The sequence below is a fragment of the Mesorhizobium sp. WSM4840 genome, assembly GCF_055811755.1.
Genome location: NZ_JBVVQD010000014.1, coordinates 107,022 through 163,474, shown reverse-complemented (window position 1 = coordinate 163,474; position 56,453 = coordinate 107,022). Strand labels below are relative to the sequence as shown.

Here is a 56,453-nt window from a genome sequence, read left to right as displayed (position 1 = left end):
TGTCCTTGCCCCAATAATTTGGGTTGCGCTTGAACACGATGCGCTGGCCAGGCGCCACGTGCGCCACGGTGTACGGGCCGCTGCCGATCACAGGTTTCAGCGTGGTCCTGTCGAAGGTCTCCTTGTCGAAAGCGTGCTTCGGTACGATTGGCGTCATCGCGATAACCAACGGAGTCTCGCGGTTGGCCTTGTCATTGAATGTAAAGCGCACGCTGTGGTCGCCGATTTTTTCGAGTCTGGCGACCATGCTCATACGGGCGCTGTAGGGTGGCCGGCCTTTCTCGGTAAAGACGTCGTAAGTGAACAGCACGTCTTCCGCAGTCATCGGTTGGCCATCAGACCACTTGGCCCTCGGATCGAGGTGGAATTCGATGCTTTTGCGCTCTGGATCCATATCGGCAGTGTCGGCAAGCAGGCCATAAAGACTGAAGGCTTCATCGTCATTGCGCTGCATCAACGGCTCGAAGACGAGATTGCCGAAGATCCTATCGATCATGCCGCGTGCCGTCGTGCGCAGGCTTTTCAGGATGAATGGGTTGAGATTGTCGAAGCTGCCGACGACGCAATAGGTGATGCTGCCGCCCTTCGGCGCATCGGGATTGACGTAGTTGAAGTGCGTATAGTCGGCCGGCAGCGCCGGCTCGCCTTGCATGGCGATCGCGTGTTTCGGCTCCGATACAGCTGGCTGAAGCGAAAGTGTGATAAAAGAGATCGCGGCGATCAGCCAAACAAGAACGCGGCCCATGACCGTCTCCTTACTGGGTCGGCTTGATGATTCGGAGCGCACCCTAGCATGAGCCGGCCGCCTCCCGGTCAATCGCGCGTTCAAGAATTGCGAGTATCGGGCTGGATTCGGCACCGCTAGCGGTGTAACACGCCGTCCGAGTCATTCTGTTGCCTCATTTCGGCAACAGGTAGCTGGACCACACGGCGCGAAGAAGCCGGTCTTGGGATCATTTGAGAGGAAGTTCACGATATGACGAGCCTGAACAGCAACGCGTACCGCCTGTCGGTCCTGGCCGCCGGCGTGGTCGGCTTTCTGGGCGCACAACTTCCAGCAGCTCTTGCGCAGCAGCAACAGCAGATTCCGCAGGGTTGGTTCAAAGCCTGCACCAAGCAGGAAGACGTCGACATCTGCAATGTCCAGAACATCACCACTGCCGGTAACGGCCAGCTCGTCACCGGCGTCAGCCTGATCGAATTGAAGGGCAAGATAAACCGCAAGGTGTTCCAGGTGACGGTTCCGACCGGTCGCCTGGTTCCTCCCGGCATTGGCCTTCAAATCGATACCGGGAAGGCGCAGAAGCTCGATTATGTGATCTGCTTCCCCGACCGCTGCGTGGCGGAAGTGCCACTGACCGACCAGCTCGTCGCCTCCTTCAAGAAGGGTTCGAACCTGACGCTGACCTCGGTCAATTTCCAGAACCAGCCGAACCCGATCAAGATCGCGCTGACCGGCTTCAGCGGCGCCTTCGACGGGCCGCCGCTGCAGCAGTCGGACATCGAGGATCGGCAGAAGAAGCTTCAGGATTTCGTTGCCAAGAACAACCAGGACTTCGCCAAGAAGCTCAAGGAAGAGCAGGACAAGGCGAAGAGCGCCAACTGATCGCCCTTCAGGGGGCAATTTCTCAAGCCAAGAGAAAAGCGGGGGCATGCCCCGCTTTTTTGTTGCGGCCGGCCATTTCTTGATCCCAATCAGGCCCCCAATCCCGTCAGGTCAATGTCTTGACTGGCGTCTCGGCTCGTAGCCCCCGTCCGGCCTCTTGTCGAACATCTCGCCGATCTCCGGATGCCGCACCGGTTCGCCAGACTGATCCTCGAGCAGGTTCTGCTCAGACACATAGGCGATGTATTCCGTTTCCGAATTCTCGGCGAGCAAGTGGTAGAAGGGCTGGTCCTTGCGCGGCCGCACATCCGCGGGGATCGCCTCGTACCATTCGTCGGTGTTGGCGAATTGCGGGTCGACATCGAAAATGATGCCGCGGAACGGAAACAGCCGGTGGCGAACCACCTGTCCGATCGAGAATTTGGCTGTTTTCATCATCGTACTCACCACTAAGTCCTAGGAGTGCCGCGTCCTTGGAATGCGCAAAGACTCTCTAAGACTTTGAATTTACGCATTACGCTTCAAAAAATCGAGCCCGACTTATGGCTGATGCCTAGCCATCCTTGACGCAGACGCCGCATCAATTCAATGCCGAAGTGCTTGATCAATGCCGAAGCGCTTGACGCCACGTCAAGCTACGGGCCAGCCCGCCCGGGGGCGTGCTACCGCCGGACCTGTTTCCTTAAGCCACCGGCGAGCGCCGCAAAACCACTGCCGGGCCGCAGCCCCTCGCGCATGAAAAAGGCGCGAAGCGGCGCGAAGCCGCCGAGCAAGCCGAGGCCGGCGCTGCGCGCCATCTGTGCCGGCAGCATGTCCGAGAGCAGCGACTTGTTGAGAAGGTTGACCGCGCCGCTGCGTGCCAGAATGTCGGGCCGCCGCCTGAAATCGTAAGCCGCGAGTGCCTTGACGGCACCTGGATCGGTTCTGTTTTCGCAAGCAATCCCAACAAGATCGTCGATATCCCTGATACCAAGATTGAGACCTTGCGCGCCGATCGGCGGGAACACATGGGCGGCTTCGCCGACAAGTGCCACCCGGTTACGCGCGAAGCATCGGGGCGTCACGCCCGAAAGCGCGTAGATCTGCCGGCCCGGCTCGACAGACACCCGGCCCAGCATTGATTGCATCCGCTGTTCGACCCGCATCGAAAGTGTCGCATCGTCCAGCGCGACGAGTTCCTTCGCCGTTTCCGGTTCTACCACCCAGACAAGGCTGGACCGGTTGCCGGGCAGGGGAACCTGGGTGAACGGGCCGGTCTCGGTGTGGAATTCGGTCGAGGTGAAAGCGTGGTCGCTGCGGTGGCCGAAATTGAGAACCAGTGCCGCCTGCGGATAGGACCGGGCGGATGTCGAGATGCCGGCAGCCTCGCGGGCCGGCGACAGACGCCCGTCGGCAGCGACCGCCAGCGATGCTGCAACCTCGCTGCCGTCAGACAGGATCGCATGGGCATGATCGGCGTCGAGGCGCCAGGTCGCCACCATCGATTTTCGCCATTCGATGCCGGAATGCGCGGCTACGGCCCCGGCAAGTGCGGGATTGAGCGCGCTGTTGGGTAAATTCAGCCCGAACTGCTCCTCGCCGATTTCGCTGGCGCGAAAAATGACCACCGGGCTGCGGATCAGCCGGTTGGTTGCATCGACGATGCGCATAACCTTCAGCGGTGCGGCCTTGGACCTCACCTCATCAAGGACGCCCAACCGCTCGAGGATCTTCAGGGCTGGGTTCATCAAAGCCGTCGTTCGGCCGTCTTGGCCATTTGCCTCAGGTCCGACGAGCGTCACCGGAAAGCCGGCATCCGCGAAGCCAAGCGCTGCGATCAGCCCTGCCGGGCCACTGCCGGCAACCAATATCCGTGCTGTTTGCTGATGGTCCAAGTTCGCTTCCGGATTGTGATGCGAGGCGGTCGGTCCGACCTGATAAGCATATAGGTCAGATCATACGGCTTGATCAACGCGGCGATTCGGCCCATTCGATTGCCATGATCGGCCAAGACCATGATTTCAGCCATCTCGATCGTGTCGGCCGCGCCATGGCGAGCGTCTCGCGCAATCCCCGACTGGCGGTGAACATCACTTTGGGCGCAGGCGTCCTCCTGGCCTGGCTGCTTCTCGGCGCGATGGCGATTCGCGGCGCCGAAAGCCGGGTTCCGGGCATCGATGCACCCGGCGACATGATGCTCAGATATCTGCCGCAGCTGCCGCTGCCGGATTTTCTCGAGCGCTTCTTCACCCTTTGTCTTGCACCCGCGCCGCTCGACGGAGGCGTCAGCGCGCAGGCCGGAGCGCTCACCGTCATGTGGTTCCTGATGGCGATCGCCACCATGCTGCCCTCGGCGGCGCCGATGATCCGCACCTATTGCGAAATTGCCGATACGGCGCGGATCAAGGGCGAACCGGTCGTCCATCCGCTGGTCCTGGTCGCCGGTTACCTCAGCGTGTGGTTGGCCGCGTCGGCAGTGTTTGCGGCGCTGACGCTCATGGTCAACGCCTTCGCCTCACCTGTGCAGATGCTCAATCCGGTGGTCGGAGCGACAGGAGCAGTCGCGCTTTTGGTTGCCGGCCTCTACCAGTTCAGCGGCCTGAAGGAAGCCTGCCTGACGAAATGCAAAAACCCGTTCTCGATCCTGTTTTCGAACTGGAGCGCGAGGCCCGGCCGGATTTTCCGGCTCGGCGTGGAGCAGGGCGTGTGGTGCCTCGGCTGCTGCTGGGCGCTGATGCTGGTGATGTTCGCCGTCGGTGTGATGAACGTGTTCTGGATGGCGCTGATCGGCCTGTTCACCTTGATCGAAAAACAGACGGCGGGCAGGCTGCCAACCCGGATCGCCGGTGCGATACTGCTTGTCTGGGCAGCCGCCCTGCTAGTAGTCTCGGCATAGGGAGAGAATTCGATGGCAGATCAAGACTGGGCAATGAAGGGAGAGCTGGTGCTCTCCTGCAATTGCACGGTTTTTTGCCCTTGCGTGCTGTCCCTCGGCAGTCATCCGCCGACCGAGGGCTATTGTCAGACCTGGGCGGGGTTCCGCATCGATGCCGGCCATTTCGGCGAGGTCGACCTGTCCGGCCTCAACCTTGGGTTGATCATGGAAATCCCCGGCTATATGAGCCGCGGCAACTGGACCGCCGGACTGTTCATCGACAAGCGCGCCTCAGTCTACGCGGTAAAGGCGTTGACCAGGATTTTCACCGGCAAGGCTGGCGGAACCACCTCGCTGCTCTCCATCCTGGTCGGAAAGTTCCTCGGCGTCGAGCAAGCGCCGGTCACCTATGAGACGCGCGAAAGGACGCGGATTTTCCAGATTCCGAAGATCATCGATGGAGCGGTGACGCCGATCCCAGGCAAGGACCGCGACAAGGATACGGTGATCAGCAATTCGGAATACTGGATCGCACCGGAAATCATCGTCGCCCGGTCCGACAAGAGCAAGATGCGGGCCTTCGGCCGCAACTGGAATTTTGCCGGCCGCTCGGCCGAAATCTGCAAGCTGGACTGGCGGGGCCCGTGAGCAAAAAAACAACGGCCAGGAAAATCACGGACAGGATTCCGAGGCCGAAGAAGAAAGTCACCTGGCCGCAGGCGCGCGCGTTTTCGGTCCATCTGCTGACCGCGTCGGGCTCGTTCCTGGCATTCCTGTCGCTGGTGGCGGCGAGCGAGCAGCGCTGGACGGCGATGTTCTGGTGGCTGGGACTGGCGCTGTTCGTCGACGGCATCGACGGGCCGATCGCCAGGAAACTCGAGGTCAAGGAAATCCTGCCGACATGGTCGGGCGAACTCCTCGACAACATCATCGACTACGTCACCTACGTGCTGATACCGGCCTTCGCGCTTTACCAGCGCGGCTTCATGGGTGAGGGCCTGTCGTTCCTGTCGGCGGCGATCATCGTCGTATCGAGCGCGATCTACTATGCCGACACCGGCATGAAGACCAAGGAAAATTTCTTCAAGGGGTTTCCGGTGGTCTGGAACATGGTGGTGTTCACGCTGTTCGTCATCGATCCGGGACAATGGGTTTCCTTCGCCGTTGTCGTGGTGGCCGGCATTCTGACCTTCGTGCCGATCAATTTCATCCATCCGGTACGGGTGGTGCGGCTGCGCCCGATCAACCTTGGGATGACGCTGCTATGGTGCGCTTTCGGAGCGCTGGCGCTGGCGCAGGCAGCTCTTGCCGCCTTCTACGACCAGATCGGCGTCTTGGGCGAGCAGGTGAGTGTCTTCACCAAGATCGGCATCACGGTCACCGGACTTTACCTCGCATGCATCGGCGGTATCATGCAGCTCTTTCCAACGCTCGGCGCCAAAAAAACCTGATCCCAATAGAGTCTGGTCCCAAGAGAGCCTCATCAATGTCCAAAGCAATACGCATCCACGCCAATGGCGGTCCGGAGGTTCTGACCTATGAGGACACCGATCCGGGCCAACCCGACTCGGGACAAATTCTGGTCAAGCATACGGCGATCGGCCTCAATTTCATCGACGTCTATCATCGCTCCGGCCTTTATCCGCCGCCAGGCGGTTTCCCGCTGATCCCCGGCAGCGAGGCGGCCGGGGTGGTGGAGGAAGTGGGCGCGGACATCGACTGGCTGAAGCCGGGCGATCGCATCGCCTATGCCGTCACGACTGGTGCCTATGCCGAGCAGCGCGTGATCGCCGCCGACCGCGTGGTGAGGGTGCCGGACGGCATCAGCGACGAGCAGGCGGCCGCCATGATGCTGAAAGGGATGACGGCGGAGTATCTGCTGCGCCGTACCTTCAAAGTGAAGGCGGGCGACACGATCCTGTTTCACGCGGCGGCCGGGGGCGTCGGACTGATCCTCGGCCAATGGGCCACGCACCTTGGCGCAACCGTGATCGGCACCGCCAGCTCCACCGACAAGATCGAGCTCGCCAAGGCGCATGGCTTCGACCATGTCATCAACTACCGCGAGCAGGACTTCGTCGCCGGCGTCCTCGCCATCACCGGCGGCAAGAAATGCGACGTCGTCTATGATTCGGTGGGCAACGACACCTTTCCGGCCTCGCTGGACTGCCTGAAGCCGCTCGGCATGTTCGCCAGCTTCGGTCAATCGTCAGGACCGATCCCGCCGTTCAGCTTGTCGTTGCTGGCCCAGAAAGGTTCGCTGTTCGCAACCCGTCCGACGCTGTTCGTCTACAATGCCAAGCGCGAAGATCTGGAGGCGTCCGCCGCCGCGCTGTTCGAAATCGTGCTCAGCGGCGCGGTCAAGATCAAGATCAACCAGCGCTACGCGCTCAAGGATGCCGGCAAGGCGCATTCCGACCTTGAAGGCCGCAGGACGACCGGGACAACCATTCTTATCCCTTGAGCCTTGCTATCGCTTAGAGCGACGTGCGTCCACTTGGACGCACAAAAGCACGCTCTAACAGTTTGAATCTACGCATCGTGCTTTCCGAAAATCGATTTCGATTTTCGGGCCGATGCGTTAGGTTTCCGCTGAAATTCTTGAAGCTCTTTCAAGACGGGTGCCGCTTTGCGATGACAGCAGGCCGCGCATACCATGCCTGCGGGAACACAGAACATATCTGGCAAACCAGATGGGAGGCACTGTGAGTGCAAATCAGGACGGCGCAGACCTGCTTGAGGTTCGTGGCCTTACCAAGACGTTCAGCACGCTGACAGCGTGCGACCATATCGATCTCAACGTCGCAAAAGGCGAAATCCACGCATTGCTCGGCGAGAACGGCGCCGGCAAGTCGACGCTCGTCAAAATGCTGTTCGGAACACTGGAGCCCAATTCGGGCGAGATTTTCTGGAACGGTCAGGCGGTCACGATCACCAATCCCGGCTTTGCGAAGAAGCTCGGCATCGGCATGGTGTTCCAGCATTTTTCGTTGTTCGAGGCACTGACGGCGGCCGAAAACATCGCGTTGTCATTGGACGACGGTTCGCCGATCAGCACGATCGCCGCGAAGGCGAGGGCGCTTTCCTACAGCTACGGCCTGCCGCTCGACCCGCAGTCGCTGGTCGGCGATCTGTCGGTCGGTGAGCGCCAGCGTATCGAGATCATCCGTTGTCTTCTGCAGACGCCGCAGCTCATCATTCTCGACGAGCCGACTTCGGTGCTGACGCCGCAGGAAGCCGACAAGCTGTTCGAGACGCTCGAACGGCTGCGCTCGGAAGGAAAGTCCATCCTCTACATTTCGCACCGGCTGGAAGAGGTCAAGCGCATCTGCGACCGCGCCACCGTGCTGCGCCACGGCAAGGTGGTTGGCCATTGCAACCCGCGCAAGGAAACTGCGGCATCGCTGGCACGCATGATGGTCGGCAACGACGTTCAGGCCGTGGTGCGCGCGCCGGTTCAGGGTATTGAGACCGCGCAGCCGCTGCTTGAAATCCGTGCACTCAGCCGCAGGCCGGCAACGCCGTTCTCGATCCCGCTCAGGAACATCAACCTGACGGTACGCGCCGGCGAAGTGATCGGCATTGCAGGCGTTGCCGGCAACGGCCAGGGCGAGTTCTTCGAATCCGTTTCCGGCGAGGTGCGGCAGCAGGATGCCGCCTCGGTGCGCATCCGTGGCAAGGATGCCGGCGGCCTCAGCATCACCGGCAGGCGGCTGATGGGCGCTGCCTTCGTGCCGGAAGAGCGGCTCGGCCACGGTGCAGCACCCCGCATGAAGCTTTCGGAAAACCTGCTGCTGTCGCGCCATGCCACCGACGGCAAGGTGTTTGTCGGCGCCGGCGGAATGGTCAAAAGCGATGCGATCTATGCCGCTGCCCAGCGCATCATCAAGGCGATGGATGTGCGCAAGAGCGCCCTGGACCCGGAGGCGGCAGCGCTTTCAGGCGGCAATCTGCAGAAATTCATTGTCGGCCGCGAACTCGACCGCAGGCCAAGCGTCATGGTCGTCAATCAACCGACATGGGGCGTCGACGCCGGTGCCGCCGCCCACATTCGCCAGACGCTGATCGAATTGGCGCGCAGCGGCTCGGCAGTGCTGGTCATCAGTCAGGACCTCGACGAATTGTTCGAGATATCCGACGCGATCGCGGTGATGCACAATGGCGAATTGTCGAAGCCATTGCCGATCGCTGAGGCCACGTTCGAAAAGATAGGACTGCTGATGGGCGGGGCCGAGCCAGGCCACGCCGAACACGCTCTGGAGACGTCATGATGCGCCTCGAACTCGTCAAACGGCCGCAGCGCTCGATGCTGTTCTCGGCGCTGTCGCCCTTCATTGCATTCGTGTTGACGATCATCGCCGGCGCCATCCTGTTCGCACTGCTTGGCGTCAATCCTTTGAAGGCGTTCCAAATTTATTTCCTCGAGCCGGTCAGTCAGGTCTGGCAGCTGCATGAGCTGGCGATCAAGGCGGCACCGCTCATCCTGATCGGGGTCGGCCTGTCGGTTTGCTACAGGGCCAACATCTGGAACATCGGCGCGGAAGGCCAATTCATCCTGGGCGGCATCGTCGGATCGAGCATCCCGGTGCTGTTTCCGCAGTTTGAAGGGCCGCTGGTGCTGCCGCTTATGCTGCTGTTCGGCATGGTCGGCGGTGCCGCCTACGCCGCCATTCCCGCCTTGCTCAAGACGCGCTTCAACACCAACGAGATCCTGACCAGCCTGATGCTGGTCTATGTCGCGCAGCTGTTCCTCGACTGGCTGGTGCGCGGGCCGTGGCGCGATCCGAAGGGTTTTAATTTCCCGCAGACGATACAGTTCAACGACTCGGCCATATTGCCGGAACTGATGCCGGCCTCCGGCCGTGCCAATTGGGGTTTCGTGTTCGCGCTAGTCGCGGCGGTGCTGGTCTGGATCCTGATGAGCCGCATGCTGAAAGGCTTCGAGGTTCGCGTGCTCGGCTCAAGCCCCAGGGCAGGGCGCTTCGCCGGCTTCGGTATCAACCGGATGGTGTTCTTCGCCTTCACGCTGTCGGGTGCACTGGCCGGACTTGCCGGCATCTCGGAAGTCTCCGGCGCCATCGGCCAGCTGCAGCCGGTGATTTCACCCGGCTACGGCTTTGCCGCCATCATCGTGGCGTTCCTCGGCCGGCTCAATCCACTAGGCATCGTCGCGGCAGGCCTGGTGCTGGCGCTGACCTATCTCGGCGGCGAGGCTGTGCAAAGCGCGCTCGGCATCTCCGACAAGGTGGCGCGCGTGTTCCAGGGCATGCTCCTGTTCTTCGTGCTCGGCTGCGACACCCTCATTCACTACCGTATTCGTCTGATCGGCTTTGCCGCGCCGAAGCTTGAATCCGCGCCGAAGCTGGAGGAGGCCCGCTGATGGACATCACCGTCAACATTCTTTTGACCATCGCTACCGCGGCGACGCCTTTGCTGATCGCGGCGATCGGCGAGCTGGTGGTCGAACGTTCCGGCGTGCTCAATCTCGGTGTCGAAGGCATGATGATCATGGGGGCGGTCGGCGGTTTCGGCGCCGGCTATCTCACCGGATCGCCGTGGATCGGGTTGTTGGCGGCGATCGCCTTGGGTGCGGTGTTTTCGCTGCTGTTCGCCGTCATGACGCTGTCGCTGGCCACCAACCAGGTGGCGACCGGCCTGTCGCTGACATTGCTCGGCCTCGGGCTTTCCGGCATGATGGGCACCAGCTTTGTCGGCCAGCCCGGCGCGAGGCTGCCAAACCTCGACATTCCCGGCCTGACAGCGATCCCCGTCATCGGCAGGTTGTTGTTCGGCCAGGACCCGATCTTCTACATCTCGATCGCGTTGACCGCTGCTGTCATGTGGTTCCTGTTCAAAACCCGCACCGGGCTCACGCTGCGTTCGATCGGCGACAGCCACACATCGGCCCATGCGCTTGGCATCCAGGTCATCCGCTACCGCTATCTGGCAGTGATCTTCGGCGGCGCCTGTGCAGGGCTTGCCGGGGGCCACCTGTCGTTGGTCTATACGCCGCAATGGGTGGAGAACATGACCGCCGGACGCGGCTGGATTGCGCTGGCGCTGGTCGTGTTCGCATCATGGCGGCCATGGCGGGTGCTGGCTGGCGCCTATATCTTCGGCGCGGTATGGATCGGCCAGCTTCATGCACAGGCTTTTGGCATTCCGGTTCCCTCGCAACTGCTTTCTTCGTTACCCTATCTGGCAACCATCGTGGTTCTCGTTCTAATCTCGCGCAACAAGCGTTTGACGATGATGAACACACCGGCTTCCTTGGGGCAGCCATTCGTTCCGGATCGTTGACAATGAAAAAACAGACGGGAAGCTCCAAGGTTTAACTCAGAGAGGTAACACGATGAAAAAACTGCTTGTTGCGCTGGTAGCCACGGCGGCGACATTGTCGCTGGCGGCGACCGCTGAAGCTCAGGAAAAGCTGAAAGCCTGCTGGGTCTACACCGGACCGATCGGCGATTTCGGTTATTCGTACCAGCATGACCAGGGCCGCCTGGACGTCGAGAAGGCACTCGGCGACAAGGTCGAGACCGCATATCTGGAGAACGTCTCCGAGGGTCCCGATGCCGATCGTGCCTTCGAGCGCCTGGCGCGCGAAGGATGCAAAATCATTTTCGGCACGTCCTTCGGCTTCATGGACCCCGAAGTAAAGGTCGCCAAGAAGTTCCCCGACGTGATGTTCGAACACGCGACCGGCTACAAGACGGCCGAAAATCTCGGCATCTACAACGCACGTTTCTACGAAGGCCGCTACATCCTCGGCCAGATCGCCGCCAAGCAATCGAAGTCGGGCGTCGCCGGCTACATCGTTTCGTTCCCGATTCCCGAAGTGGTGATGGGCATCAATTCCTTCATGCTCGGCGCCCAGTCAATCAAGCCAGATTTCAAGGCGAAGATCGTCTGGGTCAATTCATGGTTCGATCCGGGCAAGGAAGCCGATGCGGCCAAGGCTCTGTTCGACCAGGGCGCCGACATCATCGTCCAGCACACCGACTCGACCGCTCCCCTGCAAGTCGCCGAAGAGCGCGGACTGCAGGGCTTCGGCCAGTCTTCGGACATGATCAACTTCGCTCCCAAGGCACAGTTGACCTCGATCGTCGACGATTGGGGGCCGTATTATATCGGCCGGGTGAAGGCTGCACTCGACGGCACCTGGAAGCCCGGCAATGTCTGGCTGGGCATCAAGGACGGCGCCGTTAAGATGGCCCCTTACACCAACATGCCCGACGACGTGAAGGCGATGGCGGAAGCCACCGAGAAGAAGATTATCGACGGATGGAATCCTTTCACCGGGCCGATTGCCAAGCAGGACGGAACGCCGTGGCTAAAGGACGGCGAAGTCGCCGACGACGCCACGCTGCTCGGCATGAACTTCTACGTCAAGGGCGTCGACGACAAGCTGCCGCAGTAAGCGCAAGCGGGGCCAAAATCTTGACAAAGAAGGGCGCCACACGGCGCCCTTTCGTTTAGCAAGAGCCCGAAATCGGGATCGATTTCGGAAAGGGTCATGAAAAAAAAATCAGGTGCTGCGGCGTCCTTTTGCGTCCAAAAGGACACGCGGCGCCGTAGAGCGAGTTGCGGTCAGACCGCTGAGCCGTAGAGATCGTAGGCGTCGGCGCGGTCGATCTTGACCGTGACGATGTCGCCGGCGCGCAACGGGCGCCGCGACTGGATATGCACCGAGCCGTCGATTTCGGGTGCGTCGTATTTGGTTCGGCCCTTCGCCGAGGTACCATGGGCCTCGTCGATCAGGACTGGCAGGCGCTTGCCGACCTTCCTGGCGAGCTGCGTCGCCGAGATCTTCTGCTGGCGCTGCATGAAGCGGTGCCAGCGCGCTTCCTTGATCCCCTGCGGTACCTGTTCGAGGCCGAGATCATTGGAGCGGGCGCCCCTGACCGGCTCGTATTTGAAACAGCCGGCGCGATCGATCTTGGCTTCGTCCAGCCAGTCGAGCAGCATCTCGAAATCGTCGTCCGTCTCGCCGGGAAAGCCGACGATGAAGGTGGAGCGGATCGCGAGATCCGGACAGATTTCGCGCCAGCCGCGAATGCGGTCGAGCGTCTTTTCGCCATGGGCGGGCCGGCGCATGTTCTTCAGCACCTGCGGCGAGGCGTGCTGGAACGGGATGTCCAGATAGGGAAGGATCTTTCCTTCGGCCATCAGCGGGATGACATCGGCGACATGCGGGTAGGGGTAGACGTAGTGCATGCGTACCCAGACGCCGAGCTTGCCGAGTTCCTCCGACAGATCGAGGAATTTCGCCCGCACTTCGCGATCGCCGAACATGCTGCTCTGGTACTTGATGTCGATGCCGTAGGCGCTGGTGTCCTGCGAAATGACCAGGATTTCCTTGACTCCGGCCTTGGCCAGTCTCTCGGCCTCACGCAGCACGTCGGCCGCCGGCCGCGAGACGAGATCGCCGCGCAGCGCCGGGATGATGCAGAAGGTGCAGCGGTTGTTGCAGCCTTCCGAAACCTTGAGATAGGCATAGTGGCGCGGCGTGAGCTTGACGCCTTGCGGCGGCAAAAGATCGACATAGGGATCGTGGCTCGGGGGCGCGGCCTGATGCACTGCAGCCATCACACTCTCGTAAGCCTGCGGACCGGTGATGGCGAGAACGTTGGGATGTTTTTCGCGGATGACGTCCGGTTCGGCGCCGAGACAGCCGGTAACGATGACCCTGCCGTTCTCCGAAAGGGCGGAGCCGATGGCATTGAGCGATTCATCGCGAGCCGAATCGAGAAAGCCGCAGGTGTTGACGACGACCAGATCGGCGCCGTCATGCTTGCGCGCGATCTCATAGCCCTCGGCGCGCAGGCGGGTGATGATGCGCTCCGAATCCACGAGGGCTTTGGGGCATCCAAGGCTGACGAAACTGACGCGAGGGGCAGACATGTGCGGTTTCCAATGGACGCGGGCCGGAAACCCTGAGGCCCGGCCCGGAAGTCTCGATGCTCAATTTGCACGGCGCAATAGCATAGTTCCGCAATCAAGCAAACCGGGAACGGCTTGGCGCCTCGGGCGGACCTGCACTGCTAAGGTTTCAATGACCGCCCGGCCCGAACCAGGGCGCCAGGAACGCAAACTGTTCGGGGAACTGCTGCACAGCACCATCCAAAAGCATCTTCACGGCGACGTAGAAAATGATCACCAGGCCGATATAGGCGATCCAGCGGTACTTATGCAGGAGGCGAGCGACAAACGAAGCGGCGAAGCCCATCAGCGCAATCGACAGCGCCAAGCCGATGATCAGGACCGTCGGATGGTCCATCGCCGCGCCGGCGACTGCAAGGACGTTGTCGAGAGACATCGAAACGTCGGCAATGACGATCTGCCAGGCTGCCTGTGCGAAGGTCTTGCGCGGTCCCTTGCCGCCAATCGTTCCATTCTTGTCGTAATCGAGATTTGACAACGATTCCGTCGCGTCATGTTCCTGCTCGTAGCTGACACGCAACTCGCGCCACATCTTCCAGCACACCCAAAGCAGCAGCAGGCCGCCGGCTATGAGGAGAATGGGGCCGATGGTGAGGAGCCACTGGGTGATCAGAGCGAAGAAGATGCGAAGCACGGTGGCCGCCGCAATGCCGACGAGAATCGCCTTCTTGCGCTGATCCGACGGCAGGCCCGCCGCCGCAAGGCCGATGACGATGGCATTGTCGCCGGCAAGCACAAGGTCGATGGCGATGACCTGGAACAGGGCCGCGAGGCCGGCGGCGGTAAAAATTTCCATCAGTTGGAATTTCCTTGCTTGGTCGCCAATCGTTCGTGCCCGGACGCCCTAACGTGTATGGTTCCCGCGCGTCAAGAGACGGCTTGAGAACAAGGCCGGCAAACCGCCTGATCGGGGTGGAAATCGCCGGCAGCCGGTGAAAGCTGCGATGATTGAGATACACTAGCAGAGGATAGGGTTGAAGCAGGCCGCCGTCGCAATAGATTTCGGGGGCCGAACAGTACGATGCCTGCGTACGATGCCTGCGAAAGTGTTCCTCACAGGAGAGCTCGTGACGTCTGACGACAACACACCCGTCCTTTCCGGGGCAATCGGAGAATACCGCGAGTTCGATCCTCCGGCCGCACTCGAAGGGCATTTCCAGTGTGTCTGGTCCAATACATTGCGCCCGGACGCGGGGAGCTTGTCGGCGGTGGTCCCCGACGGCTGCGTCGACATCACCTGGATCGACGGCGAGCTGGTCGTAGCAGGTCCCGACGTGGCGGTTGCCCACTCTGCGCTGACACCCGGCTCTACCGTGATCGGCACCCGCTTCCGACCGGGTGCGGCAAGCCGGTGGCTCGGCCTGCCGATGTCGGAGATCGTTGGCGGCCGGGTGGCGCTCAGCCACTTCTGGGGGGCGCTGGCGCGCGAAATCGCCCAGAGAATTGGCGATGCGTCCTCCACGGCGGAGCGGATGCGGGCGATGCAAGCGGCACTCTCCAGGCTTGCGCCCGATGTCGAGCCGCCGCCTCCGGACATGGGATTTGCCTTCAACGCGCTGAAAACGGAATCCGCCGGTCCGGGAATGGCGGTGATCCTCGACCGGCTCGACGTCAGCCCGCGAACGCTTCGCCGCCGCTGCCAGGAGGCTTTCGGCTATGGCCCGAAGACGCTCGACCGCATTCTCCGCTTCCAGCGGTTTCTGAACCTGGCGCGGCAGTCCGCCGAGCCGCGCCTAGCCGATCTTGCGTTCGAGGCGGGTTATTCCGACCAGGCGCATCTCACGCGCGAGGTGCGGCGCCTGTCGGGATTCTCGCCCGCGACGGTTCTGCGACAGCTCGGCGCCTGAGCTGGCCGTTTCGTTCAATACGCCACCGCCAACTCCGCCTAGTCTGCCTTCGTTGAAAGGAGGCAGATATGACGACCTACAAATCCCGCATCATCACCGTGTTTATCGACCGGGACTGGCGCGAAGTCTATGACTTCGCCTCCATCCCTGAGAATTTCCAGCGCTGGGCGGCAGGCCTCGGCAGGCGCTTCGAAAGATCGGGCGAAGAATGGACTGCGGAGGACCCCGACGGCCGGCTCATCCGCATCCGTTTCTCCCGGCCCAACGAACTCGGTGTCCTCGATCACATCGTCTTCGCCGAGGGCAAGGAAACCCGCAATGCGGTGCGCGTGGTTCCCAATGGGACCGGCGCGGAGGTCATGTTCGTGCTCTTGAGGACGCCGGACATGACGGAGGAGACATTTGCTGCCGACGCCGAAGCGGTGCAGCGCGACCTCAACACCCTGAAGGCAATGCTCGAACGCTGACCTTCCAAAGACCCCGAAAGGAGAAGATCATGGCCAAATCCAGCAACGACAAGCGCATCGACTATGTCGAGTTTTCCGTCGGCGACATCGCGCGTTCGCGCGGCTTCTACGGCAAGGCCTTCGGCTGGTCCTTCAAGGACTATGGGCCGAGCTATTGCGAGTTCAACGACGGCCGCCTGACCGGCGGCTTCGCTCTCGGTGGCCAGAGCAAGGCGGCAGGCGGGCCGCTGGTGATCCTCTATGCCGACAAGCTCGACGAGACCCAGCGCCGCGTCGAGGAGGCCGGCGGGAAGATCGTCAAGCCCGCCTATTCCTTCCCGGGCGGCCGCCGCTTCCACTTTTCCGATCCGGACGGCTACGAGCTGGCGGTGTGGTCGGATAAGTGAAGAAGGTGAGGGGGCGCCGAGCCGAGCCCGGTGCCTCTTTCGAATGGTTGGGCGGGGCCATCGGGACTAATGCCGCTCCTAGCGCCAGCAGCGAATATTGAACACTGACTCGGCGAGCCACCAAGGTCCGATTGCGCGGCTGGTTGTCCCTGCACTGAACCCCCTTAAGATGACAGCGCTGCTGTTTAAACGATGTAACAATTATTGTCCGATGGCGTAGCTCGCATCGTATAAGGCTGGCTTGAGGACCATCGCATACCGCACCGCGCATGACTGGACAGACACGAACGACAGTACGGCAAAGGCTGTATGCTTTTTTGATTGCAGGCCTGGGCGGGCTGGCCGCATCGGCAATCTCGTTTTCGATGACGCTCTACGAAGCTGCCCATCCGCCAAAGGTGCCGGTTGTGCAAGCGGGCCAGCAGATCGATTCCGGTCGCTGGTTTGTGACCTTGCGAACGGCACGTGTCGGAACAGTGCCGCCGACAGGCGTTCCCCCATCGCAACCCGTACAGCTTGTGATGGTGGATCTGGATGTGGTGAACCGTTCCGCCACACCGAACAACGTGCTCTACCGCGTCGTCACGCTCAGCGCGCCGGCGCAAAAGCTGCCGATGCCAACGGTTTATCTCGATCGCGACAAGTATCTGGCGGGATACTTCAATCCCAACATGCCGGAACGCCTGACGATGGCTTGGGAGTGGCCGGCCGGTGTGCCCGTGCCGGACAAGGTGACGGTCACCGTCACCGGCCAGATCTACAAGCTGCGCGACAATCTTTACGGCGCAAGCGGGTGGTACGACCGTGATCCCGTTGCGACGGTCGATCTGCCGGTGGAGAAGGCGCCATGATGCGCATAGTGCGTTCGGCGCTTGCGATACTGTTCGCTGCCGCCGTGCTCTACGGCATGCAGCATACGCGTCCGCTGTACAGCGACATTACATCGCCGATCGTCTCTTCAGGTGGCATGAACAAGCGTGTGGAGGCTAGCGCGTTCGCACTTTCGCTGGACAGCGCCAGGGCAGCGCGTGTTCTCAATGTCGAGACCTTCGGGAAGTCAAAGACCTACACGAGTTCCGGCGTATGGGTTGTGGTGGAAGGCGAGGCCGAGGCGAAATTCGAGACCTTGGGTCTCACATCGGGCGAGTGGCTGAGCAGCAGCGGCGTCCGCTATGTCCTGACCGACCGGGTGCCGGCTACGATCGAAATGATGCCAGGCGATGCCTACCAGCCCGGCCTCCCACGCCGTGTCCTTCTAATGTTCGAAGTGCCGGAGGATGCCGTCGCCGGCGGGACCGTGGTGGTCGCAGGCACAAAATTGCTGCCGCTCGACGATGAGATCCGCATCACCACGGATGTTTCCGGCAAGGACATCGAGCCCGCGATCACCATCCGCCGCAACGAAGAGAGGCCGCCATGGACAGTTCTCCCGCAAAGGTGACGTCAACGCGGCGAGTCTACTGGCTGAGCATGATGGCGCTGGTGGTCGCACTGCCTGCCGCGCTAGCCGCGCAGACGTGGGGAAGCATCAAGGACTGGCGCTCCCAACATTTGCGGCAGCCGCTATCTGGGACGTTGGGGCAACCGATCGATTATGCCGGCGCAAGCTGGACCGTGACGCGCCTCACCAGGCTGGCAGGCAGCGAGGGAAGCGCCGTCGTCCTTGCCGAATTCGAAGCTCTCGCTGCTGACCCGAAAGCGCTCGGCGCCGTTCCATGCGAGGTGCGGCTTTCCGATGGGAGCGGTCGCGAATGGCGGCCAACCCTATTTGCCGATCCGGTGGTCAGGACGCAATATCCGGCGGCCGAGCAACGGTCCCTGTGTGGCGGCATGGCATTCGCGGCGACGGAACCCGGCAAACCGGCACGGATGGCTGCCAGCTTTTCGATCCCACATGCGGCGAGCAGCCTCACGCTATCGATTGCCCTCTACTCGGCACTGCCGAATTATCTCAGCGTCAGCGAGCCGCAGACCTGACGCCACGCGCCTCGCCAGCCATGGCGACTGTAGTCTCGAGCACGGCTGCAAGCAGCGCGACCCGGACCGCGTCGAGCAGGATTCCTCCGTCGAGTTCGCTTGGGCTGCCGATGAACAGGCTGATGGTATCGGCGAAGATCTGCCAGGTCCCGAGATCATGCGCTCCGATCAGCCTTGTCAGGCCATACCATATCCAGGCGCCGGCCCAGGAGATGGCCTGATAGGCGATGACGAAGGTGACAAGCGTGGCAAGGCCGGCACTGAGCGTCAGCTTGAGGCAAGTCCAGACCGGCGAGTAGCGGCTGCGGTAGCCGCCAACGAAGTGAGCCGTGAAATCCTTGAGCCACTTCTGCCAGGAGGTCGCGCGCGAGGGCGCAGGACCGGGAGCGGCCGGCGCGGAAAGTTCATAGCCGTTGATGATCGCCGCCATCACCAGCCAGACAATCGGCAGCAACGCGAAAAAGAAAAGATTCTGAAGCTGCTCGCCGAAGGAAAGCGGCCGGAATTCCACGGGAACGAACTGGCCGGCCGCAGCCGCCTGGCTTACCGGCGCAAGCAAATCGAGGCTGAGCTGTTGCAGCGCGGCGCCTGCGCCGAGCCAGCGGATGAGCTGGTCTTTCCATACGCCGAGCGCGTAGAGACCGATGAAGACCCAAGTTGCGTCCGTCCCTACGATCAGCAGCCGCCAGTAGGGGTGCGAGGCGCGCGCATTCAGTCGCTTGGCGGCAAAACGCACCAGCCAGCATATGGCGATCGACAGTACCACGCCGCTTGACTGAAGAATGGCGAAGATATCGACGCTTTTGCCGAGATCGGCCTGGGCCAGCGCCATGCGCGAATATTCGCGAACCGTATCGCCAAGGAAACCCCAGGCGGCATAGTAGGCGAAGAACGGCAGGATCGCGGCGGCGGTAATCGCCAGGATCGGCTCGCGTTTTGTTTCGTCCGCTTGCTTTTTTGCTTTTTGTCTCAGTGCCGCGACCGCCGGCATGTGCGGCCGGAGCACCACGAACATCATGACCAATACCGTCAGCTTAGCGAGAACCACCAGCGACAGTATGGCCATCCCGCCCAGTGGGAATTGGAGGCCAATCGTCACGGCGCCCTGAAGCAGCAGATCATGAGCGATCATGCCGAGGCAGCCGACAAGCAAAAGCTGCGGCCAGCACTGGACAAGCAACCGCCCGGTTAACGCCAGTGGCCGGTATATGTCTTCAATCGTCGTGGTCATCGCGTCGGGGTGGCTTTCGTGCTCCGGTCCTGGACTTTAAGACCGCGTTCGCCGGTCGGTCCTCCTCCATTCCTGTAGGCGGTTCGTCAAAATTCAAACCACCTGAGGTTGAATTTGATCGGAGGTAACGCAAGTTTACCTCATCCGCTTTTCCGGGCCTGACCCGACGGGCATGTCCCAAAACCTGTGAACCAAGATTCACAGGCTCCCAAGTTTGGAGAATAACGCGATGAGACTCTCTTTCATCCGAAACGGCAGCGACAGCATTTCTTCAAAACCCGTACTTCTGAAAGGTTCGTGCACCTACAAATTCAAAAGGAAAACTTAGGGCAGGGTGCAAATGGCGGAGGGGAGGGAACTGCAATCCAACATTCTCCGTGCGCCGGCAAAACCGGCGGGCGGTAGCACTTCCACTCGGCGCGCCAGCACACCGCATCGCCGAAACCATCGCTCTTGGAGCGAATTTCTTCATCCCCCTGCCAGCCGTGGCGCGCGGATCATTTCGGCTTCGCCGGAGAGCGTGGCGACCCACGCCATCAGCTAACCACTTCTCGCGACGCGATAGAGGGGCAAAGAAAGCTTTGCGACAGAGCCAGTTTGGGTCCCAAGCGACACACACCGTGGCCAGCAACGGTAAGACTGTGATACCATTGCACAAGTTGCGTCGCCGCCGGCAGACTGCCGTTCCCGCGAAGCCGGACAAGCGCAAGTGCTCAGTGTCGTAAGCCTCAACCCGTTGAACACGTAGCTGCGGATTATGGAACTTGTCTTCGCCCTTGGCCTGATCGCATTCAAGGTCGCGTTGCTGATTGCGATCCTGCTGCTGCTGCCCCTGCCGCTGACGTGGCTCGAACGCAAGATCGCCGGGCACATCCAGCAGCGGATGGGGCCGATGCGCGTGGGGTGGCACGGGCTGCTGCAGCCGGTGGCGGACGGCATCAAGCTCTTGACCAAAGAGGACCACATCCCGGCCGAAGCCGACCGCTTCCTGTTCAAACTGGCGCCGATCCTGGCGCTCGCCCCGCCCTTCGTGGTGTTCGTCGCGATCCCCTTCGGCGAAAGCGTCTCGGTCCTCGGCGCCGAGATCACGCTCTACGTCTCCAACATGAACGTGGCGCTCCTTTTCGTCTTCGCGGTGATCGGGATCGAGGTCTATGGCGTCATCTTCGGCGGCTGGGCCGCGAACAGCAAATACGCGGTCCTGGGCAGCCTCAGGACTTGCGCGCAGATGATCAGCTACGAGATCCCGATGGGGTTCGCGGTCATCGGCGTGGTAATGCTGGCGCAATCCATGAGCCTGCTCGAGATCGTACGGGCGCAGGCCGATGTCTGGAACATCGTCTACCAACCGGTCGGGTTTTTCGTATTCTTCGTCGCCGGGCTGGCCGAAGCGCAGCGCATACCTTTTGACTTAGCGGAGGCGGAAGGCGATCTGGGGGCCGGGTTCCATACCGAATACAGCGGCATCCGCTTTGCGTTCTTCATGGTCAGCGAATACGCCGTCATGCTGCTGGTGTCGGTCCTGTCGGTCATCCTGTTCTTCGGCGGCTGGAACGGCGTGCTGATCCCGTTGCCACCGCTCCTCTGGTTCGCGCTCAAGGTCGCGTTCTTCCTCTATGTGTTTATGTGGTTCCGCTTCACCTTCCCGCGCTATCGATACGACCAACTGATGGCGATCGGTTGGAAAGTCTTGCTTCCACTGTCACTGGGGAACATAATTATAACTGGTGTTGCTTTCCTTTAGGGATAGCAGCGGCTCGTAGCGAGGCGCTATGTCGCGCGCACTGGACAGAAGTGGAGCATGGATCGGCTGGGCGTTCTTCGCCGATCTGGCGGGCGCCTTGGCGCTGACCTTCGGCTACATGTTCTCCAGATCCGTGACCATGCAGTATCCTGACAAGGAAAAATGGTTGCCCTATTCGCGTTACCGTGGGCATCACTTCCTGACGCGCGACGAAGAGGGCGAGATCAAGTGCGTGGCCTGCGAGCTCTGCGCGCGGATTTGTCCCTGCGACTGTATCGAAGTCATTCCCTACGAGGACGAGAAGGGCAACCGGCATCCAGCAAAATTCGAGATCGACATGGCCCGCTGCCTGTTCTGCGGGCTGTGCGAGGACGCCTGCCCGGCCGACGCGATCGCGCTTGGCCAAGAGTACGAATTCTCGAGTTTTTCCTCGCGTGACCTGGTGGTCGGACGTGACGATCTGCTCGGCAAACCGGGCAAGGCGACGACCGGCGGCGGTGTGGTCGCGGCGCGCCTGAACACCGAACAGGACGTGCTGGTCGAGACGAGTGAGCCGCAGGGATACAACTGGTGGCGGAATATCCGCCGAACGTGAACGCGCGGTAGCCGTCAAGCCGGAGCACAGGAGGCTCAGATGCTTGTCTACCAAATCTTGAAGACCAAATCTCCCGAGCTCATCTCGGTCACACCAGATCAGACGGTCGTAGAAGTCCTGCGGCTGTTTCGGGACAACAACATCGGATTCGTGGTCGTCAGCCGTTCGCCCGGGGAATGCTTGGGCACGCTGTCGGAGCGGGACTGCTGCTATGCGGTGGCTGAATACGGAATCGAGGCGCCCACAATGCGGGTCGCCGACATCATGAACCGCAGTGTGGTGACCTGTTCGACACAGGATTTGCTGCCCTTTGTGATGTCGCTCATGACCGACCGACGCACGCGCCATGTGTTGGTCATGGACGGCGACGCTTCTGTCGGCGTGGTGAGCATCGGCGACGTGGTCAAGCACCGGCTCGACGAATTGCTCCGTACCGAGCAAGCGTTGAGCGATTACATTGCCGGGACCCCTTATCACTGAGGATACAAACCCGGGGGAGCCGGTTAGGGTTAACTGCCCGGAAGCTCGGCAATGCCTCGGCCGCGACTTTCAGGGCGCGCCTCGACTCCGGTGGCGAAGGCAGCGTGCGCCTTTTGAACCTCCACCGGACAAGGGTATTCGCCCCGCCGCATAAGGCTGTTGAGACGCAGGTCTCTATAGTTTTCCGGCACGAACACGAGCCCCCCGGGAAAATGCCTGTTGACCTTGAGCTGCGCCCTCAGTTCGCCCTGGGTGGATCGTACGATCACCTGATCGCGATCCGAAAGGCCAAGCTGCGCGGCGTCCCACGCGCTCATCTCAACATATGGGTCATCCGCCACCGTATTTAGGATCTCCGAGCGTTCGGAGAGATATCCATTGTGGAACAGGCAGTTGCCGGTGACCAACATGAGCCGGTCGGCCGCATTCGGGTTAGGCGGAAGGGCGAAGAACTCGCCAGCCGGCGGCGTCGGGTCCGCCGTGGTGAATGCTCCGTCGGCGCCAAGCCCGTCCTGCGTCAGCCCTTGGTAGGCCGGAACCAGCCGGGCAATCTCGCGGAAGATTTCGCCTTGCATCGACGGTTGCATTGCCTGGTTGCGGAGCGCTGCGACGAAGTCCAAGATCGCCAGATTGCCCCGCGCCTCGAAGGCGGGTTCGCGGAACTTGCGGACCGCCTGGATCCGGCCCTCGTTGTTGGTGAAGGTGCCGGATTCCTCTCCATAACCCGCCGCAGGCAGGACGACATCGGCCAGACCCACGGTATCGGTGAGGAAGGTGTCCTGCACGATCAGGAGATCGGTGGCATCAAGCGCCCGCTTGACGAATCCCCGGTCGGGATAGGTCATCAGGGGGTCGCTTCCGACGATATAAAGCGCGCCTACCCGCCCCTTGTCACAAAGCGCCAGCATTGCGTCGAGATCCGCGCCCGGCTCAGGCGGAATTTCGGCGCCCCAGGCCCGTATGAGAGCTGTGCGCGCCGTGTGATCGCCGACCGGGCGCAGCCCCGGCAGGGCCGCCGGCAGAACCCCCATGTCCCAGGCGCCCAGCTGATTGGCTCGGTCGAAGAGGAACTGCATCGCCGGGCCCTTGCCGAGCACGCGGAGAACCCGCAACAGGTTGGTGAGCTGCTGCAGCGTTGCGCGCGCTTCGGAAAGCCTCAGAAGGTCGGCGCTGACAAGAACGGTGACGCTGCGGCCTTCCAGCAGCGCGGCGACCAGACGGTCCGGCCCGTTACTCTCTGCGGTCGCTTCCGGCCCACCGCTTGTCGCGCCCCTGTCGGCAAAAACGTCACGCGGCAAGGCCTGACCAGCCGCCGCCACCAGCCCGGCCACTACCGCGGCAAGGCTCGCTGCCTCACCGCCCGGCCGAACGCGAACGACCACCCGGGCATCGGCGTCCAGACGGGATGGCCGCGCCGAGAGCATGAGCAACCCGGTCTGCCGCCGCCGGGCGCTGTCTCGCAGCAGGTATTCAGTGACCGGGTTCTCGTCGGTCACGTTGCCACCGACGACAAGCACGCAGTCGTTGCCGATCACCTCCTCCAGCGGCGCGCGGGTGTAGAAGCCCGCCACCAACGGGCCGAGCGTCTCGAAGGGCGTGGACCAGCGCGACGAGCAGTCGATGTTGTTGGTCCGGAATACCATCCGCATCAGCTTCTGGAACTGATAAAGCACCTCGTTGGGCAGGCGCGGCGAGGCCAGCCCGCCCGCAGCCTTGCTCTCAACGGCCGACAGGCCTCGGCGCAGGTAGTCCCCGGCTTCGTCCCAGGAAACCGGAACCAGTGCGCCGTCACGACGGATCATCGGCCGCTTGATCCGGTCCCGGCTCCCGACGAAGTCGAGGCCGAAGCGCCCCCGAACGCAAAGCGTTTCGCGGTTGACGCCATGCTCCCACTTCGAGCGGACCCGCATGAACTCGCCCTTGCGCGCGCCGACGGTGAGCTGGCAACCGGTGCCGCAATGCGGGCAGACCGTGTCGGTCTCGACCAGATCCCAGGGCCGCGCCTTGTAGCGATAGGGGAAGCTCATCAGTGCGCCAACCGGGCAGACCTCGACGCAATTGCCGCACTGGTCGCAACTCGCGAGACTGCCCTCGAAGCCGGTGACGGCGGTATCCATGCCTTTCTCAACGGTGCCCAAGGCGACTGCGCCGACCACGTCCTCACACATCCGGACGCAGCGCTGGCACTGGATGCAGCGGTTGACGTTCATGATGATGACCGGGCTGAGACGGATGTCCTCGGAGTGGAACACACGTTTGGCATCGCGGAACCGGCTTTCCCGGGGCCCGTATGCCATCACCATGTCCTGAAGCTCGCACTCGCCGCCCTTGTCGCAGATCGGGCAGTCGAGGGGGTGGTTGGCGAGCAGCATGTCGAGCATGGAAGAGCGCGTTTCGTCGATCAGCGGCGTGTTAGTCCGCACTACCATGCCGTCGGTGACCGCGGCGGCGCAGGAAGGCTGCAGCCGCCGCTGCCCTTCGATCTCTACCAGGCACATGCGGCAGGAGGCCAGCGCCGGCAGCCGCTTCAGATAGCAGAAGGTCGGGATTTCGATGCCCAAACGCTCGGCGGCCTGCAGCACCGTAGAGCCTGCCTCCACTTCCAGCGTTTGTTCATCGATCGTGACGCTAACCATGACTTCTTGCGGCCTTCTCCCTGCGCGCTCCTTAGTGAAACGAGCACCTGCCCTCCTCGATATGGGCGACGAATTCATGCTCGAAATGCGCCAGTGCCGCCCGCAGCCCCATAGCCGCGCCGTCGCCAAGAGCGCAGAACGTGTTGCCGAAAATGCCCTTGCAGAGCGCCTCCAGCTGTTCCAGATCGTCCGGCACGCCCTGTCCCGCCTCGACCCGACGCAGCACTTTCACAACCCAGTTGAGCCCTTCGCGGCACGGCGTGCACTTGCCGCAGGACTCGTGGTGGAAGAACTCGATGATCCGGGTGGCGACCTTGACCATGCAGGTCGAGTCGTCGATCACGATCACCCCGGCCGAGCCAAGCATCGAGCCGACCGCAGCCAGCGAGTCGAAGTCCATCCCGACATCCAGCCCGCGCTCCGGGATCAGCGGCGCCGAGACCCCGCCGGGGATCACCGCCTTGATCCTGCGCCCCGGCGGCGGCCCGCCCGCGCGGTCCTCGACCAGTTCACGCAGCGATATGCCCATCGGCAGTTCGTAAAGGCCCGGTTTCCGCACGTGCCCGCTGAGGCAATAAAGCTTCGGACCGGGGCTCTTGTCAGGGCCGATGCCGCGAAACCAGTCCGGCCCCCGCGCCACAATATGCGGCACGCAGACCAGAGTCTCGACATTGTTGATCACGGTCGGGCTGGCGTAGAGCCCCGCGACCGCCGGAAATGGCGGTTTCAGACGGGGCTGCGCCCGCTTGCCTTCGAGCGAGTCGAGCATCGCCGTCTCCTCGCCGCAGATATATGCGCCGGCGCCGCAATGGATGTGCACGACGAAATTGAAATCCAAGCCCAGAATCCGTGTTCCCAGATAACCCTTCGCATGGGCCTCGGCGATCGCCTGCTCCAGCCGGTGGATCGCCAGCACGTATTCCCCGCGGATGTAGACATAGGCGGTTTCCGCCCCGATCGCGTAGGCGCTGATCGCCATGCCCTCGATTAGCTGGTGCGGATCACGCTCCATGATGATCCGGTCCTTGAACGTGCCGGGCTCGCCCTCATCGGCGTTGCAGCACAGGTATTTCGGCTTGTCGGCCCGTTTCGGCACGAAGCTCCATTTCAACCCGGTCGGGAATCCGGCGCCGCCGCGACCGCGCAGGTTCGATTGCTTGACGAGGTCGATGATCTCGTCGGGCGTGTGCTCGCGCAGCGCCTTCGCCAGCGCCTGGTAGCCGCCGCCCGCCTCATAGCTCGAAAGCAGATGGCCATCCGGCACGTCCATGTTTCTGAGAAGGACCGGTTCGAACATGGCGGCTATTCACCCGGCGGTCCTGCGGCGGCGAGTTCGGCGCCAGTCGCTTGCCCTGCCGCCGCGCGCAGCCTGTCCAAGAGCGCGTCGATCCGCGCAATGTCGAGGTCGCCGTGATAGTCGTCGCCGACCTGCATCACCGGGGCCATCTCGCAAGCGCCGAGGCATTCGACGGTCGAAAGCGTGAACAGCCCGTCCGGGGTCGTGCCGCCCTTTTCGATCCCCAGCACAGTCTCCAGATGCCTCAGCAGGTCCTCGGATCGGCGCAGCATGCAGGAGAGGTTGTCGCAGAGTTGCAGGTGGAACAGACCCACCGGCTCGGTGTGGAAAAGGGTGTAGAAGGTCGCCAATTCGTAGACCCAGACCCGCTCGACACCGAGGATGTCGGAGACCTCTTCCAACACCGGGCCGGGCAGGTGGCCATGTTCCTTCTGCGCGATCAGAAGCGCGGGCATGATCGCCGAGCGCTGGTCGGGATACCGCGCCGCCGCCGCCTCGATCTGTTCACGCATGTTCATCGCGTCCAAAATCTCCTGCTACTTGTCCACCTCGGCCATCACAGGGTCGAGGCTGCCCAGCACGGCGATCATGTCCGCCAGGTAGCGGGCATTGCCGACCCCGAACAGTCCCTGAAGGTTGACGAATGACGGTGCCCGCACTTTCATCCGGAACGGTTTTTGCGACCCGTCGCTGATGATGTAGAACCCGAGCTCGCCCTTTGGCGCCTCGATCGCCGAATAGACCTCGCCCTTCGGTACCTTGAAGCCATAGGCCGAGAGGTCGAAATGCTGGATCAGCGCCTCCATCGAGCAGTGTACTTTGTCCTTGTTCACCGGGAAAGCGATTGTCGGCATATCGATCTGGAACGGCCCCTCGGGCATCTGGTCGAGGCATTGTTCGATGATCCGGACGCTCTCGCGCATCTCCTCGACGCGGCATCGCCAGCGCGCGTAGCAATCACCCTCATCGCGGGTAATGACGTTGAAAGCCAACCGGTCGTAGATCTCATAGGGCTCGTCGCGGCGGATGTCCCAGTCGACGCCCGAGGCCCGCAGGTTCGGGCCGCTCAGGCCAAGATCGATGCCGTCCTCGGCGGAGATCACGCCGATCCCCTGCGTGCGCTTCAGGAACACCCGGTTGTTCTCGACCAGCCGTTCATAGTCGCGGATCCGGTTCGGGAAGATGTCGCAGAACTCCCTGATCTTGGGGAAGAATCCGTCAGGCAGATCCTCGCGCACGCCGCCGACCCTGCAGAAAGAGGTGTGCATACGCGCCCCGCTGATCATCTCCAACAGGTCCATGATCATTTCACGCTCGCGCATGGCGTAAACCAACGCGGTCATGGCGCCCAGGTCCATCGGCAACGCGCCGGTGATCAGGAGGTGACCGGAGATCCGCGCGAGTTCGGCCATCAGCACGCGGATATATTGCGCGCGGATCGGCGCTTCGATGCCCAGGAGCTTCTCCACCGCTAGCGCGAAAGCGAGGTTGTTCGAGGGCGGGCAGAGGTAGTCGAGCCGGTCGGTTAGCGGAAAAATCTGGGTGTAAGTGAAGCTCTCGGCCAGCTTTTCGGTGCCGCGGTGGAGGTAGCCGATGTGTGGGTCCACGCGCGCGACATACTCGCCGTCCAGCTCAAGGACGAGCCGCAGCACCCCATGCGTGCTGGGATGCTGCGGGCCGAGGTTGAGAAGCACCTCCTTTGTGTCGAGCGCTTCACCTGCCTGCCTGCTCAGTTCCGTGACTTCGGTCATCTCACTTCCCGGCGTCGAACGGCCTCCCTTATGGAATGTCCTTGGTGGCGAGATCGGGCTGCGTCGGCGGCGGGCCTTCCGCGCCAAACGGGTTCAGCGTGTCCTTGTAGCCCCGGAGCGGAAAGTCCTTGCGCTGCGGAAAGCCCTCGAAGCCTTCCCACATGTAGATCCGGCGCAGGTCGGGATGGCCCTCGAACCGGATGCCATACATATCCCAGGCCTCGCGCTCGTGCCAGTTGGCGGTCCGCCAGACCCCCGTCACCGACGGGACCCGCGGCGGATCGCCGAGGCGGCATTTGATCCGAACGCGCCATTTGTTCGGCAGCGAATAGAGGTGGTACACCGCCTCGTAGCGCAGCGTTTCGGGATAATGGTCGACCCCGCAGATGTCGGACAGGAAATCGAACCGCAGCGTCGGATGGCCCTTCAGGAATTGGCAAAGCTCGACGATCATGTCAGGCGGTGAGGCGAAAGCGTGAACCCCATGCGAGAAGCCAAGCTCCTCGATTTCCCCCCCGAAACGTTCCGCGATCAGGGTGCGGATGAGGGACGTCTCCACGCTCATGAGGCTGCAACCCGATCCAGAGGCGTCCCGGCCAGCGCGCGGGACCTCTTGATCTTCTCTTGGAGCAGAAGGATGCCATGCATCAGTGCCTCGGGCCGCGGCGGGCAGCCGGGCACATGCACGTCCACCGGCACGAAAGTCTCCGCCCCCTGCACCACGGCGTAAGTGTTGTAGACCCCGCCCGAGATCGCGCAGGTGCCCATGGCGATGACCCAGCGTGGCTCCGGCATCTGGTCGAAGAGCCGGCGCACGACCGGAGCGAACTTCCGCGTCACCGTGCCGGCGATGATCATCACGTCGGACTGGCGCGGCGAAGGCCGAAACACCACGCCGAAGCGGTCGAGGTCGTAGCGGGCGCAGCCGGCCGAAATCATCTCGATGGCGCAGCAGGCAATCCCGAAGGTCTCGGGCCAGAGCGCCGACCGCCGGCTCCAGCTGATGACGCTGTCGGCGGTGGTGAACAGCACGCTGTCGCGGATCGTTTCGCCTACTCCTCCCATTCCAGCGCTCCTTTCAGCCAGGCGTAGGCGAAGCCCACGATAAGCAGCAGCATGAAGACAAACATCTCGACATAGCCGACGAGCCCGATCTCCTTCAGCACGACCGCCCAGGGAAACAGGAACATCGCCTCGACGTCGAACACCACCAGCAGGATTGCGAGGATGAAGAACTGCACCCTGAAGCGGCCCCCGGCGGCCTCGCCGGCCGGGTCCATACCGCACTCATAGGGCATGTTCTTCGCGGGATAGGGGTTGGACGGGCGCAGGAGCGAGGAGACGAACAGCGTCGCCACGGCCACCAGCACAATTCCGGCGACCATGAAGAGAACCGGCAGGAATTCCATTCCAGTCATGTCGCGCTGCCCCGGTCACCCACCGAGGGCTTGCTCAAGCTGCGACCGACCAATCTTCTGGCCGGCGGTGCGGCCCTCGTGCAGCGACTAGGGCATCCTTTCGTAGCGCCAAGACTATTCGGTTGGCCGGTTCATTGCAAATCCAATCGTAGTCAACCGCCGAACACGGAACTCTGGGCAAGCCTCAGAAACCACGCCGGAAACAGTCCGATGCCGATGGTGCCGGCGGCGGTCAAGGCGAGCGTGGCGCGGACGGACGGCGTCAGGGCAGGCTCGAACGCGCGCTCCGGCTCGCGCATGTAGATCACCATGACGATGCGGATGTAGAAGTAGGCGGCGACGGCGCTCAGCAGCACCGCGATCACCGCCAGCGTGACGAAACCCCGCTCGACGAGCGCGACCAGCACGTAGAACTTGGCGAAGAACCCGGCTGTCGGCGGAATGCCGGCGAGCGAGAACAGGTAGAGCAGCATCAGAAGCGCCAACCCGCGATGCGATTTGGCGAAGCCGGCGTAGTCCTCGATGACCTCGCCGGAGAAATCGCCATTCCGCATCATGATGACGATGCCGAAGATACCGAGATTCATGAAGGCGTAGATCAGCAGGTAGAGCATCACGCCGGCAATCCCGTCGGCGCCACCCGCCACCACGCCGAAGAGCGCGAAGCCCGCATGGGCGATGCTGGAATAGGCGAGCAGGCGCTTGAAATTGTCCTGCACCAGCGCCACGAAGCTGCCGAGCGCCATCGTCACCACCGCGATCACCGCGACGATGATCCAGGCGTCGGAAGCGGCGACCAGCGGGTTGAGGAACACGCGCAGGATCACCGCGAACCCCGCCGCCTTGGGGCCCACTGACATGAAGGCGGTGATCGTCGTCGGGGCGCCTTCATAGACGTCCGGCACCCACATGTGGAACGGCACGGCGCCGACCTTGAAGACCAGCCCCGCGACGATGAAGACCACCGCCAGAAGCAATCCGGGATCGAGCGGGTCGCCGGTCACCGCCGCTGCCATCCCGTCCAGCTGCGTCGTGCCGGTGATCCCGTAGATCAGCGAGACGCCGTAGAGGAAGATTCCCGTCGAGACCCCGCCGAGAACCACGTATTTCAGCGCCGCCTCGTTCGACCGCCGCTCCTTCCTGAGGAAGCCGGTGAGCACATAGGTGGAGAGCGACATCAACTCGAGGCCGACATAGACCGACAGAAGATCGGTTGCCGAGGCCATGATCATCATGCCGGAAAGCGCAAAGAGCAGCAGGACATAGTATTCGCTCAACGCGATCCGCTCGATCTCGGCATATTTTCGCGACAGGAGGAACGTCAGGATGGTCGAAAGGTAGAACACCATCTTGAAGAAAACCGCGAAGCGGTCGGCGATAAACATGCCCGAATAGGCCGACCGCACCTCGCCCGCCAGTAACAGTGTCGCCAGGGCCGCAACCAGGACGGTTGCAGCGGAAGCCCAGACGAGGAAATGCCCCCGCCCCTTTGGCAGAATCTGACCCAGGATCAGGAGGATGCAGGCGCCGGTGACCACGACGATCTCGGGCAGGCTCGCAAGGATCGACTGGTAGAGCGCGGCGTCGGTCACGGGTTGCCCCCCCTGCCGTGCACCTGCGCGAGCAGATGCTTCGCCGATGCGTCGATGATGTCGAGAAAGGGTTTCGGATAGAGCCCGACCCAGAGCACGAAGGCGGCCAGTGGCACGATCGCCACCAGTTCGCGGGCGTTCACGTCGCGTATCTTGAACCGCGCGCCGACGCTGGCCGGACCGAGCGCGACTTTCCTATACATGCCAAGCAGGTAGGCCGCGCCCAGCAGAGCCCCCAGAACGGCGGCGGCGCCGACAGCCAGATTGGCCGCGAACGCGCCTGACAGCACCAGCAACTCGCCCACGAACGAATTCGTTCCCGGCAGCGCCATCGACGACAGGGTGAACAGCGCAAGAAACGCGGTATAGACCGGCGCCGCCTTCATCAGCCCGCCATAATCCGCGATGCTGCGGGTATGGGTCCGCTCGTAGATCAGGCCGACGAACAGGAACAACGCGCCCGTCGTTACGCCATGATTGAACATTTGCAGGATGCCGCCCTCGAGCCCGCGGAGGTTCAACGTGAAAATCCCCAGCGTCACGAAGCCCATGTGGCTGATGCTGGAATAGGCCACCAGCTTCTTGAGGTCATCCTGCGCCAAGGCAAGTAACCCGCCATAGACGATCGCAAGCGCCGAAAGGGCCAGCATCAGCGTCGAATAATGCACCGACGCCTCCGGCAGCATCGGCAGCGAGAACCGCAGGAACCCGTAGGCGCCCATCTTCAGGAGCACTCCGGCGAGGATGATGCTGCCCGCCGTCGGCGCTTGCACATGGGCGTCCGGCAGCCATGTATGGACCGGGACCATCGGCACCTTGACTGCGAAAGCGATCAGGAAAGCAAAGAACAGCCAGGACTGAACCCGGAACGGCAAATCCTGCGCCGTCAGGGCGAGGATGTCGAAGGTCTCGCCGCCGTGGAGATAGAGCACGATGACCCCGATCAGGAACAGAAGGCTGCCCGCCAGCGTGTAGAGGAAGAATTTGAACGCCGCATAGACCCGGCCGTCGCCGCCCCAGACGCCGATGATCACGTACATCGGGATCAGCATCGCCTCCCAGAAGACGTAGAACAGGAACAGGTCGAGCGCGCAGAACGCCCCCAGCATCAGCGCCTGCATGGCCAGCAGGCTGACCATGAACTCCTTCACCTTGCGGTCGATCGCGACCCACGAGGCGAGCACGCAGATCCAGCCCAATAGCGCAGTCAGGAATACAAAGAGCGCGCTGATTCCGTCGATGCCAAGCGCGTAAGTGATTCCGAGCGCGGGCACCCACGGGCGCGTTTCGGTGAACTGCATCTCGTGGGTAGTGGTGTCAAAGCCGGCCAGCATCACGATGCAGAGAGCAAAGTCGAGGACGGTGACGCCCAGCGCCGTCCACCGCACCGCATCGTCGTTGCGGAGAAACATCACAACCGCTGCCCCGGCAGCGGGCATGAACACGATGAGGCTAAGCAGCGGGAACGCCATCGCACCCTACTGCCACGCCACGGCGAAGACGGCGATGGCTGCGATCACACCGACGATCATCGCCAGCGCGTAATGGGTCACGACGCCGGTCTGCAGCTTGCGCAGCGCGCCGCCACCGCGCAGGATCGAGCGGGCGACGCCGCTCACGACGGCGTCCACACCGTTGAGATCGATCCGCAGTCCGGCCCGTGCGGTCCCGTGCAGGAAGGGCAGCACCGCGGTCTCGGACACGTCGCTCACCGCCTGCTCGTAGCGCGCCAACGGTTTTTCGGCGAGCCACATGAAATGCCGCGCGCCTTTGCGGTAGAACCAGTCGGTGTCGAGGCTGATCGTGTTCTCGGGGTCGAGCGCCCTGAGGAACAGCACGAAGCCCAGCGCGGTGAACATCAGCACACCGAGGCTCTCGGTGACATGGACGCCGGTGTAGGGTTCGAAGTCGACCCGATAGGGCAGAAGCGAGTAGAGCGGCTGGGGGAAAACCCCGATCGCAATGCAGAGCACCGCCGCCATGCCCATCGCAACGAGCATGTTGCGGGGCGGCTCGCGCGCCTGAAGCCCCCGGTCGGTGCCGAAGAACATGTAGTAGGGCAGCTTCAGCCCGGTGTGCAGGAAGGTTCCCGACGACGCCATGGTGAGCGCTAACACCACCAGCGCGCGGTGGTCCTGCCCGGCGGCGGCGACCACCATCGACTTGGTGACGAAGCCCGAGAAGAACGGAAATGCCGAGATCGCGAAGGCGCCGACCATGTAGAGCGCCACGGTCAGCGGCATGGTCCTGTAGAGCCCGCCGAGCTCGGTGAGCTTGCGCCGCCCGGTGACGTAGATCACCGCCCCCGCGCCCATGAACAGGAGCGCCTTGTAGAGGATATGCGCGAAGGCATGGCTGGAAGCCCCGTTAACCGCCATCTCGGTACCGATGCCGACGCCCGCCACCATGTAGCCCACCTGGCTGACGATGTGATAGGCCAGGAGCCGCCGGCAGTCGTTCTCCAGCACCGCGTAGATGACGCCGTAAAGCGCCATGATGGTGCCGAGCCAGATCAGAAGTTCGGTCCCCGGAAACGCCCGCGCCAGCACGTAGACGGCGGTCTTGGTGGTGAAGGCGCTCATGAACACCGCCCCGGTGACGGTCGCCTCCGGGTAGGCGTCAGTCAGCCAGGCGTTGAGCGGCGGCACCGCGGCGTTGAGCATAAACCCGGCAAGGATCAGGTAGGCGGCGACGTCCATCCCCCCCTCGATCGGGCCGAAGAGGAAAGAGCCGGTGGCGAGCCCGTGGAGAATGACGCCGCCGAGCAGGGCGACGCCGCCAGTGATATGGACCATGAGGTAGCGGAACGCGGCGCGGATCGCCTGCTCGCCTCCCTGGGCGAAAACCAGATAGGCAGAGGCAAACGCCATGGCTTCCCAGAACAAGAACAGGGTCAGGTAGTCGCCAGCAAACACCACGCCGAGCGCGCTGCCAGCATAGACGAACGCCGCCACATGCTCTCCGGCGCCCGTCAGGTGCAGCGCATAGACCATGCCGATCAGCGCCATGATGGTGAAAACGGTGGCGAAGACGATGCTCAGCTTGTCGACCTTCGCAATCAGGATTTCCTGCCCGATGAACTCCGCCACGCCGTAGCTGCCCGGCTGCGCGGTGAGCACGGCGAGGATCGCCAGCGCCGGGATCAGCAGCAGATAGGCCTTGCGGATTGATCCTTTCAGGAAAGGGATCGGCAGGGCGCCAAGAATGAACAGCAGGGCGGGATGGACGAAGTCAATCATAATAGTCCTCGCGCCGCATCAACCCGCCCCGATGGCCGAGGAACTTGGAGACGAAGATCAGCAGGACGCAGGACAAGAAGCCATAGACGGCCGACCAGCCCGGCAAGCGGTCCCACAGGTATTCAGCGTGTTCGCGGGGGACCAGAAAATCGGCGATGACGATCAGAACGAGCGCCAGATAAAACAGCCGGCGGCGTTGCTCCGCGTATCTCGCCTCACCAAAGAAATCGACGACACGCCTGATCATCTGACCACTCCTTCCGCCAGGGTGAGAAAATAGCCGGGGAAAATACCCATCGACACCGACAGGATCGCGGTCGCGACCAGCGGGATCGTCACCATCGGAATTTCACGGACCGTCGCCGGACTTTCCTGTGTCTCCGTCCCGAAAAAAGCGACATAGCTGACCGGCAGGAAGTAGGCGGCGTTCAGGACCGAACTCACCAAGAGCACGACCAGGAACGCAATCTCCCCCGCCTCCACCGAGCCCAGCGCCAGATACCACTTGCTGACGAAGCCCGCGGTCGGCGGCACCCCGATCATGCTGAGCGAGGCCACGAAGAACGCCCCCATCGTCCAGGGCAGCCTGCGGCCGATGCCGGCCATGTCGCTGATGTTCCGCTTGCCAGACGCGCAATAGATCGATCCGGCGCAGAAGAAGAGCGTGATCTTGGAGAAGGCGTGCGCCGCGATGTGAATGATCCCGCCGACCATCGCGACCGGCGAGAGCAGAACCGCGCCCAGCACGATGTAGGAGAGCTGACTGACCGTCGAATAGGCGAGCCGAGCCTTCAGGTCGTCCCGCGTCAGGGCGTAGACCGACGCCATCAGGATCGTGAACGAAACCAGATAGGCCGTGGCTACGCCAAGGCCCAACTCCCCGACCAGCCCTGTGCCGAAGACATGGAAAACCACCCGCAGCACGCAGAACACGCCCATCTTGACCACGGCCACTGCATGCAGGAGCGCGCTGACCGGCGTTGGCGCCACCATCGCGGCAGGCAGCCAGGCGTGCATCGGCATCACCGCGGCCTTGGCGAAGCCGAACAGATAGCAGAAGTAGACCACGGTCAGCAGCGCCGGCGAGGCATCGACCCCGGCTAGCAGCCCGCCTGGCACGAAGTCGAGCGACCCCGCCAGATGGTAGGTCAGCGCCAGCGCTGCGAGCAGGACGCTCTTCGACGCGCCCATCAGATAGACGAGGTACTTCCGGCTGCCCGTCCATCCCTCTTCGTCCTCGTGGTGATAGACGAGCGGATAGGTGACGAGGCTGAGCACCTCGTAGAAGATCACCAGCGTGAACAGATTGGCGGCGAAGGCGCCTCCGACGGCCGCCGCGAGACTGGCGGCAAAGCAGGCGAAGAACCGGGTCTGCGCGTGCTCGTTCAAGTGGCGCATGTAGCCTATGGAATAGATCGCCGCCACGATCCACAAGAGCGACGAGACGGTGGCAAACACCATGCCGAGCGCATCGACCCGGAAAGCGAAGTCAATCCCCGGCAGAATCTCGAACAGGCGCAAATCGACCGTCCCGCCCGCCAGCACCGTGGGCGCCATCGAGGCGACAATTGCGAACATGGCGATCGCGGCCAACGGCGAGACGACATCGCGGAGTTTCTCGCGGTTGTTCAGAAGGAGAACGGCCAGGGCCGCCAGGCCCGCAACGCCGACGGCAAGCAGCGGCCGGATCGATATCACCGGTTCCAAGCCGCTATCCTTTCATCATGGTCACGTCGTCGACCTTGAGAGTGGACTTGTTCCTTACGAGGGCAACCAAGATGCCGAGGGCGACGGCAACCTCCGCCGCGGTGATTGCGATGACGAAGATCGCGAATATCTGCCCGCGGAAATCGTCGTCGTAATGCCCGAAAGCGATGAAATTGATGTTGACCGAGTTGAGCAGGAGCTCCAGCGACATCAGCACGACCAGGATATTGCGCCTGAGCAGTACGCCTGCTGCTCCGATCACGAACAGGACCACTCCGAGCAAAATATACCACGAGAGCGGAACCATCACCCCTGCTCCTTCCGCGCCAGCACGATGGCGCCGACCAGGGCGGCCAGCAGGATGACCGAGGCGGCTTCAAACGGCAGGAGATAGTCGGCGAAAAGTGTCGTGCTGAGTTGCCTGATCTGATCGCCGCCGCGCACAACGACGGGCTCCGTGACCGAAAAGCGGTCGCTCCAGAGCACCAGCACAAGCATCTCGACCCCAAGCAGGACGAGCAGCACCATGGCCGGCAGGTTGCCGCCCGGCACGAAGCGCTGCAACACCGCTTCGCGCACATCTATCATCATGATCACGAACAGGAACAGGACCATGATCGCGCCGACATAGACAAATATCTGGATGACCGCGAGCAACGGCGCCTCGAGCAAGACGAAGATTGCCGATATCTGCAGGAAACACGCCATCAGCGCCAATGCGCTGTGAACCGGATTCCGCGCCAGGACCACGGTCAGTGCCGTGATCACGGACGCCGCAGCGAACAGAAGAAAGAACGCCTGATCCATCGACGCCGACCCTCCGCCGCGATCTGTCGCTCGGCGCAAGACGGCCGGGTTTGAGATAGCTGCGCACTTCAGATGCGTCTACAAATTGTGCCCTAGTATCGAATTTTTCTCAAGATTGCATGGTTTGGCGCTACGTTATGCCCAAGTCTCAGCATCTGATATGGTGTGCGATCCCGCAGCCTGCCTATCCGTTATTCAGGCTGCCGAAGGAGGTTCGGCACGGGATCAGAAACCCTGAAAAAAGGACGTCGCGGCCAGACGGCGGGCCTTTGGCGAGCTTACCCCGCCCAGATGTAGTGAATAATCTCTTCGGCCTCGCGCTCGACCTCCTCGATGCGCTTCTTCACCACGTCGCCGATCGAGACGATGCCGTCGAGTTGGCCGTTCTTTACCACGGGCAGGTGGCGGAAGCGGCCTGTGGTCATGATCTCCATGACCTGGTTGATCGTGTGGTTCTCGGTGCAGAGGTTGACCTTGGCGGTCATTGCGTGACGGACACTCTGCTGCAGGGCCGCAGCCCCATACTTGTCCATGGCGCAGACGATGTCGCGCTCGGACACGATGCCGACCACCTTGCGATCATCATTGGTAACGACCAGTGCGCCGATCCTGTGTTCGGCGAGCCTGTTGATCGCCACGGCGAGCGTCTCGTTCGGGCCGATCGTCTCGACGGCTCGACCCTTGTCCTCGAGAATCGCTTTGACGTTCATGGCTTCCTCCAAGCGCTGCTACGCTCCAGCCCTCGACCCCGTCTCCCTCTCGGTGCATTTCTGCGCCATCGTGCGCCGCGCGCCTTCATATTTCAAGTCCGATTTGCGCGCTCAGGCACCAGTGCTTCCTGGCGGTAGGCCTTCATGATTGGCTCACACAAACCGCCGCCTGCTACAGGGGTCGCCTTGCCGTCGCCGATGCTCATCGATCAGCCGAGAGCGCCGAGCGCCAGACTCCTTCCTCGATGCCTACAACTTCGCAAAGCGACTAAAGACCCTCAGGGGCCATCCTTCGCATTGGTGCTGTCGCCGCAAATCAGCCGATGCTTGCCGAGCGTCCAGACATCGCCGGGGAGGGTGGTTGGCTGCTCCGGCGGGTCAGGCACGTCATCTGGATCGGTAAGGCCAGGTTTACCAATGTTGGTCAGGCGGCAATTTCCAAATCGTCGAAGCCGGTGAGGAACAGATCGAAGCCAAGCTCGCCCAGGTCGGCCAGTTCGAGACCCAGCAGTTCGGTGTCCCAGCCGGCATTGAGCGCCAGCTTGTTGTCGGCTATGACCAAGACTCTTTTCTGCGCCTCGCTCAGGCCAAGGAGTTCGATAACGGGTACTTGCTGCAAGCCGAGCTTTCTCGCTGCCAGGAGGCGGCCGTGGCCAGCTATGATACCGTTCGCGCCGTCGACCAGGACCGGGTTCGTCCAGCCGAATTCCCGGATCGAGGCGGCGATCTGCGCCACCTGGGCATCGGAGTGGGTGCGGGCGTTCTTCTCGTAAGGGATCAGAGCCGCGGCAGGACGGTACTCCACTGCGAGGCGAGGAGGAGCATTCCCGACGCCGCCGATTTGACCGACAGCAGGCGGAGAGATAGCAGCCCCATCCGCCACAGGCGCGAAACGATAAGGGCTTCATCGCCGTGCTCCACCTGCATCGGAGTTCCTTTCCGTGCAGGCTCATCGGCCAAGTACGTCCGCCTGCTTCAAGTCCCGATTATAGCAGGGCCGCTATGTCTCTGTAATCTCTGCTGTTCTCGTGGGAGAACAATTGTTTGCGAAGAACTTCGATCGGCCCATGCAACGGGGAGTCCTGCGCCAGTCCCGCCGCTTCAAATTTATAAAGCCGCGGGCTTGTTTCGGATGGTTAAGGCCAGGAGCGCCTCCGAAAGTCGTTTCTTCGCCCGCTCGACCCCGTTCTCGTCGATTGCCTCGACATCGAGGAACAAGTCGAGGCCAGTCGCGTGCTCGCTGATGACCTGAGGGCGCTGGGCCAGTTCACCCAGGAGGCCCTCGACTTCGTAGGGGACGACCTCCCGGCTGATCCCCTTCATGGCAATCGGTGCTAACGGACGCGCCCGGACAAGGTCGCGGACGAGCGCGTAAGTCTCATAGCTGAGGCAGATGCCGCCGGGCTCGGCAATCGACTGCAGTCGGGCCGCCAAGTTCGCTTCGGCCCCAATGATCGTGTAGTCCATCCGATCATCGGAACCGAAGTTCCCAACATTGCAATAGCCCGTGTTGATGCCCATGCGAACTCGGAAGGGCCGTTCAACTCCGCGGTCATGCCACGCCCTGTTCAACTGCTCCAGCCGACGCTGCATGTCGACAGCCATGCGCAAGCAGGCTCTCGCGTCTTCCTCGACGCCTTGCGTCTCGGGGTCTCCGAAGAACACAAGAAGCGCGTCGCCGATGAACTTGTCGATGGTGCCGCCGTATTTGAGCGCGATTGTCGACATCTCGGTGAAGTACTCGTTGAGGAGAAGCGTCAAGTCCTCGGGCTGGAGCCGTTCCACGATCGCCGTGAAATCCTTGACGTCGGAGAAAAAGATCGTGAGCTTCTTGCGCTCGGTCGCGATGGTGACGTCCTTCTGGCCGCTGAAGATGCTTTTGTAAATTTGAGGCGAAAGATATTTGGCGATCTTCAATGAAATCGCGGCCAGGAAGTCGTTTGCCTCGGAAAGCTCCTTATTGATGCCCTGAACCAAGGCGGACTGCCGACGCTGCAGGAGAATGAACGTCAGGCCCGCCGCTGCCGCGAAGCCGAAATATAGGAGCAGATACTTGAAGGTGAGGACGTTCGCAGCGATCGGCTGATTGACTGATATCTCCTGGATCCCTCGGACATCCCCTACCTTCCAGTCCGTCTTGGGGCTGTCCGGGTGTGAGTTATGGCAGGTCACGCAGACTTGTCCCATTACAACAGGGGCCGCGGCGCGGACGTGCCGGTCAAACAGCGAACCCGAGACTTCGATGATCGGCTCCCTGGGGTTGGCGCGCAAAGCAAGGATTGCATTCCGCTCGAATACATCGAGTTGGTGGGGGTCGCGACCTTTGAAAGGTAGATCCGAGACGAACCGATATTTGACGGATCCGTCGTGAGCGCTGATGCGCTTGCCGAGTTCGATCGAGAGGGTTGCTGGAATAGGGATCGCACCTGGCACATCCCGGTAGTTGTGCGTCGCGGTCACGGCGTCGTCTGCTTGCAGCACGCGTCCCACAACGTCGCTGCCGTAGAATCCGCGCATTTCGTCGATGATCCGGCTGATTTCGCTGGCTTGCGTGCGCAGCATCCGTTCCGATAGGTCTCGCAGGTCGAGCCAGGCTGCGACGGGCAGACCTATAAGGCCGATGACCACTGCCGCCACCAGGAGCGGTCCCATGGTTCGCTGCTGACGCGCAATCTGTTCACCCAGTCCAGCCATTGTCCAAGCGCCCGGCAGTCATTAGTATCTGAATTATAGCTCATTCCCGGCACGGTACTAGCGTCAGTCTTGGCTCGATGAAAACACGTCAGCCCTGCCACGACGGACCGACCTTGAGCGGTTGTTGCTAAGCCCCCACCCTCACAGCGGATTTCGCATTCTGGCGCTAGACGGGCAGTGAATCAGTGAAGGGGATGTCGCAAAGTCGGTTGTGGGCCGGAATGCGCTCCGCGATAACCGCTCAGGGGTCAGAAGTTCAACTTTGGCAAGGTTGAGACTTCTGCGGCCGGAGAGCGCGTCGGAAAAGAAAGTGTCCCGCGAAGCGTATCCTTCGGCACCCGGCCAACTGCGGACTGTGACGAATGCCGGGGTGACACCCAACACAGTTTATGACGCAGTAGAACTAATTTGGAGCATCGCTCGAAAAAGAGGTCACCGGTTTTTCGAACAAAGCGATGCGCAAACAAGAAGTCACAGCGGTGCGCTCGATCTCTTTTTCACGCGCACCGCTGAAGGCGCCGGATCAGATCACGAAAAAATCGTCGGCCAGCAGCGTCGGCCTGTTCGTCAGCGTCGCGAGCTGTGTCACGCCGCCTGCGACGTTTCCGTTGGAATCGTAAAACAACGCACCCGTAACCTTGTCATAGACGATGTGGTCGTCGGCGTCGTGCGCGCTAGTCCCAGCGAAGAAGTACCTTGGCTCGAGGGCTCCGGTGGCTCCAAGCCCCTGCATTACCGAATTCTGAAGCCTGAATGTATCGGCCGTATGGTTGAAATCCGTGATGATGTCGCGGTTGGCCACTAAGAGCGGCGCGCTGAAAACGAAGGAATCGTTGCCGGCGCCACCAGTAAGCTGGTCAATGCCCAGGCCGCCCGTTAGTGTATCGTTGCCACCCCACCCAAACACGGAATCATTGCCTCGGCCGCCGTCCAGTTTGTTGTCGCTGTCGTTGCCGTCGAGCACGTTGTCGAGGGAATTTCCCGTGGCTCCGACGTTGGCGTTTCCGGTCAGACGCAGATTTTCTACCAGCCTGCGATCGACCGCCAGTGAGTACGTGACCAAGCTGAAAATCTGGTCGAGGCCCGCTTCGTCGATGACGTTGTCCAGTACATTGTCCACATAATAGGTATCGTTGCCGGTACCGCCATTCATCAGGTCGGCCCCGGTCCCGCCATCGAGAAGGTCGGCGCCATCATAGCCCGCTAACCGGTCGCTACCCGCCCCGCCCCTTATGGTGTCGTTGCCGGCAAGGCCGACCAGCGTGTTGTTCCCATTGTTCCCGCTCAGCTCATTGTCGGAAGAATTGCCGCGACCATCGATAGCGCCAAGGCCGATGAGAGTCAGATTTTCGACATAGAGTGGCAGTGAATAGGTGCTCGAGCTGAACACCCAATCGTTGCCCGCCGCATCGCCCTCGACCACGCGGTCGAGGGCATTGTCGACATAGTAGGTATCGTTGCCTGCGCCGCCCTCCATCTTGTCGATTCCGACCCCGCCGTCGAGCAGGTTGCTGCCGTCGTTGCCGACCAGCGTGTTGTCGAGTTCGTTACCAGTCGCGTCGATGTCGGCAACACCGGTGAGTGTGAGCTGCTCTATTTGCTGGCCGGACAGCGAATACGTCATCGAGGTGATGACCAGATCGATGCCGGCGCCGTCAGCCTCAATGACTACGTCGAATGCGTTGTCGACGCGGTAGGTATCGTTGCCGAAACCACCGGACATTTTGTCAGCACCAGCTCCCCCGTCCAGAACGTCATCAAAATTGCCGCCGTTCAGGATATCCGCCGCATCCGTCCCGGTCGGGTGCTGCTCCATCACGTCCGGCGCAGCATAGGCGCGCACGTAGTCGACGACCATGTCATACGTGCCGGAAGCCTGCTCGGAGGAATACATGCTTAGCGTGACCAGCATATAGAGCGGCGTGCGGAAAAAGTCGCTCATTGGAAAGCGGCTCAGCTCTTTGCCGTCATAATATGTGGTGATCCAGTCGGTCGTTATCCTCGCGCCGTACGTGTGAAACGCTCCGTCGAACAGCGAACCGTCGAGGCCCGTATAGTTGCTTTCCCAAGCGTGGCTTTCCTTATTGCTCAAGTGCACCGCCTGGTGATGAGCATCGGGATCGCCGCCATACGCTTCAACGATGTCGACCTCGACGCGTGGCACAGTCTGATCGGGCGACAGCATCCAGAAGGCCGGCCAGGCTCCTGCTCCGCCGTGAAAGGCGGCGCGCATCTCGAAATACCCGTACTCTTGCGCGAAACCCTCGCCGGCGCTGTTAACCGTTTGCATCGTTCCCGACTGCCAGGCGCCGTCCACCTGCTTCATGGTTATCGTCAGAAGCCCGTCAGAGACGGAGAACGGGTTGGTTTCTCCGACCGGCGGCATGTACTTTGCGGCCCCCGCGGGGGCGTGAACAGGCGCGAACCACTTGCCGGTGCCGTTGTTCGGCACGACATCAAGCGTATTGAACTCGTCGGAAAAGGAGAGGTTGAACCCGGAGAGGTTCAGCTCCGATCCTTTGTACTGTTCGGTCCAATCGCCAGGAAGGGCAATCGCAGCCATTGATGGGCTCCTCGTTCTCGCAACATTTTCGCGGTCGACCCCACCTAGATCTAATCGTCCATTTGTTAACGGAACGGTAATGGACACCGATTCCGCCGCAAATGGGGTCAGTGCGGTTATTCCCAACGCTTCACGAGAAATTTGGGAGAAGTCGCAAATCGGTTGACGACCCGGCACACGATACTGCGAATCCTGCATGGCGCATGATCCGATCGACACGCTCGGCAAGGCGACCCGGCACCGATCAGGGGACTGACACCACCACCACCAGCGGCACGAACCCGAACTGGGCCAAGGATTGCGCCTGGCCAGCAGGCCGGCAGCGCGCAGGAGGCCGCCCCTGGTCAGCAGGACACGGACGCCAAGATCGCCGCCCCCGGGCAAATGAAGAAGACCATCGAAGATTGCTGATTGGCAACGCCATACAAGGGGAAGGCCGGCGCCGCTTTGGGGGGCGTTGGGGTAGAATGCCTGTAGGGCGCCGGCCTGGCGGATTGGGGTCCGCCGTTGGATAGTACCAAACTTGGCGATTCGAGTAATTCCGTGATCGCGGAATGTGAGGAGGCGGTCGATGACGCTCAGTCCTTTGCATCATCACCGTCTTGCACAGAGCCATCGTTCTTATCTGCCGGGCTTTTCTAACCCGGCCAGTTGCTGGTCGGCCATTTCTTTAGCGGGGCCCACGAGGGCATCGACCTCTTGCAACTGGTCCACGTGACCGCCATTGGCGACGCGTTTCCGGATCGTCTTATCGCAATGCCCCTTGGGCGGCTAATAGCCTGTACTTTTCGAAGATCGCTAGCTTCTGCGGATAGGTGATCCGTACCTTGGCGTTGCACCCGTCGCATCTGAAGTGCGCGATCGTTCTTAGCGCAGAGCCCTTCCTTACCGCCGGATGCAAGCAATCCGGACAATCGAATGTGAGCGCAACATCAGACAAGTCTTGGGCTAAACCCATTTCCATCTCCTTCGCAAGCGCTGTGGCTACACTCTGGCGGGACTCAATGGGGCAATGCAGATGCCAATCCGGCTGTGCCAACGCGGGACGCCTCGGAACGCCGCCAAGCTAGTGCGCCTTCTCTGCGCCCTTTGAAAGACGAAGAGACCTAACTTCATCCAGCAGTTCGCGCTCCTTGGTAGTAATGTTTCGGAAGATTGCGACAATCGCCACCGCTAAGGCCTCGGCATCCCGGCTTGAAGAGTCAATGTGTTCATCTGCGCAAACCTGATCGAACACGCGTTCGCAAATAGCCAGATCATGAGGGCTGAGGCAGGTGCGATTGAAACGCCGACGCAGCATCTGTGCGAACCTTTCAGTGCCCGTTGCCCGTGTTTGCGGCGGGCCTTTTTTTGCCGATGAACCGCTGAGGCGTGTATTGGAATAAGTTTACTCGCTGACTGATAATTGGTCTTTCAATAGTCCCAAAATCAGCGCGCACTCGCGAGCTCTATACTGTCCAGCAATCATAAGTTGTCGGTAATCTCGCAGTTTTTGTTCTGGGACATGAAATCCTCGCCGAAATTCCGCCGCCTCTCTCGGAGTTCGAGTGCAACCGAGTTTACTGGCAGTGACTTTCAAACTCGCCAGTGAGCATCCGACCTTGGCTGCTATATCTTTCAAAGGTTCGTTATTAAAATATCCATCAAGAATTATCTTGCGACGAGCTTCTGCTTTGAGCTTTGCGTTCATTTCGTTGTCTCCTCAATTACGCTTTCACCGTGCAAGACTCTATACGCGCCAGGTTGAAGAGTGTCGTTATCGTCGCATCCAGAAACTTATCTCGGAATGCATTTCTTGCTGTAACCCAGCGTGATGGCGCTCCTGTGGACTCGCGTTCCGCTAGTCTTGCCAGATGCCTGTGATACACCACATGATTGAGGTGGAGATGGGCATACCGGAATCGGATACGGCACTACGCGATGGACGCTAAGAGGCAGGACAAGGCGCTTGCGAGGCAGGCGCTTGGGCGCGATCGACGTCGTTGGCCGCGCGAAGCTCAACCTTACAATGAGGCTGCCCCGTCACTTGCGCCGGCGCTCGAACCTTTGCCCTTTTCGACGCTCGAACTGGCGCCAGAGGATCAATTTGTCGCCTGGCAGGCGCATATGGCTCCGCTTGTCGAGATCAAGTTGCCGGATGACAAATCGCTCGACGATGGCTTTCCCGCCGACCACACGGCTTGGAACCTCGGCGGCATGCTGATCGTTCAACAGCGCGCACCGGCACATAGTTATATGCGTTCTGCTGCGAAGCTTCGGTCCAGCTCGATCGATCACTGGTATATCGCTTTGCCGCATACTGGCCGGTCGTGGACGGAGGTCGATCGCCGCGTAGCGGAAAACCAGCCGGGCAAATTGGAGATTAGATCGCTTGGCTACCCGTTTCGCGGGAGGGCAACGGAATCCCAAAGTCTCTTTCTCTATTTGCCGCGTGATTTGTTCGCCGATGCGGCGGCAACCCTGGACGCAAAGAATAATTCAATTCTGTCCGGCAACTTTGCCAACCTTTTGCTCGACTACCTCAACAGCATCGAAGCAAGACTGCGCAGTCTCACGGCTGACGATCTGCCCCGCATCGTGCACGCAACACGCAGCATGATCATTGCCTGCCTCTCGCCACCGACAGAACATGCCGCGGCCACCGAACAATTGGTGAGTGTCGCGCTGATGGAGCGAGCCCGTCGATACGTCCACAACAATCTGGATGCGGCTCATCTGACGCCGGATTCAATGTGCCGGGCGCTCGGCGTCTCGCGCTCTCGTCTTTATCAGTTGTTCGAACCGAGCGGTGGTGTTCTCCACTACATACAAAGTCGCCGACTTCTGGCAGCCCATGTTGCGCTTAGCGATCCGGCGGACAGCCGGCGCATTGTTAATATTGCCGAAGCCGTCGGCTTTAGTTCAGCGGCTAATTTCAGCCGAGCATTTAGCAAGGAATTCGGTTACAGCCCCCGCGAAGTCCGAAGTTCCGTGGTGTTGCCGCGCCCCGCCCACTCTGTTTCGCATGCCGGACACGAGGAGGCCTCTTCCTTTGAACATTGGCTCAAAGCGCTCGGAAGCTGAGTACAGGATCGGGGATGGTTGAAGTGGGGCGGGCTTAAAACAGGGCGGGGAAGATCAGCCGCCTCATGGACCAGAATATTTCGTGTCGCGTCCACCGCGCCATCAATTATAGCCAATTCCCGATTTATCAACCAACTGTTCATCGATGTCGCTGCCAATCACAGCGGAGCATACATTGCAACTACGCAGCATGAGACACTTGTTGAGACTGTGAGTTGTATGTTTGCCAAGCTTGACAGTTATGCTATTTCTGGGCTGGGGGACGTGGATTCTCACTGCCCATGGAGGTGGCTATTGCACCCGGAGGCATCAGGGGTCGGCACGGAGAGCGAGGGGCCTGCCTCAAGCGATGCACCACGTCCCGGCGAAGCGCTGCTCGCTGACCTTTTGGCGTACACGACCGAATTTTTGTCGTTCTATGATCGCGACTTCTGTCTGACGCACTACGCAGCCAAACTCAAAGGCGTGTACGGAGGCGCGGTGGTGCCGGGTGCCGCCGTTTGGGAGATCTACCCGAGCTTCCTCGATGCGAGGTATCGTGACGAATTTCTTCGTGTGTTCCACGGCGGCTCACCGGCAAGCATTGATTTGCCGCGATCACCGGGTGAAGCGCCACGGTCCGCTTTCGTTTTCGCCACTGCGAATGGTGTGGGAATCATCGAATCAAGGGGGCGCGATGGGCGAAGCGTCGTGGAGGAGCAAGAGCATGTAATTCTGCTCCATCAGGCGACGCACGACGTGCTGACCGGACTGCAGAATCGGCGGCGATTCGGCGAGCGGCTGCAGCAGGCAATGGCCGCCCTCGGCGGATCAAAGCCGAAAGCAGCCCTTCTGCAAATCGACCTTGACGATTTCAAAGCGGTCAACGACACGCTCGGCCATGGAGCAGGCGACACTCTTCTTCAACTCGCGGCGGGCCGTATCCGCGACGCGCTGCAGGACGGCGAATCCGCATACCGGTATGCCGGCGATGAGTTCGCTGTCATCCAATTGGGAAAGGAGCAGCCAGCAGAGGCTGAGCGCCTCGCCGGATCGCTGGTCGACGCGTTCAAGAACCCGTTCGTCATCAACGGCATTCCCGTCTTCGTAGGCTCGAGCATCGGAATTGCTTTCGGGCCGGAGCACGGGACCGATGGCGAACAGTTGATGAAAGCCGCTGATATTGCCCTTTACGCGGCCAAGACAGATGGACGCGGTTGCGCTCGAACATTCAACCGTTCGATGCTGCTCTTGCTCGAGCAACGCGAGAATCTGAGACGCAGCCTTCGAACCGCGCTGGAGCGCGGCGAACTTTATCTGGAATATCAGCCGCTCATTCGGCCTCCCGCGTCGGTGATCGGTTTCGAAGCGCTGCTGCGGTGGCGGCACCCCGAGGTCGGAACCATTCCACCCAACGTGTTCATACCGATCGCCGAAGCCGACGGTCTGATGGACGAGATTGGGCGATGGGTGCTCGAGGAAGCCTGTCGCCAGGCATTGACGTGGCCTTCCTCGCTGACAGTCGCAGTGAACCTGTCGCCAGCTCAGTTCCTTAGCGGTTCGCTGACGGACACGGTCGCTCAGATCATCGATGCAGTTGGAATCGAAGCCGACAGACTTGAACTTGAAATAACCGAGACGGTCCTGCTTGAAAAGACGATCGACAATATCGACACGTTGAACACTCTGAACGTTTTGGGAATACGAATTTCGCTCGACGATTTTGGAACATACTATTCATCGTTAAGCTACCTTAAAAACTTTCCCTTCGATACTTTGAAGATAGATCGGTACTTTATTGCGGACCTGGAGACCGATCTCAAAAGCCAAACGATCGTGCGATCGATCATGAACCTGGCGCACGGCCTGGGGATAAATGTCACTGCCGAGGGGGTCGAGACGTCGGCACAGGCACGGTGGCTGATCAAGGAGAATTGCGATTGCCTGCAAGGCAACTTCCTGGGAAAGCCGCTTGGAGCCGAGGCGATTAGCGATTTCATCAGGCGGTCCCCGCTGAGGGTGGTACGGACGATGGAGGAATCAAATCGGGCGCTCTAGCGCCTTGCACCCTTTGTTAACGATGAAGTGGAGATTTGTAGAACGATCAAGGCAGATACCGCGCAATTTTTCGAGTCGGTGCGAGACTGACCCATCAGGACGCGGTGACATTTTTTGTCGCGGAGGTCATCACCCCGCGAGGGCTCAATACGATGGAAAAGTGAGGATGCCGATGGGAACTGTTCATCATCACCTGGCTGGCGAGCCGACTTTTGAACCGATGATCCAGATCGACATGGAAATCAAAGCTTTCGTCTCCGCCTGGAACCATTGCGACTATGTCTCGACATACATGGCCCGGATGATCAGCCGAAACAGGTCAGACTCGGTTCGGCATTCAAATCTCTTTTCTTCCGCCTTTAACGAATTGCTGGAAGTCGCCTTTCGTACGCGCCATGCCGACGGCGAATTGGCATGCAGGGTGTCTCGCCATGGCGCGACGGACAGGATCGAGTTGACATTCCCTTGCGTGCCAGAGGAGCGTCAATTCTACGAACAAGCCGTGTCGCTGGTCGCAGGATCCGAGGTCCGGGAGCGATATCTCAATTCGGTATCCGGGGATCTCGCCCCGAGCCGGGAGGTGGTTCTTTTGGAACTGGCCATCGACTACAACGCGACACTCAGGGTCGAGGAAGCCGACGGTGATGCGATCAAGCTTGTCGTGGATCTCCCGCTCGAGGGCTTGCAAAATTGAACCCTTACGACCTTCTCCCGCGTTTCAAGGCGCAATACGACGCCAACAATCAGGAGTTCTCCATATCGGGGGTGGTCCGGCCTCAGGCAATCGATGAACTTGGACCCAGCATAGCATTGCTTCGCGATGCGATCGGCCGTGTGCGCGGCGTTCTCTACGTCAATGTCAGACGTCTGACTCAGATGAACAACGCTGCGTTTCACGCCTTTTCGAGGATCATTCTCGACGCTTGTCGGGCTCGACCCGATCTCAAATTCATCGTCATCACGTCAAGCGTCGTCGGATGGACGTCACGAAAGTTCGGTCGCTTGAGCGGAATCGAACCGAACATCACGGTCGAGGAGTATGACAGCGAATTCTATCCGGGGCAGGGCTTCCTTGAGGAAGGCGGGTTCGTGCCGATCCTGCGCACACAAACAAAGATGACCTGGCGCCACGAGCGCGCAATCTTGCCCCGACACGGCATGAGGCCCGGGATCGTGATGGCCGACATCTGTTGCGGCATAGGTGATTTCGCCGTGCTCGTGCAGAAGGAGTTCCAGCCATCGCGGATCGTCGCCCTCGACCACTCCAGGTCGAGTCTCGCCTATGCGCGAAACGTGGCTGCGGAGTTCGATATCAAGGGCATCGAGTACACTTATGGCGATGCATCAGAAATGCTGCTCGAGGAAAATCAGTTCGACCTCGTCACGTGCCGCCATTCGCTGCAGGTGTTCAACAAGCCCGAACTGATCCTCAGGGAACTGTTTCGCATCTGCAAGCCGGGCGGACGTGTCTACATCACCAATGAAAAAAATTCGCACTGCCTGGGCGAACCACGCGCCGACAGCATCCAGTGGACCTATAACGAGGTCGCCAAGCTGTGGGCGCACTTCCAGATGGATATTGAGCTCGGCCCGAAGAGCAAACGCTACCTGACCGAAGCGGGGCTCGAAGACATTCGGGTCGAGTCCTTCATGGTCACCAACCACGACGGCGATCCACAGGACTTCGCGGACGTCATAGCGGCATGGGAGAATGTTTATGCAGGCGAGATGGCTACCAAGCGAGGTGACACACCGGCGTTTATCAGGCGGTTCCGACAGGGCTTCCAGGACCACATCTTCGCTGCGCTCCACTCCAAGGGCTATGCCGGCTGGCCGATCTGGGTTGCATCGGGACGCAAGCCGCTATGACCGATTTGGATGCAACACCGCCCAGACCCTGGCCTGTCCTCCGGCTTAACAGCTTCCGCGCTAAATTCTTGATCGTTGTGGGTGGGGCGGTGCTGTTCGACCTCCTCGTCGGCGGCGGCGTCGCGCTGTGGAATGTGAACCGGCTTTCCCGGGACGCGACGCACCAGATCGAGAGCGGCCTCACCAAGGCAAGCCAGGAATACCTCCAGAACTATATCGAGACGACGGCGCTGCGCGCCGATCTCCTGTTCGGCCGCATGCACTCCGAGGTGACCGCACTTGCAGCCTCCATGCAGAGATTAATAGATTATCCGGAAGCAAAAGATGCGATCGGCAAGGCGTTGGCGAAGAACCCCTATTTTAATGCGCCGCTTGCATATGACGCCACGGGAAACTGGGTACAGACCCGGCAAGGGTCACCTTCGGTCATGAGTGTCTGGGGATATCTCCTCTCCGCTGATCACCAACCGAAGCCCGAAATTCTCCGCGACATTCAGGAGAGTGCGATCTTCGATATTTTTGGCACAAGCCAGATGTCAACTGGCGCCAAGAAGCTGCAGGTCTACTACGTAGGGCCGAAGGCAGGGCCGATCATGCGCACGATTCCTTATTCCGATCAGGCGCAGACCTTCGACAAGCTTTATCCAGGCCACGATAAAGCGAATTTCTGGGATTTCTTCTTTCCTGGCGTCTATGAAGGCTGGGAAGGCTGGATCAGGGAGCCCGATTCGCGCCCCGTAAAGGGCGATGACATCACTGCGACTGCTCCTTACATCGACGCGATTACCGGCAAGCTCATAGTGAGCTTCTTCCACCCACTCTGGACGAAAGACCGCAGTAATGTCGCCGGCATGGTCGCTGCCGACGTTACGCTCGATCAACTCGCTGACATCGTCGAAAGCGTGAAGGTCGCCGATACGGGCTTCGGTTTTCTCACCATGTCGAACGGCAATGTGCTCGCGATCAAGCCTGAAGGCGAGAAAATGCTCGGGCTCAAGATCGCAAGTGGTGCGGCAGGTCAAGGCGTTACCGGCCTCGATCGCTCGCTCAAAAAGAGCACGCACGCGACCGTCGCAGCGCTCGAACTTCCCGCCGACGACAAGACAGTCATTAAGCATATTTCGATTGAGGAAAACGGTAAAGCCCAACCGTACATCGTCGCACTTCGCCGACTAAACCCAGTCAATCTCTGGAATAGTACTGGGTCCATCACGGCCGAAACCCTGCTGCTTGGCTTCGTCGTCCCCGAACAGGAAATTTATGCTTCCCTCCTTGCAGCGCAGCAGAGCATTTCCAGCGCAACCAACCGGATCCTGATAACCCAGGTCATCGCAGTTATCGTTTCGCTCCTGATCGTCTTTGCGGCTGTCTTCGGAATTTCAAAGCGGATCACTGCAGGCCTCAGTGCGCTTGCCGGGGCCGCCAAGCGGTTGCAGGCGAAAGACTATTCAGTCCGGGTAAGCATTCCGACGCGCGACGAGGTTGGAGCGGTGGGGGTCGCTTTCAACCGGATGGCTGAGCAGATCAGCTTTCACACGGAAAACCTCGAGCAGCTCGTCGACGAACGAACCAGGGAGCTCGGGGACGCCAACCAGGAGATTTCGGCACTCAACGAAAAGCTGCGAGACGAGAACGTCCGCCTCGGTGCCGAGCTCGCGGTTGCCAGGCAGATCCAGATGATGGTCCTGCCGAAACAATTCGAACTCGAAGCGATTCCTGGGCTGGAGATCGCAGCCTACATGCGTCCGGCTGACGAGGTTGGCGGCGACTACTATGACGTCCTGCAGAACGGATCACGGGTCAAGATCGGCATCGGCGACGTGACCGGTCATGGTCTTGAGAGCGGCGTGCTGATGCTGATGGTCCAATCCGTTGCACGCGCGCTGCAGGAGACCGACGAAGCGAATCCGCACCAGTTTCTGGATCGGCTGAACAGAGCGATCTACAAGAACATCGAGCGGACGAACACCGACAAGCATCTCTCGCTGGCCTTTCTTGACTTCGAAGATGAGCGGGTAACGCTATCCGGCCAGCATGAGGACGTTCTTGTCGTGCGTGCGGATGGGGAAGTCGAACGTATCGATACGATTGATCTGGGTCTGCCGGTTGGCCTGGAGAATGACATCTCGAAGTTCATTGCCACGCGTGACATCCTGTTCGGAAGCGGCGACGTGATCGTGCTGCACACCGACGGTGTGACCGAGGCGGAAAACCACGAAAGAAAGTTGTTCGGGTTCGAGCGCCTCAGCCAGAGCGTACAAAGACGTCACGGCAGCAGCGCCGAGGACATCAAGACTGGGATCATCGACGATCTGATGGCCCATATCGGGATCCAGAAGATCCACGATGACATCACCCTCGTGATCATAAGGCACACATAGCAATGACAACGCTGTTCGGTACCCCTGATATTGCGATCGGGATGAAGGAGAGCGTCAGTCGCGTGCGGCTGTTCGACGGACCTCTCGACTTGAGTTGGCGTCATTGTGCCACCACCTCGGACTTCATCGCCGATCTTTTCGCGTTGCGCTTCCGGTCGTCCCGCAATGACTACATGGAAGTGCGGCACAGCATCGGATATCTGGTCAACGAACTCATCGAAAATGCCGTCAAGTTTCGCGCACCGGGTGAGATCGTGATCGAGGCGTCGATGGATTCGGAGTGCTTCAAGCTCAAAGTGTCGAATGAAGTCGATGGTGAAGATGCGTCTGAGTTCCAAAGTCTCCTGGCGGACATCACGGTTGGCGACCCCATGGACCTGCTGATACAGCGAATTGAAGCCAATGCCGCCAACGCCGGCGTAGGAGGCTCCGGACTTGGATTGCTGACGTTGATGAGCGACTACGGCGCACGCCTGGCTTGGATATTCAGCGCCGCAGACGAAAGCGATCGGATTTGCGTGGAGACATATGCCTCCATTCCGATCTCGCAAATTCACAACTAAATAAAACGAAGCCAGGCTATGGAAATCAAGACAGACGATTACCGCGTGTGGACTGAAGGAAGCGAAATTTTCTTCGACGGTGCAATGCGGCTTGCCAGTTCCGACGACGGTGCGCCTATCACGGCGTTGGCGACCCGTGTTCTTGCCTCGAATCCCGCTTCCATTACGCTCAATCTGAAGGACCTTCACTTTCTCAACTCTTCCGGCATCAACCTGCTGGCGAAATTTACCATTGAGGTGCGCAAGCATCCCGATGTTCGACTCGTCGTGCGTGGAACGCCCGACATACCCTGGCAGTCGAAATCATTGCCGAATCTGAAGAAGCTGCATCCCGCTGTGGTGCTTTTGATGGACTGACCAAGGTAGTCCGCAATCGGAGCAATTCCAGGAAAAGTGCGAACGGTTTTCCGTCCGGAATTGCAGTCAAAAAATAAAGAGATAGAGCGGTTCTGCGGTTCCGTGAAATGACGAACCGCTCTAGCCAAGGGCTGCGTAGGCTGGCGGCAATCCCGGACAGCAATAAGCCGGTCGGGAACGGTGCAAGAGCGCCGCGCCGAGCAAGATATGTACGCCAGGATAAGTATTAGGATGCAAAGCTAACGACAGATCGGCCTCGTGCGTAGATGCTTGCAATGGCTTGGCGGGGGGCTCGGCACAGGTGGCAGGCATCCTGTTGGGGTGATGTCGTGCTGCCTGTGCCGATTAGCCGCCGCTGCGCGGTCAAAGGTGGCGTCATTGAGTAAGCGTGCCAAGGTCGATGGCGGCCGGCTGGAGTTTCTTCCGCCGCAGATCCCGACTCGGGTCGAGCGGCCGCCTGAAGATGAGGGCTGGGTCCACGAGGCCAATCTCGACGGCTATCGAACCCAGATCATCATCGATAATGGCGGCGTGCGTCTTTACAGCAAGAACGGCCGTGACTGGACCACGAAATACTGGCCCATCGCACTAGCCGTCGATCTGCGATGCCGGACTGCCATTCTCGACGGCGAGGTCATTGTTCCCGGCGAGCAGGGCGCTTCCGATTGCCCTGCGCTGGAAGCCGCGATCTGGAACGAGCCGAGCCGGCTGGTGTTCGTCACTTTCGATATCCTCCATCTCGACGGCCGCGATCTAGGCTCCTTGCCGCTGCTGCAGCGCAAGCAGGCGCTATGGCAACTGGTTGAGCCTGGCCTCGGCAAGATCCAATACAGTGAGCACTTCGAGGGCAGTGCGCTGGCGCTCTTCCGCACCGTCGAGAAGATCGGGCTCAATGGAATTATCTCGAAGCGCGCCGACAGCCGCTACAGGAGCGGACTGTCGAACACATGGCTGAAGGCCAAATAATTCGAAGAAGCCGACTCCCGAGTTGGGGGTCGTTTATGAGCCAGGTACTGCTCCAATGGCCCTGATTGCTGCTCACGGGGCGTCGTCACCGATTTGAGGATCGTGCAAGATTACAACCATAGGTGTCAACGCTATGAAATAGCCAAGAAGAGATTCGCTCCGCTTGCGCGTAACCGGCTTGGGCGGGCGGACGCGACACGCATACCAATCTGGCGGAACAAATCATGATCATTCTCATTGTGGTGATCATCAAGGGAGATTGATCATGGGCGACCGGCACAACCCAAAAATCGAGGCACCGGCAAATGTCGAAAAGGACCCGGAAGATTGGATCAGCGGAGATGACCCCATGACCCCCGCACAAGCCTCCTATTTGAAAACTTTGGCCGAACAGGCCGACGACCCTGACGCCTATGCTGACGGCCTCAGCAAGGCGGAAGCCTCTAAACGCATTGATGCACTCCGGGAGAAGTTAGGCCTGTAGTGCCCGCTGTGGCTCCTGGTCTCCAGTGACGGGGGCCGTTCCATCGAACCAGGCAGCGGCTCTGTCCAGTTTTGTTACCGTGGTCTGGAGGCTTGCGGTGCTCTGCATTACGAATTGGGTGACTGCGGCCAAAACTTGGTCAAGAGGTGCTAATCAACGCCGGGCATGAGCTGCATTGCGTTCTGCAACCGCTCGCTGGATAGTCCTGGCGATGTTGCAGACCTTAATGACTCATTGGCCCCAGATCCTCGCGATCATTCCGCTGGTGATGGCGGCCATCGGCATTGTCCACGCCATAATGACGAAGGAAGACGTCCGCGCCGCCACAGGTTGGGTTGGCGTGATGTTCCTGTCGCCATTCCTTGGCGCGATCATCTACGCCGTTGCCGGCATAAACCGCATCCGTCGTGCAACGATCAGCGCCATGCGGCCCCTTTCCAGCGAGGCGGCTTCCGCAAAACATGAGCGCAACATTGCCGCCGAGGAATTGATTGCCGAGCGGTACGGCCAACGCTTCACCGGCCTGAAGACATTGGGCGACAGGGTGGCCCGGCGTGCCCTGACCTCGGCAAACGCGATTGCGATATTGGAGACAGGTGACGAGGCCTATGCCGCAATGTGCCGAGCGATTGATGGCGCTCAACGCGCTATCCTTCTCGAGACCTACATCTTCGACAATGACGATGTCGGGCGGCTTTTCGTGGAATCTCTCGCCGGAGCCGTCCAGCGGGGTGTCAGCGTTCGCGTGCTGATCGATGCCGTCGGGGCGCGTTACTCCGTCCCCAGCATTCTTGGGCGTCTGCGAGAGGCAGGAATCACAGCAGACCTCTTCAACGGCAACATTGTCATGGGCCTGCGTCTTCCCTACGCCAACCTCAGAACACACCGGAAGATCCTGGTCGTCGATGGCACGATTGCGTTCACCGGAGGGATGAACATCCGAAAGGGATTCTCAGCCGAGTTCGCCGGTTCCTCCAGCGCGAGGGACACGCATTTTCAGGTCACCGGGCCGGTCGTAGCCGACCTTTTTTCGGTTGCCGCCGAAGATTGGCGCTTCGTGAGCGGCGAGCTCCTGAAAGGCGACACCTGGCAAGTGGCCACGCTTCCCGCAGCTCCCGGTCAACCGATGCTGGCGCGGGCGGTTGCATCCGGGCCGGATGCCAGCATCGAAACGAACCACAACTTGCTGATCGGGGCATTTTCCGTCGCCCGCAAATCGATCCGCATCATGTCGCCCTATTTCCTGCCGGATCGGGAACTGATCAGCGCGCTGACGACCGCGGCCAGGCGAGGCGTCGAGATCGACATCGTGGTACCGGCGGTGAACAATCTCTTCCTCGTCGACCGGGCGATGACGGCGCAATTCGATCAGGTCCTGAAGCACTATTGCCGCGTATGGCGCACGGAGGGCTCGTTCGATCATTCGAAGCTGCTGTCGGTCGATGGAGTTTGGGCTTATATAGGATCCTCCAATCTTGATGCCCGGTCCCTGCGGCTGAATTTTGAGATTGATATAGAGGTTCTTGATGCAGGCTTTGCCGCGGAGATTGAAGCGCGGATCGGATCGGCAATCGCCTCCGCCGCGTCTGTAACGATCGAAACCTTGAGAGCCCGGCCATTTATCGTCCGCCTGTTTGACCGAGTGTTGTGGCTGGGATCGCCCTACCTTTAGAGGCTTTCTCGTTCTGCCGGGGGGAATTCGGGTGACGCAGCCATCGCTCCTTTTAAGCGCCGCATCTCGTCAGGGCAGGGAAGCAGCGATTGCAGATCCTATTTGAGTGAGACAAAGCTAAGTCTTGAAGGTAGTGAGGACGAGCAGCAGACTCATGCAAAGAACTGGACATAGCTTTCCTGCAAGTGTGCTCAAATCCATTCGCGACAGAAAAAAGCAGAAGGCGAAGGCTGCGCCGTCCGAAGGGACACGCCCCGCGGGGACTCTGGTCGCATCTTACAACGTTCACAAATGCGTGGGCGTCGACAGAAAGTTCGATCCCGAACGAATCGGTCGCGTCATCCGGGAAATCGCCCCGGATGTCATTGCGTTGCAGGAAGCGGACAATCGCTTTGGAGATCGTGCCGGCCTTCTGGATCTGCTGCGTCTCGAATTGGAAACAGGCCTGGTGCCGGTGCCGGTGTCCGGAAACGGCAAAGGGCACGGCTGGCACGGCAACGTTCTGCTTTTCAAACGG

General features: G+C 60.8%; 56 protein-coding genes (2 of these 56 cut by a window edge). 29 read left to right on the top strand and 27 right to left on the bottom strand.

Translation table 11 applies throughout. From position 1 onward, the window contains the following. A protein-coding gene (locus AC0L3I_RS20010; RefSeq protein WP_473487353.1) for an extracellular solute-binding protein crosses the window boundary here: on the bottom strand, positions 1-745 show its 5' portion. The gene continues 1,076 nt to the left of window position 1, outside the view; only the first 745 of its 1,821 coding nucleotides appear in the window; the start codon lies at positions 743-745; its stop codon lies beyond the left edge, outside the window. Positions 746-976: 231 nt separating this feature from the next. Here AC0L3I_RS20010 and AC0L3I_RS20005 point away from each other — a divergent pair, with 231 nt between their 5' ends. Beyond that, positions 977-1,606 (top strand): invasion associated locus B family protein, encoded by a 630-nt coding sequence (locus AC0L3I_RS20005; protein WP_473487352.1) that lies wholly within the window; start codon positions 977-979, stop codon positions 1,604-1,606. Between the two features lie 111 nt (positions 1,607-1,717). Here AC0L3I_RS20005 and hspQ read toward each other — a convergent pair whose 3' ends face one another. Then, on the bottom strand, positions 1,718-2,041 hold the full coding sequence (gene hspQ / locus AC0L3I_RS20000; RefSeq protein WP_473487406.1) for a heat shock protein HspQ: 324 nt from the start codon (positions 2,039-2,041) through the stop codon (positions 1,718-1,720). Between the two features lie 227 nt (positions 2,042-2,268). After that, the gene (locus AC0L3I_RS19995; protein ID WP_473527981.1) at positions 2,269-3,480 is read right to left on the bottom strand and encodes a UbiH/UbiF family hydroxylase; all 1,212 of its coding nucleotides are present in this window, start codon (positions 3,478-3,480) and stop codon (positions 2,269-2,271) included. 104 nt (positions 3,481-3,584) lie between these two features. Here AC0L3I_RS19995 and AC0L3I_RS19990 point away from each other — a divergent pair, with 104 nt between their 5' ends. From AC0L3I_RS19990 to AC0L3I_RS19955, 8 genes are all read left to right on the top strand, one after another. Then, positions 3,585-4,481 carry a DUF2182 domain-containing protein gene (locus AC0L3I_RS19990; protein ID WP_473527980.1) on the top strand — a complete coding sequence of 299 codons (897 nt, stop codon included), beginning with the start codon at positions 3,585-3,587 and terminating at the stop codon, positions 4,479-4,481. A 12-nt stretch (positions 4,482-4,493) separates the two neighbouring features. Continuing rightward, positions 4,494-5,108 (top strand): DUF1326 domain-containing protein, encoded by a 615-nt coding sequence (locus tag AC0L3I_RS19985; RefSeq protein ID WP_473527979.1) that lies wholly within the window; start codon positions 4,494-4,496, stop codon positions 5,106-5,108. 35 nt (positions 5,109-5,143) lie between these two features. Next, a complete protein-coding gene (pcsA, locus tag AC0L3I_RS19980; protein ID WP_246684285.1) occupies positions 5,144-5,911 on the top strand; it encodes a phosphatidylcholine synthase in 768 nt (255 codons plus the stop codon). Positions 5,912-5,946: 35 nt separating this feature from the next. Continuing rightward, entirely contained in the window at positions 5,947-6,924 is a 978-nt protein-coding gene (locus tag AC0L3I_RS19975) for a quinone oxidoreductase family protein (protein WP_473527978.1), read from the top strand. A 229-nt stretch (positions 6,925-7,153) separates the two neighbouring features. Continuing rightward, positions 7,154-8,731: an ABC transporter ATP-binding protein gene (locus AC0L3I_RS19970; RefSeq protein ID WP_473527977.1), complete on the top strand. Its 1,578-nt coding sequence runs from the start codon at positions 7,154-7,156 to the stop codon at positions 8,729-8,731. Further along, positions 8,728-9,840 carry an ABC transporter permease gene (locus AC0L3I_RS19965; RefSeq protein WP_473527976.1) on the top strand — a complete coding sequence of 371 codons (1,113 nt, stop codon included), beginning with the start codon at positions 8,728-8,730 and terminating at the stop codon, positions 9,838-9,840. Before AC0L3I_RS19970 ends, AC0L3I_RS19965 begins: the two co-directional genes overlap by 4 nt. Beyond that, complete coding sequence (locus tag AC0L3I_RS19960) at positions 9,840-10,760, top strand: ABC transporter permease (protein ID WP_029352466.1); 921 nt, start codon at positions 9,840-9,842, stop codon at positions 10,758-10,760. The genes AC0L3I_RS19965 and AC0L3I_RS19960 overlap by 1 nt, the downstream gene beginning before the upstream one ends. Positions 10,761-10,812: 52 nt before the next feature. Beyond that, positions 10,813-11,880, top strand: coding sequence for a BMP family ABC transporter substrate-binding protein (locus tag AC0L3I_RS19955; RefSeq protein ID WP_473527975.1), 1,068 nt, complete (start codon positions 10,813-10,815; stop codon positions 11,878-11,880). A gap of 170 nt (positions 11,881-12,050) precedes the next feature. Here the strand turns inward: AC0L3I_RS19955 and rimO are convergent, their stop codons facing one another. Both rimO and AC0L3I_RS19945 read right to left on the bottom strand, forming a co-directional pair. Next, positions 12,051-13,364, bottom strand: a complete 1,314-nt coding sequence (gene rimO, locus AC0L3I_RS19950) for a 30S ribosomal protein S12 methylthiotransferase RimO (RefSeq protein ID WP_473487344.1) — start codon at positions 13,362-13,364, stop codon at positions 12,051-12,053. 148 nt (positions 13,365-13,512) lie between these two features. Continuing rightward, positions 13,513-14,199: a TerC family protein gene (locus tag AC0L3I_RS19945; protein WP_473527974.1), complete on the bottom strand. Its 687-nt coding sequence runs from the start codon at positions 14,197-14,199 to the stop codon at positions 13,513-13,515. 271 nt (positions 14,200-14,470) lie between these two features. On the opposite strand from AC0L3I_RS19945, the gene AC0L3I_RS19940 reads away from it, so the two are divergent. The 6 genes from AC0L3I_RS19940 (at position 14,471) to AC0L3I_RS19915 (ending at position 18,080) form a co-directional block, all read left to right on the top strand. Next, the gene (locus AC0L3I_RS19940; protein WP_473527973.1) at positions 14,471-15,250 is read left to right on the top strand and encodes a DUF6597 domain-containing transcriptional factor; all 780 of its coding nucleotides are present in this window, start codon (positions 14,471-14,473) and stop codon (positions 15,248-15,250) included. A 68-nt stretch (positions 15,251-15,318) separates the two neighbouring features. Continuing rightward, a complete protein-coding gene (locus AC0L3I_RS19935) occupies positions 15,319-15,717 on the top strand; it encodes an SRPBCC family protein (protein ID WP_473527972.1) in 399 nt (132 codons plus the stop codon). Between the two features lie 29 nt (positions 15,718-15,746). Continuing rightward, positions 15,747-16,103 (top strand): VOC family protein, encoded by a 357-nt coding sequence (locus AC0L3I_RS19930; RefSeq protein ID WP_123151382.1) that lies wholly within the window; start codon positions 15,747-15,749, stop codon positions 16,101-16,103. Between the two features lie 317 nt (positions 16,104-16,420). Further along, the gene (locus tag AC0L3I_RS19925) at positions 16,421-16,954 is read left to right on the top strand and encodes a hypothetical protein (RefSeq protein ID WP_473527971.1); all 534 of its coding nucleotides are present in this window, start codon (positions 16,421-16,423) and stop codon (positions 16,952-16,954) included. Continuing rightward, positions 16,951-17,544, top strand: coding sequence for a hypothetical protein (locus AC0L3I_RS19920; RefSeq protein ID WP_473527970.1), 594 nt, complete (start codon positions 16,951-16,953; stop codon positions 17,542-17,544). Before AC0L3I_RS19925 ends, AC0L3I_RS19920 begins: the two co-directional genes overlap by 4 nt. Continuing rightward, positions 17,520-18,080 carry a hypothetical protein gene (locus tag AC0L3I_RS19915; RefSeq protein ID WP_473527969.1) on the top strand — a complete coding sequence of 187 codons (561 nt, stop codon included), beginning with the start codon at positions 17,520-17,522 and terminating at the stop codon, positions 18,078-18,080. The genes AC0L3I_RS19920 and AC0L3I_RS19915 overlap by 25 nt, the downstream gene beginning before the upstream one ends. On the opposite strand, the gene AC0L3I_RS19910 is transcribed toward AC0L3I_RS19915, so the two are convergent. Beyond that, positions 18,061-19,311, bottom strand: a complete 1,251-nt coding sequence (locus AC0L3I_RS19910) for a hypothetical protein (RefSeq protein WP_473527968.1) — start codon at positions 19,309-19,311, stop codon at positions 18,061-18,063. The genes AC0L3I_RS19915 and AC0L3I_RS19910 overlap by 20 nt on opposite strands. A gap of 757 nt (positions 19,312-20,068) precedes the next feature. Here AC0L3I_RS19910 and nuoH point away from each other — a divergent pair. From nuoH to AC0L3I_RS19895, 3 genes are read left to right on the top strand one after another with little or no spacing between them, the layout of a single operon-like run. Next, the gene (nuoH, locus tag AC0L3I_RS19905; protein WP_123151391.1) at positions 20,069-21,055 is read left to right on the top strand and encodes an NADH-quinone oxidoreductase subunit NuoH; all 987 of its coding nucleotides are present in this window, start codon (positions 20,069-20,071) and stop codon (positions 21,053-21,055) included. A gap of 28 nt (positions 21,056-21,083) precedes the next feature. Next, the gene (locus AC0L3I_RS19900; protein ID WP_292396800.1) at positions 21,084-21,650 is read left to right on the top strand and encodes an NADH-quinone oxidoreductase subunit I; all 567 of its coding nucleotides are present in this window, start codon (positions 21,084-21,086) and stop codon (positions 21,648-21,650) included. Positions 21,651-21,689: 39 nt separating this feature from the next. Further along, positions 21,690-22,130 carry a CBS domain-containing protein gene (locus AC0L3I_RS19895; protein ID WP_473487336.1) on the top strand — a complete coding sequence of 147 codons (441 nt, stop codon included), beginning with the start codon at positions 21,690-21,692 and terminating at the stop codon, positions 22,128-22,130. Positions 22,131-22,159: 29 nt separating this feature from the next. Here AC0L3I_RS19895 and nuoG read toward each other — a convergent pair whose 3' ends face one another. The 21 genes from nuoG to AC0L3I_RS19790 form a co-directional block, all read right to left on the bottom strand. Beyond that, a complete protein-coding gene (gene nuoG, locus AC0L3I_RS19890; RefSeq protein WP_473487335.1) occupies positions 22,160-24,766 on the bottom strand; it encodes an NADH-quinone oxidoreductase subunit NuoG in 2,607 nt (868 codons plus the stop codon). A 31-nt stretch (positions 24,767-24,797) separates the two neighbouring features. Then, positions 24,798-26,063 carry an NADH-quinone oxidoreductase subunit NuoF gene (nuoF, locus tag AC0L3I_RS19885; RefSeq protein ID WP_128245415.1) on the bottom strand — a complete coding sequence of 422 codons (1,266 nt, stop codon included), beginning with the start codon at positions 26,061-26,063 and terminating at the stop codon, positions 24,798-24,800. Positions 26,064-26,068: 5 nt separating this feature from the next. Then, positions 26,069-26,581, bottom strand: coding sequence for an NADH-quinone oxidoreductase subunit NuoE (locus AC0L3I_RS19880; RefSeq protein WP_065007026.1), 513 nt, complete (start codon positions 26,579-26,581; stop codon positions 26,069-26,071). A gap of 18 nt (positions 26,582-26,599) precedes the next feature. After that, positions 26,600-27,814: an NADH dehydrogenase (quinone) subunit D gene (nuoD, locus tag AC0L3I_RS19875; RefSeq protein WP_473527967.1), complete on the bottom strand. Its 1,215-nt coding sequence runs from the start codon at positions 27,812-27,814 to the stop codon at positions 26,600-26,602. Positions 27,815-27,842: 28 nt separating this feature from the next. Beyond that, positions 27,843-28,379: an NADH-quinone oxidoreductase subunit C gene (locus AC0L3I_RS19870; RefSeq protein ID WP_128179632.1), complete on the bottom strand. Its 537-nt coding sequence runs from the start codon at positions 28,377-28,379 to the stop codon at positions 27,843-27,845. After that, a complete protein-coding gene (locus AC0L3I_RS19865) occupies positions 28,376-28,879 on the bottom strand; it encodes a NuoB/complex I 20 kDa subunit family protein (protein WP_027152448.1) in 504 nt (167 codons plus the stop codon). Before AC0L3I_RS19865 ends, AC0L3I_RS19870 begins: the two co-directional genes overlap by 4 nt. Continuing rightward, positions 28,867-29,232, bottom strand: a complete 366-nt coding sequence (locus tag AC0L3I_RS19860; RefSeq protein WP_023800384.1) for an NADH-quinone oxidoreductase subunit A — start codon at positions 29,230-29,232, stop codon at positions 28,867-28,869. The genes AC0L3I_RS19865 and AC0L3I_RS19860 overlap by 13 nt, the downstream gene beginning before the upstream one ends. 152 nt (positions 29,233-29,384) lie before the next feature. Further along, positions 29,385-30,824: an NADH-quinone oxidoreductase subunit N gene (locus tag AC0L3I_RS19855; RefSeq protein ID WP_473527966.1), complete on the bottom strand. Its 1,440-nt coding sequence runs from the start codon at positions 30,822-30,824 to the stop codon at positions 29,385-29,387. After that, complete coding sequence (locus AC0L3I_RS19850; protein WP_473527965.1) at positions 30,821-32,296, bottom strand: NADH-quinone oxidoreductase subunit M; 1,476 nt, start codon at positions 32,294-32,296, stop codon at positions 30,821-30,823. The genes AC0L3I_RS19855 and AC0L3I_RS19850 overlap by 4 nt, the downstream gene beginning before the upstream one ends. A gap of 6 nt (positions 32,297-32,302) precedes the next feature. Next, complete coding sequence (locus tag AC0L3I_RS19845; protein ID WP_473527964.1) at positions 32,303-34,063, bottom strand: Na(+)/H(+) antiporter subunit D; 1,761 nt, start codon at positions 34,061-34,063, stop codon at positions 32,303-32,305. Continuing rightward, on the bottom strand, positions 34,056-34,310 hold the full coding sequence (locus AC0L3I_RS19840; RefSeq protein ID WP_473527963.1) for a hypothetical protein: 255 nt from the start codon (positions 34,308-34,310) through the stop codon (positions 34,056-34,058). Before AC0L3I_RS19840 ends, AC0L3I_RS19845 begins: the two co-directional genes overlap by 8 nt. Further along, positions 34,307-35,770: a monovalent cation/H+ antiporter subunit D family protein gene (locus tag AC0L3I_RS19835; RefSeq protein ID WP_473527962.1), complete on the bottom strand. Its 1,464-nt coding sequence runs from the start codon at positions 35,768-35,770 to the stop codon at positions 34,307-34,309. The genes AC0L3I_RS19840 and AC0L3I_RS19835 overlap by 4 nt, the downstream gene beginning before the upstream one ends. 4 nt (positions 35,771-35,774) lie before the next feature. Further along, a complete protein-coding gene (nuoK, locus tag AC0L3I_RS19830) occupies positions 35,775-36,077 on the bottom strand; it encodes an NADH-quinone oxidoreductase subunit NuoK (protein ID WP_123151419.1) in 303 nt (100 codons plus the stop codon). Next, the gene (locus AC0L3I_RS19825; RefSeq protein WP_473527961.1) at positions 36,077-36,577 is read right to left on the bottom strand and encodes an NADH-quinone oxidoreductase subunit J family protein; all 501 of its coding nucleotides are present in this window, start codon (positions 36,575-36,577) and stop codon (positions 36,077-36,079) included. Before AC0L3I_RS19825 ends, nuoK begins: the two co-directional genes overlap by 1 nt. A 278-nt stretch (positions 36,578-36,855) precedes the next feature. Continuing rightward, positions 36,856-37,287, bottom strand: a complete 432-nt coding sequence (locus AC0L3I_RS19820; RefSeq protein WP_473487326.1) for a CBS domain-containing protein — start codon at positions 37,285-37,287, stop codon at positions 36,856-36,858. A 424-nt stretch (positions 37,288-37,711) separates the two neighbouring features. Further along, positions 37,712-38,023: a ParB/Srx family N-terminal domain-containing protein gene (locus AC0L3I_RS19815; RefSeq protein ID WP_473527960.1), complete on the bottom strand. Its 312-nt coding sequence runs from the start codon at positions 38,021-38,023 to the stop codon at positions 37,712-37,714. 41 nt (positions 38,024-38,064) lie between these two features. Continuing rightward, positions 38,065-38,214: a hypothetical protein gene (locus AC0L3I_RS19810; RefSeq protein WP_473527959.1), complete on the bottom strand. Its 150-nt coding sequence runs from the start codon at positions 38,212-38,214 to the stop codon at positions 38,065-38,067. 180 nt (positions 38,215-38,394) lie between these two features. Then, positions 38,395-39,981, bottom strand: a complete 1,587-nt coding sequence (locus tag AC0L3I_RS19805; RefSeq protein ID WP_473527958.1) for an adenylate/guanylate cyclase domain-containing protein — start codon at positions 39,979-39,981, stop codon at positions 38,395-38,397. Between the two features lie 523 nt (positions 39,982-40,504). Then, the gene (locus tag AC0L3I_RS19800) at positions 40,505-42,544 is read right to left on the bottom strand and encodes a family 16 glycosylhydrolase (protein WP_473527957.1); all 2,040 of its coding nucleotides are present in this window, start codon (positions 42,542-42,544) and stop codon (positions 40,505-40,507) included. Between the two features lie 1,066 nt (positions 42,545-43,610). After that, positions 43,611-43,844 carry a hypothetical protein gene (locus tag AC0L3I_RS19795; RefSeq protein WP_258117200.1) on the bottom strand — a complete coding sequence of 78 codons (234 nt, stop codon included), beginning with the start codon at positions 43,842-43,844 and terminating at the stop codon, positions 43,611-43,613. 87 nt (positions 43,845-43,931) lie between these two features. After that, positions 43,932-44,234: a hypothetical protein gene (locus AC0L3I_RS19790; protein ID WP_473527956.1), complete on the bottom strand. Its 303-nt coding sequence runs from the start codon at positions 44,232-44,234 to the stop codon at positions 43,932-43,934. A gap of 230 nt (positions 44,235-44,464) precedes the next feature. Between AC0L3I_RS19790 and AC0L3I_RS19785 the strand changes: the two genes are divergently transcribed. The 11 genes from AC0L3I_RS19785 to AC0L3I_RS19735 form a co-directional block, all read left to right on the top strand. Then, positions 44,465-45,607 carry a helix-turn-helix domain-containing protein gene (locus AC0L3I_RS19785; protein ID WP_473527955.1) on the top strand — a complete coding sequence of 381 codons (1,143 nt, stop codon included), beginning with the start codon at positions 44,465-44,467 and terminating at the stop codon, positions 45,605-45,607. A 294-nt stretch (positions 45,608-45,901) separates the two neighbouring features. Continuing rightward, the gene (locus AC0L3I_RS19780) at positions 45,902-47,644 is read left to right on the top strand and encodes a putative bifunctional diguanylate cyclase/phosphodiesterase (protein WP_473527954.1); all 1,743 of its coding nucleotides are present in this window, start codon (positions 45,902-45,904) and stop codon (positions 47,642-47,644) included. Between the two features lie 172 nt (positions 47,645-47,816). After that, the gene (locus tag AC0L3I_RS19775) at positions 47,817-48,338 is read left to right on the top strand and encodes a ubiquinone biosynthesis methyltransferase UbiE (RefSeq protein ID WP_473527994.1); all 522 of its coding nucleotides are present in this window, start codon (positions 47,817-47,819) and stop codon (positions 48,336-48,338) included. Continuing rightward, positions 48,335-49,513 (top strand): class I SAM-dependent methyltransferase, encoded by a 1,179-nt coding sequence (locus AC0L3I_RS19770; protein ID WP_077383357.1) that lies wholly within the window; start codon positions 48,335-48,337, stop codon positions 49,511-49,513. The genes AC0L3I_RS19775 and AC0L3I_RS19770 overlap by 4 nt, the downstream gene beginning before the upstream one ends. Continuing rightward, positions 49,510-51,894, top strand: a complete 2,385-nt coding sequence (locus AC0L3I_RS19765) for a SpoIIE family protein phosphatase (protein WP_473487322.1) — start codon at positions 49,510-49,512, stop codon at positions 51,892-51,894. Before AC0L3I_RS19770 ends, AC0L3I_RS19765 begins: the two co-directional genes overlap by 4 nt. 2 nt (positions 51,895-51,896) lie before the next feature. Next, entirely contained in the window at positions 51,897-52,457 is a 561-nt protein-coding gene (locus tag AC0L3I_RS19760; RefSeq protein WP_473487321.1) for a slr1658 superfamily regulator, read from the top strand. An 18-nt stretch (positions 52,458-52,475) separates the two neighbouring features. Further along, complete coding sequence (locus AC0L3I_RS19755) at positions 52,476-52,814, top strand: slr1659 superfamily regulator (protein ID WP_473487320.1); 339 nt, start codon at positions 52,476-52,478, stop codon at positions 52,812-52,814. A gap of 369 nt (positions 52,815-53,183) precedes the next feature. Continuing rightward, positions 53,184-53,780: an ATP-dependent DNA ligase gene (locus AC0L3I_RS19750; protein ID WP_473527953.1), complete on the top strand. Its 597-nt coding sequence runs from the start codon at positions 53,184-53,186 to the stop codon at positions 53,778-53,780. Between the two features lie 265 nt (positions 53,781-54,045). Next, positions 54,046-54,264, top strand: a complete 219-nt coding sequence (locus tag AC0L3I_RS19745; protein WP_091591041.1) for a DUF3072 domain-containing protein — start codon at positions 54,046-54,048, stop codon at positions 54,262-54,264. Positions 54,265-54,475: 211 nt separating this feature from the next. Continuing rightward, a complete protein-coding gene (locus tag AC0L3I_RS19740) occupies positions 54,476-55,936 on the top strand; it encodes a phospholipase D-like domain-containing protein (RefSeq protein WP_473527952.1) in 1,461 nt (486 codons plus the stop codon). 154 nt (positions 55,937-56,090) lie between these two features. After that, a protein-coding gene (locus AC0L3I_RS19735) for an endonuclease/exonuclease/phosphatase family protein (RefSeq protein ID WP_473527951.1) crosses the window boundary here: on the top strand, positions 56,091-56,453 show its 5' portion. It continues 438 nt past the right edge of the window; the window shows 363 of its 801 coding nt (coding positions 1-363); its start codon is at positions 56,091-56,093; its stop codon lies off the right edge, out of view.

What these genes read in the sequence shown, in the direction of transcription:
- AC0L3I_RS19860 (WP_023800384.1), bottom strand. Translation starts at nt 29,232, where the DNA reads ATGACTGGAATGGAATTCCTGCCGGTTCTCTTCATGGTCGCCGGAATT.
- AC0L3I_RS19910 (WP_473527968.1), bottom strand. Translation starts at nt 19,311, where the DNA reads ATGACCACGACGATTGAAGACATATACCGGCCACTGGCGTTAACCGGG.
- AC0L3I_RS19920 (WP_473527970.1), top strand. Translation starts at nt 16,951, where the DNA reads ATGATGCGCATAGTGCGTTCGGCGCTTGCGATACTGTTCGCTGCCGCC.
- AC0L3I_RS20005 (WP_473487352.1), top strand. Translation starts at nt 977, where the DNA reads ATGACGAGCCTGAACAGCAACGCGTACCGCCTGTCGGTCCTGGCCGCC.
- nuoH (WP_123151391.1), top strand. Translation starts at nt 20,069, where the DNA reads ATGGAACTTGTCTTCGCCCTTGGCCTGATCGCATTCAAGGTCGCGTTG.
- AC0L3I_RS19965 (WP_473527976.1), top strand. Translation starts at nt 8,728, where the DNA reads ATGATGCGCCTCGAACTCGTCAAACGGCCGCAGCGCTCGATGCTGTTC.
- AC0L3I_RS19845 (WP_473527964.1), bottom strand. Translation starts at nt 34,063, where the DNA reads ATGATTGACTTCGTCCATCCCGCCCTGCTGTTCATTCTTGGCGCCCTG.
- AC0L3I_RS19900 (WP_292396800.1), top strand. Translation starts at nt 21,084, where the DNA reads ATGTCGCGCGCACTGGACAGAAGTGGAGCATGGATCGGCTGGGCGTTC.
- AC0L3I_RS19790 (WP_473527956.1), bottom strand. Translation starts at nt 44,234, where the DNA reads ATGAACGCAAAGCTCAAAGCAGAAGCTCGTCGCAAGATAATTCTTGAT.
- AC0L3I_RS19775 (WP_473527994.1), top strand. Translation starts at nt 47,817, where the DNA reads ATGGGAACTGTTCATCATCACCTGGCTGGCGAGCCGACTTTTGAACCG.
- AC0L3I_RS19930 (WP_123151382.1), top strand. Translation starts at nt 15,747, where the DNA reads ATGGCCAAATCCAGCAACGACAAGCGCATCGACTATGTCGAGTTTTCC.
- AC0L3I_RS19760 (WP_473487321.1), top strand. Translation starts at nt 51,897, where the DNA reads ATGACAACGCTGTTCGGTACCCCTGATATTGCGATCGGGATGAAGGAG.
- AC0L3I_RS19865 (WP_027152448.1), bottom strand. Translation starts at nt 28,879, where the DNA reads ATGGGAGGAGTAGGCGAAACGATCCGCGACAGCGTGCTGTTCACCACC.
- AC0L3I_RS19975 (WP_473527978.1), top strand. Translation starts at nt 5,947, where the DNA reads ATGTCCAAAGCAATACGCATCCACGCCAATGGCGGTCCGGAGGTTCTG.
- AC0L3I_RS19765 (WP_473487322.1), top strand. Translation starts at nt 49,510, where the DNA reads ATGACCGATTTGGATGCAACACCGCCCAGACCCTGGCCTGTCCTCCGG.
- nuoG (WP_473487335.1), bottom strand. Translation starts at nt 24,766, where the DNA reads ATGGTTAGCGTCACGATCGATGAACAAACGCTGGAAGTGGAGGCAGGC.
- AC0L3I_RS19985 (WP_473527979.1), top strand. Translation starts at nt 4,494, where the DNA reads ATGGCAGATCAAGACTGGGCAATGAAGGGAGAGCTGGTGCTCTCCTGC.
- AC0L3I_RS19805 (WP_473527958.1), bottom strand. Translation starts at nt 39,981, where the DNA reads ATGGCTGGACTGGGTGAACAGATTGCGCGTCAGCAGCGAACCATGGGA.
- AC0L3I_RS19785 (WP_473527955.1), top strand. Translation starts at nt 44,465, where the DNA reads ATGGACGCTAAGAGGCAGGACAAGGCGCTTGCGAGGCAGGCGCTTGGG.
- AC0L3I_RS19955 (WP_473527975.1), top strand. Translation starts at nt 10,813, where the DNA reads ATGAAAAAACTGCTTGTTGCGCTGGTAGCCACGGCGGCGACATTGTCG.
- AC0L3I_RS19850 (WP_473527965.1), bottom strand. Translation starts at nt 32,296, where the DNA reads ATGGCGTTCCCGCTGCTTAGCCTCATCGTGTTCATGCCCGCTGCCGGG.
- AC0L3I_RS19990 (WP_473527980.1), top strand. Translation starts at nt 3,585, where the DNA reads ATGATCGGCCAAGACCATGATTTCAGCCATCTCGATCGTGTCGGCCGC.
- AC0L3I_RS19795 (WP_258117200.1), bottom strand. Translation starts at nt 43,844, where the DNA reads ATGCTGCGTCGGCGTTTCAATCGCACCTGCCTCAGCCCTCATGATCTG.
- AC0L3I_RS19840 (WP_473527963.1), bottom strand. Translation starts at nt 34,310, where the DNA reads ATGATCAGGCGTGTCGTCGATTTCTTTGGTGAGGCGAGATACGCGGAG.
- AC0L3I_RS19945 (WP_473527974.1), bottom strand. Translation starts at nt 14,199, where the DNA reads ATGGAAATTTTTACCGCCGCCGGCCTCGCGGCCCTGTTCCAGGTCATC.
- AC0L3I_RS19800 (WP_473527957.1), bottom strand. Translation starts at nt 42,544, where the DNA reads ATGGCTGCGATTGCCCTTCCTGGCGATTGGACCGAACAGTACAAAGGA.
- nuoF (WP_128245415.1), bottom strand. Translation starts at nt 26,063, where the DNA reads ATGTTCGAACCGGTCCTTCTCAGAAACATGGACGTGCCGGATGGCCAT.
- AC0L3I_RS19960 (WP_029352466.1), top strand. Translation starts at nt 9,840, where the DNA reads ATGGACATCACCGTCAACATTCTTTTGACCATCGCTACCGCGGCGACG.
- hspQ (WP_473487406.1), bottom strand. Translation starts at nt 2,041, where the DNA reads ATGAAAACAGCCAAATTCTCGATCGGACAGGTGGTTCGCCACCGGCTG.
- AC0L3I_RS19755 (WP_473487320.1), top strand. Translation starts at nt 52,476, where the DNA reads ATGGAAATCAAGACAGACGATTACCGCGTGTGGACTGAAGGAAGCGAA.
- AC0L3I_RS19970 (WP_473527977.1), top strand. Translation starts at nt 7,154, where the DNA reads ATGGGAGGCACTGTGAGTGCAAATCAGGACGGCGCAGACCTGCTTGAG.
- nuoD (WP_473527967.1), bottom strand. Translation starts at nt 27,814, where the DNA reads ATGACCGAAGTCACGGAACTGAGCAGGCAGGCAGGTGAAGCGCTCGAC.
- AC0L3I_RS19745 (WP_091591041.1), top strand. Translation starts at nt 54,046, where the DNA reads ATGGGCGACCGGCACAACCCAAAAATCGAGGCACCGGCAAATGTCGAA.
- AC0L3I_RS19825 (WP_473527961.1), bottom strand. Translation starts at nt 36,577, where the DNA reads ATGGATCAGGCGTTCTTTCTTCTGTTCGCTGCGGCGTCCGTGATCACG.
- AC0L3I_RS19880 (WP_065007026.1), bottom strand. Translation starts at nt 26,581, where the DNA reads ATGAACATGCGTGAACAGATCGAGGCGGCGGCGGCGCGGTATCCCGAC.
- AC0L3I_RS19935 (WP_473527972.1), top strand. Translation starts at nt 15,319, where the DNA reads ATGACGACCTACAAATCCCGCATCATCACCGTGTTTATCGACCGGGAC.
- AC0L3I_RS19810 (WP_473527959.1), bottom strand. Translation starts at nt 38,214, where the DNA reads ATGCAGGTGGAGCACGGCGATGAAGCCCTTATCGTTTCGCGCCTGTGG.
- AC0L3I_RS19915 (WP_473527969.1), top strand. Translation starts at nt 17,520, where the DNA reads ATGGACAGTTCTCCCGCAAAGGTGACGTCAACGCGGCGAGTCTACTGG.
- AC0L3I_RS19740 (WP_473527952.1), top strand. Translation starts at nt 54,476, where the DNA reads ATGTTGCAGACCTTAATGACTCATTGGCCCCAGATCCTCGCGATCATT.
- rimO (WP_473487344.1), bottom strand. Translation starts at nt 13,364, where the DNA reads ATGTCTGCCCCTCGCGTCAGTTTCGTCAGCCTTGGATGCCCCAAAGCC.
- nuoK (WP_123151419.1), bottom strand. Translation starts at nt 36,077, where the DNA reads ATGGTTCCGCTCTCGTGGTATATTTTGCTCGGAGTGGTCCTGTTCGTG.
- AC0L3I_RS19820 (WP_473487326.1), bottom strand. Translation starts at nt 37,287, where the DNA reads ATGAACGTCAAAGCGATTCTCGAGGACAAGGGTCGAGCCGTCGAGACG.
- AC0L3I_RS19870 (WP_128179632.1), bottom strand. Translation starts at nt 28,379, where the DNA reads ATGAGCGTGGAGACGTCCCTCATCCGCACCCTGATCGCGGAACGTTTC.
- AC0L3I_RS19895 (WP_473487336.1), top strand. Translation starts at nt 21,690, where the DNA reads ATGCTTGTCTACCAAATCTTGAAGACCAAATCTCCCGAGCTCATCTCG.